This window comes from Sphingomonas sp. CV7422 (assembly GCF_027945725.1).
Classification (GTDB): domain Bacteria; phylum Pseudomonadota; class Alphaproteobacteria; order Sphingomonadales; family Sphingomonadaceae; genus Sphingomonas; species Sphingomonas kyungheensis.
In genome coordinates, this window is record NZ_CP115900.1 from 1,268,257 (window position 1) to 1,323,635 (window position 55,379).

Sequence of the window (55,379 nt, forward strand, 5' to 3'; positions counted from 1 at the left end):
GGCGATCGGCGGAACGATCCTGGTCGGCGCCGCCGCGGCGATCGCGGTGCCGTTGCTGCGCGCCGAGGCGACCCCCGTCGCCACCCGTCGCGGCAAGAAGGCGAACAAGCCTGGACGCAAGAAGGCCAAGCCGGCGCACGAGTGACGGCCGCCCCGCCGCGGGGCGATTCGCTCCGCGGCACCCTATTAAATTACCCCCCACACCCAATGCGTTGAGCGGACGTGACCGTCCGGCCACCGTGGCGCACGAAATCGCCGCGGCCGCCAAGCAAGCGCTTGCGTCGCCGCGCGTCCCGCGAGACAGGGGAGTGTGACTGACGCTATTCCGTTCCACCGCCTGACGCGCCGCCACCGCGAATGCCTTCGCGGCGTGCGTGAACTCAAGGGGTCGAAGGAGATCGCCGAGGAACTCGGCATCGAAAAGAGCACCGTCGACAAATATCTGACCGAGGCGGTCAAGGTGCTCGGCGCGCGCAATCGCCGCGACGCCGCGCTCCAGCTCGCCGCGCATGAAGACGCCTCCGACACGCCCGCCGACGCCCCCGATAAAATGGGGGGTCATTCTGCACGGCTAGCCGATCCCCCCGCCGATCCGCCAATGCCGGTGACGCCGGACGACAGGATCGTCAGGGCACCGGGGGGTTCCGGGGAGCAATTGCCAGCGCAGCGCTTCCCGGGACTATCGATGCCCATCCGGCGGAAGGGACAGCGGGGCAATGATCTGACGATCGGCGGCCGGTTGATCTGGATACCCGCCATCGCCATCAGCATCGCCATCGGGTTCGGCATGCTGATGACCGGGCTCCAGGTCCTCACCGGCCTGATCGCGGCGATCACGCAGCGCCTGTCCTGACCTACAGCAGGCGCCCCGACCGGGGTGCGCAGGGGGAAGGGTGGTCATGTCGCAGAACAATCCCGTCTATGCCAATGCCGAGCTCGCCGCCGATGCGGTCGCCGCCTTGTTGTGGCGGCTCGAAACGCAGCTCGACGAGGCCTTCGCCACCGGCGGCGAACTGCTCGCCGCCTTGCCCCGCGCCCGCAGCGCCGCCAGACTGCCGGCGATCGCCGGGCAGCAGGCGTTCGAGGTATTCGGCCAGGCGATCCTCGCCATCGGCGCAGCGCGCGGCCATACGGTCGCCGGCCATCGCGTCATCGAGAAACTTGGTCGCCAGATCGGGTATGAGACCAGTTTCGGCGATGAACAGCCGAAGCCGGATGTCATCCCGTCGGGCGTCGATGCCAGTCATCTGCGCGTCGCCGCCTGAGTGTCATGGCTTGGCCACCAGATCGCTCCTTTGGCCGGCCAAGTCATGACACATATCCTCGTCTTCAATCTGATCCTGTTCGGTGCGTGCCTCTATGCCCTGGCGGCGGGGGGCGCGCCCGAACGCTGGACCGCGGCGGTCTTCCTGGGGGGCGCGACGATGACCTTCCTGCTGCCGTTCCAGCCCAATGTCAGCTACCATACGGTGCATCTGCGCATCCTGGCGATCGACTGTCTCGTCCTGCTCGCGCTGGTCGGCATCGCGCTGCGCGCCGACCGCTTCTGGCCGCTCTACGTCAGCGCGCTACACCTGCTCACCATCGCGATCCACGGCGTCAAGGCGCTCGATCCCACGCTCGTGCCGTGGATGTATGCCGGCGCGAGCAGCAAGATCGCCTATCCGATGCTGGTGCTGCTCGCGCTCGGCGTGATCCGCCACCGCCACCGTCTGGCGCTGTTCGGCAGCGATCGCGACTGGTCGCCGGTGCGGCCTGCGGACGCTGAGTCGCAATGACGCCGGATATCCGTCTGTGGCGCTGGCCCGAACGCGACCGCGAAAGCCATGAAAGGCTCGCCGCTGCGATTTCGCGCCTGCGCGCGCTGGTCGCGCTGGGGCGCGGCGAGATCGTCGCCACCGCCCTCACCGGACCGGAGGAGCCCGACGACGCCGAACGTGCCCGCGCGCTGCTCGCCCAGCGCCGCTGCCGCAATGCGGCGGCCGGCTCGCTCGCCGAACTGTTCGGCGAGCCGGGATGGGACCTGCTGCTGATCCTGTTCATCGCCTATGAGGAAGGGCGGGTGATCGACGGCCGTACCCTGCTGGCCGAGGCGGGGGTGCGCCCCACCGTCGGCCGGCGCTGGCTGCTCGCGCTCGCCGCGCGCGACGTGATCCGCTGCGACCCGCATGCGCCCGAAGCCTGCCCGGTCGCGCTCACCGACGAAGGGGTGATGCTGACCCTGCGCTGCATCGCCGCGGCCTAGCCTGGGGCGGCGCGCTATGCCCGCTCCTATCCCTCGCCGAGCAGCCGGTCGGCCTCTTCGCGCATCATCTCGACGCCCTGGCAGACGTGCAGCCCGGCGACGGTCAGGCCGAGATCGTCGGACAGGCGGATGAGCTCCTCGCCGAGGCCGATCGCGCGTTGCAGCAGTTCCGCGCGGATCCGGGGCGGGATGGGGTCTTGATTCGTCGACATACGCCTTGCCTTCTGCCGACGCGCGGATACGCCAACACGGGTCGCGGCGCCGGAGCCAAGCTCCCTATCATACGTTCACAGACTGGTAACTGAACGGACGACCGATCCGTCGTCCCAAGATGAGAGGATTGCGACTGATGGCCGAGGATAATGCAGGCGCGGGCGCCGCGCAGGATGCCGATGCGATGCGCGATGCCGCCGAAACCGCACGCGCCGGCTTCGCCGAACATGTCATCGATCCCGCCCGTCGCGCCGGCGAGGCGATGCGCGCCTCCGGCCAGAAAGCCGCCGACAATGGCGCGGCGATCGGCCTGAAGATCATCGAACAGGCCGAGCAGAATTCGCGCGAGGCGTTCGACGCGATGCGTGAAGCCGCCAAGGCCAAGGACCTCAGCGAGGTGATGCGCATCCAGGGCGAATATCTGCGCGAACAGGGCCAGCGATCGATGAACCAGGCGCGTGAGATGGGCGAGTTGATCATGCAGTTCGGCCGCGAGGCGGTCGCACCGCTGCGCGGGGGCAAGCCCGACCAAGGCTGAGTTTCGCGTTATTCCCGGGGGGCAAGCTTCGCACGGCTTCGCCTCCTCGGGTGAATGTCTGCTCCGGCTCCGCCGGGCGGGCCGGGGTATCGGCCACCCGTCGGCAAAAGCGGAAGGCCGCCCGCCGCGGCGATATCAGGCCGTCGGCACCGCCCGCGCCAGGATCAGCAGGTCGTGGGCGACGCCGTCGCGACCTTTGACATGATCCGTGAGCAGCGCCTCGCGTCGGAACGCCAGCCCCTCGAACAGCGCGATCGAGGCGGTCTGGTCGGGCGTCATCGTCGCGCTCAGCTTGGCGAGGCCGTGCGCATGGGCAATCGCGAGCAGCGCCTCGAGCAGGTCGCCGCCGAGCCCCGCGCCGCGGCGGTCAGGGGCGACGAGTAGCCGGATCTCGCCGACATGGCCGCTCCACCCGAGCGGATCGCGCACCAAGGCGCCGGTCGCGACGATCCGCCCGTCGTCCTCCGCGACGAGGCTGTCGATCCAGCCTTCGCCCACCGCCTGCTGCCATGCCTCGATGACGCGCTCGTGGCGCAGGTCGCGGCCGAGGAAGAGCAGGTCATGTTCGGGCAGCGTCGCGGCGAAGGCGAGCATCGCCGCATCGTCGGTCGGGCGGAAGCGGCGGATCGTATGGCTCATCGGGAACGCTCCGGCTGGATCAGGCCGCGTCTATATGCCTGATACAGCCGGATTGTCGAAAGGCGATTGCACCGTCGGCGAGGGATCAGCCGGGTCGCGGCACACCGGTCGGAGTCACCGGCACCGGGCCGCTCGCCCGCGCGTCCAGTGTCGAATCGCCGCCGAGCACGCGGTACAGCGCCACCCGGTTGCTCGCGCCGGTCAGCGTCGTCGTGATCAGCGTGCGCTGTGCGGTGTAGAGCGAGCGCTGCGCGTCGAGGCTCGACAGGAAGGTGTCGATGCCGCCCTGATAGCGCGCGTTGACCAGTTGCAGCGTATCCGCCGCGGCGATCTGGAAATTGGTCTGCGCGCGCAACTGGTCGGCGATCGTGCCCTGCCGCGCGAGCGCGTCGGCCGTTTCCTGGAAGGCGGTCTGGATCGTCTTTTCGTAGGTGGCAAGCGCCGCGTCGCGCTGCGCCTGCGTATAGCGGACGTTGGCGCGGCCCGCGCCCGCCTGGAAGATCGGGTAGCTGATCGACGGCGCCGCCGAATAGCTGAACGCCCCGCCGGCGAAGAGCGTGCGCAGCGCGGTGCTCGCGAACCCGACCAGCCCGGTCAGCGAGATACGCGGGAACAGCTCCGCCCGCGCCGCGCCGATCTCGGCATTATAGGCGCGCAGCGTATATTCCGCCTGCACGACATCGGGTCGACGCAGCAAGACGCCGCTGTCCAGCCCCGCCGGCAATGTCGCGATCGTCGCCTGCGCCTGATCGATCGATGCCGGCAGCAGCGCGGGGTCGATCGGCGCGCCGACGAGCAGTTGCAGCGCGTTGACGTCCTGCGCCACCAACGTCCGCTGCTCGGCGAGATCGGCGTTGGCGGTTTCGAGGATCTGTTCGGCCTGACGCACGTCGGTGCGGGCGCTGATCCCGCCCTCCAGCCGGGCGCGGGTGAGGCGGACGCTGGTCTGCGCGCTGGTCGCGGTATCCTGCGCCACCTTGAGCAGGCTGCGATCGGCGGCATAGGTCAGCCAGGCGTCGGCGATGTCCCCGACCAGCGTCAGCCGTGTCGCCCGCGCCGCGGCCTCGGTGGCGAAATAGCGATCGAGCGCGGCGCGCGACAGCGAACGGACGCGGCCGAACAGATCGAGCTCGAAGGCGGTGACGCCGAGCTGCGCGGAAAAGGCGCTGTTGCTCGAACTGGTCGTCGTCACCGTTCCGGTCGATCCCGTCCCGGTGCCGACCCCCGTGCCGGTTCCGGTCCCGGTGCCCGTATTGCCCGTGCTCGTGCCGGTGCCCGTGTTGGTGCTGCCGCTGCTCGCGGTATTGCGCACGCCATTGCCGCCGCCCGAAAGCGAATAGCGCCCGGTCGCATCGACCGCGGGGAACAGGTCCGCGCGCTGGATGCGATATTGCGCGCGCGCCGCGGTGATGTTGGCGGCGGCGACCCGCAGGTCGCGATTGTTGACCAGCGCCTGATCGATCAGGGTCTGAAGCCGCGGATCCTTGAAGATGTCGCGATAGGTGAAGGCGGGAAGCGCCGCTTCGCTCTGCTTCAGGTAGACGTCGCCGACCGGCCAGGAGGTCGGCACCGGCATCTCCGGCCGGACGTATTTGGGCTCGATCGAACAGCCCGCGAGTGCGGTCGCGGCGAGCGCCGCGGCGAGGATCGGGCGGCTCATCGGGCAGGCTCCGGCTCGGCGGGCGGCATCGGCGGGGCGGGCGGTTCCTTGTCGACCTTGCCGCCCTGATGCCCGGTCGGACGACCACGCATCTTGGCGAGCCCGTCGCGCACGCCGCGGCGGACCAGCACGAAGAACAGCGGGATGTAGAAGATCGCGAGGAAGGTCGCCGAGAGCATACCGCCGATCACCGCGGTACCGATCGCGATGCGGCTGTTCGCGCCCGCCCCGGTCGAGATCGCCAGCGGCAGCACGCCGAAGATGAAGGCGAAGCTGGTCATCAGGATCGGCCGCAGGCGGATCTTCGCGGCTTCCAGCGCCGCGTCGAACACGCGCGCGCCCTTGCGTTCGGCCTGTTCGGCGAACTCGATCATCAGGATCGCATTCTTGGCGGCGAGACCCATCGTCGTCAGCAGTCCGATCTGGAGATAGACGTCGTTGGTCAGCCCGCGCAGCGTGACGAAGGCGATCGCGCCGATCAGCCCGAGCGGGATGACGAGCAGCACCGCGAACGGGATCGACCAGCTCTCATACAAGGCCGCGAGGCAGAGGAAGACGACGAGGATCGACAGACCGTAGAGCAGCGGCGCCTGCCCCGACGACAGCCGTTCCTGATAGGACAGGCCGGCCCAGCTCACCGAGGTGCCGGGGATCTTCGCGGCCAGCTCCGCCATACGCGCCATCGCGTCGCCCGAGCTTTTGCCCGGCGCCGCCGAACCCTGATATTCGAACGACGAAATGCCGTTGAAGCGGGAAAGCGTCGTCGGCGCGGTCGCCCAGCCGGTGCGCGAGAAGGAGGAGAAGGGCACCATCTGGCCGTTCGAACCGCGGACGAACCAGTCCTTCAGATCCTCGGGCTCGGCGCGATACTGTGCGTCGCCCTGGACGTAGACGCGCTTGACGCGGCCGCGGTCGATGAAGTCGTTGACATAGGTACCGCCCCAGGCGGTGGTCAGCGTCGCATTGGCGTTGCTCTGGGTCAGGCCGAGCGCCGACAATTTCTGCTGGTCCATGTCGACGCGCAGCGTCGCGATGTCGGGCAATTCGGTGAGACGGACCGAGGCGAGCACCGGATCGGCATTGGCCATGGCGAGCAGTTTGTCGCGCGCGTCGTTGAACTGCTGCTGCGACAGGCCGCCGGTGTTCTGCAACTCCATCGTGAAGCCGTCCGACTGGCCGAGCCCGCGCACCGCCGGCGGCACCAGCGCGAACACCTGCGCATCGCGCAGCCCGCGGAAGGCGGCGGAGGCGCGGCCGGTGATCGCGTCGGCGGTGTTTTCCTTGCCCTTGCGTTCCGACCAGTCGACGAAGTTGAGGAAGCCCTGGCCGGTATTCTGCCCGGCCGAACCCGAACCGCCGCCGGCGACGGTGAACAGCACGGAGCTGTTCTTGCCCTCGTTCTGGACGAAGTAATTCTCGACCTGCTTCTGCACCTGGAGCGTCCGCGCCTGTGTCGCGCCGGCCGGCAGGCGGAACTGGACGATCGCCGACCCCTGGTCCTCGGTCGGCAGGAAGCCGGTCGGCAGCCGCAGGAAGAGGATCGCCAACAGCGCGACGACGCCGACATAGATCAGCAGGAACAGCCACTTGCGATCGACCACCGCGCGCACCGCATTGGTGTAGCGCTCGACGCCGCGATCGAAATTGGTGTTGAACCAGTGGGAGGCCTTGGTCCCCCAGCCGGCGACGCGCGGAAACCGCCGCTTGAAGCCCTGTGCCTCGTCGGCCTCCTGCGCCTTCTGCTTGAGCAGCGAGGCGGTGAGCGCCGGGCTGAGGATCAGCGCGACGAGCACCGACAGCACCATCGCCGCGACGATGGTCAGCGAGAATTGCCGGTAGATCACCCCGGTCGAGCCGCCGAAGAAGGCCATCGGCAGGAACACCGCCGACAGCACCAGCGCGATGGCGATCAGCGCGACGGTGATCTCGTTCATCGACTCGATCGTCGCTTCGCGCGGACTCATCTCCGGATTCTCTTCCATCAACCGCTCGACGTTCTCGACGACGACGATCGCGTCGTCGACGAGCAGGCCGATGGCGAGGACGAGGCCGAACAGGGTCAGCGTGTTGATCGAGAAACCGGCGAATTTGAACACCGCGAAGGTGCCGAGCAGCACCACCGGCACGGCGATCGTCGGGATCAGCGTCGCGCGCCAGCTCTGCAGGAAGACGAACATGACGATGACGACGAGGATCACCGCCTCGATCAGCGTCTTGACCACCTCTTCGATCGACAGCTGGATGAAGGCGGTGGTGTCGTTGGCGTAAGCGACCTTGAGGCCGGGCGGGAAGGTCTTGGCAACGCGCGCCACCTCCGCCTTGACCAGTTCGGCGGTCGCCAGCGCGTCGGCGCCGGGGGCGAGCAGCACGGCGATACCCGCGCCGGGATGGCGGTTGATCCGGCTGACCGAGGCATAGCTTTCCGCGCCGAGCTCGATCCGCGCGACGTCGGACAGGCGCACGGTGGCGCCGGTCGGCAGCGTCTTGACGATGATCTGGCGGAATTGCTCGGGCGTCTGGAGCCGCGACTGGGCGGTGACGGTGGCGTTGAGCATCTGCTCGCTGCTCGACGGCAGGCCGCCGATCTCGCCGGCGGCGACCTCGGTATTCTGGTTCTGGATCGCGGTGGTGACGTCGCTGGGGATCAGCGAATAGCTCGCCAGCCGCGCCGGATCGAGCCAGATGCGCATCGCATATTGCGAGCCGAAGACGTTGACGTCGCCGACGCCCTGCACGCGCCCGAGCGGGTCCTGCAGATTGGAGACGAGATAGTCTGACACGTCCATGTTGGTGCGCTGGTCGGTCTCGTCATAGACGCCGACGATCAGCAGATTGTCCGGGTTGGACTTGCGGACGACGAGACCCTGTTGCTGCACCTGCTGCGGCAGGCGCGCGACGCCCTGCTGCACCTGGTTCTGCACCTGGACCTGCGCGATGTCGGGATCGGTGCCCTTTTCGAAGGTCGCGGTGATCGTCACCTGGCCGCGGCTCGACGAGGAGGAGCTGAAATAAAGCAGGCCGTCGATGCCGGTCAGCTGCTGTTCGATGACCTGCGTCACCGAATTCTGCAGCGTCTGCGCGTTCGCGCCGGGGAAGGTCGCGCGGATCGAGACTTGCGGCGGCGCGACGTCGGGATATTGCGCGATCGGCAGGCTGAGGATCGAGCCGACGCCGGCGAGCATGACGATGATCGCCAGCACCCAGGCGAAGATCGGGCGATCGATGAAGATGCGACTGATCACGGGGTCAGCCCGCCTTGCTTTGGGCGTTACCCTGCTGTGCGTCCTTGCCCTGCGGCGGCTTGACCACCTGCGGGCTGTTCGCCGGCACCGCCTTGACCTGCGCGTTGGGCTTGAGGTTGTTGAGCCCCTGCGTGATGATCTTGTCGCCGGGGTTGAGCCCGCTCGTCACCACCCAATAGCGCCCCTGCGTGCGCGACGCGGTGACCGACTTCTGCACCGTCTTGTTGTTCGGTCCGACCAGCATCACCGTCGCATTGCCCTTGGCGTCGCGGCTCAGCGCCTCCTGCGGCACGAGGAAGGCGCGCTGGTTGATCGCCTGCGCGAACTTGGCGCGGACGAACATGCCGGGCAGCAGCAACCCTTGCGGATTGGGGATGCTGGCGCGCAGCGTCACCGTGCCGGTTTCGGTGTTGACCAGGGCTTCGGAGAATTCGACGCTGCCGGTCTGGCCATAGTCGCTGCCGTCCTCGAGCGTCAGGCGGACCTGCGCGCGCGTCGGCACGATGCCGTTCTGCGACAGGCTGCGGCGCAGCGCGAGCATGTCGGCGGCGGATTGCTGGATGTCGACGAACATCGGATCGAGCCGCTGGATCTGCGCGAGCGGATCGGTCTGGCTCGCCGAGACGAGCGCGCCCACGGTGAACAGCGACCGGCCGATCCGGCCGCTGATCGGCGCCGGCACGGTGGTGAACTTGAGGTTGATCCGCGCCGTCTCCAGCGCCGCGCTGGTCTGCGCGACCGAGGCGGTCGCCTGTCGCGCGGTGGCGACGGCGTTGGTATATTCCTGCTGCGACACGGCCTGGATCGCGGCGAGCGGCTTGTAGCGTTCGGCCTGCACGCGCTGCGCTTCCTGATTGGCGCGCGCGCTTTGCAGATTGGCCTGCGCCTCGTTGACCGCGGCGCGGTAGAGGCGGGGGTCGATCTCGTAGAGCGGCTCGCCGCGCTTCACCAGCGAGCCTTCGGTGAAGAAGCGGCGGCGGATGATGCCGTTGACCTGCGGCCGGACGTCCGAGCTTTCATAGGCGTTGGTACGCGCCGCCAGTTCGGTGACCATCGCCGCCTGCGTCGGCTGGACGACGACATAGCCGACCGTGGTCGGACCCTTGCCGGGACCGCCTGCGCCGCCCTTGCCCTTGGCGTTCGAATCACCGCCCCCGCCGCAGGCGGCGAGGCTGAGAATCACTGCGGCGACCGCCGTGCCGGCACCCAACCGGCGGCCCCGAAACGCAAATGTCGTCAAGTATGTCACCCGGATGGTATCTCGGCTCGCGGAGCCGGGACCAGCGCGACAATGCGCGGCCCGACGATTGGTTGCTCTTGCTGGCCCATTGGCGGCGAACGCGGCGGAAATGCAACCCGAGTACCGCGTTATTAATGTCGCAAATTGTCGCAGTGCGGGAAGGATCGGGACATGACGGATGATCGGGACAAGGCGCTCGCCGGCGCGGCGGCGGCGGCCGAGGTCGTCGACGGTATGCTCGTCGGGCTCGGCACCGGCTCCACCGCCACCCATGCGATCGAAGCGATCGGCGCACGCGTCGCGCAGGGGCTGTCCATCCGTGCCGTCGCCACGTCGCGCGCCAGCGAGGCGCTTGCCCGGCGGCTCGGCATCGCGATGCTCGACTTCGCCGATGTGCCGCGGCTCGACCTGACCATCGACGGCGCCGATGCGATCGACCCGCGGTTCTTCGCAATCAAGGGCGGCGGCGGCGCGATGCTGCGCGAGAAGGTGGTCGCCGCCGCCTCCGACCGGATGGTCGTCATCGCCGACGGCAGCAAGCGCGTCGCCGCGATCGACGCAGGGCCGCCGGTGCCGGTCGAGATCCTGCCGTTCGCGCGCGCCTCGGTGCTCGCGGCGCTGGGCGCGGGGGCGGTGCTGCGCGGCGGTGAGCATGAGCCCTATGTCACGGATAACGGGAATTATATTGCCGACTGCCGGATCGATCTCGGCGATCCGCGCGCGGTGGCGTCGCGTTTGGCGGCGATACCCGGCGTGCTCGGCCACGGCCTGTTCCTCGACGAGGTCGATGCCGCCTATTTTGCGCAAAACGGGACCGTTTCGCGGCTGGAACGGGGGGATTACTCCGGCTAAGGCCTGCCGTACCGCAACAGATCGGGCGTGCAGGCGTTCGACGCAGGGTAAGAGCGAGGGCCTTTAATCCCATGACCGATACCAACACCGCGATCCACGAAGACGGTTCGCTGGAACGCCTCACCATCGATACCATCCGCACCCTGTCGATGGACGCGGTGCAGAAAGCCAATTCGGGTCACCCCGGCACGCCGATGGCGCTCGCCCCGGTCGGCTACACCCTCTGGTCGCAATTCCTGCGCTACGATCCGGCCAAGCCCGACTGGCCCAACCGCGACCGCTTCGTGCTGTCGGTGGGTCACGCCTCGATGCTACTGTACAGCCTGATCCACCTTGCCGGGATCGAGGAGATCGACGCGGACGGCAACAAGACCGGCCGCCCGGCGCTCAGCCTCGACGATCTCAAGGGCTTCCGCCAGCTGTCGTCGCGCACGCCGGGCCATCCCGAGTTCCGCCATACCACCGGTGTCGAGACGACGACCGGGCCGCTCGGTGCGGGTTGCTCCAATTCGGTCGGCATGGCGATCGCCGAGCGCTGGCTCGCCGCGCGCTACAACCGTCCCGAGTTCACGCTGTTCGACCATGACGTCTATACGCTGTGCGGCGACGGCGACATGATGGAGGGCGTGGCCGCCGAGGCGGCCAGCCTCGCCGGTCACCTCAAGCTGTCCAATCTCTGCTGGATCTACGACAGCAACCATATCTCGATCGAGGGCGGCACCGATCTCGCCTTCGACGAGGATGTCGGGCTGCGCTTCCAGGCCTATGGCTGGAACGTCATCCACCTCGACGATGCCAACGACACCAAGGCCTTCGCCAAGGCGATCGAGACGTTCAAGGCGACCGACGACAAGCCGACCTTCATCGTCGTCCATTCGGTGATCGGCTGGGGCAGCCCCAAGGCGGGCAGCGAGAAGGCGCATGGCGAGCCGCTCGGCGAGGATAACGTCCGCGCCACCAAGAAGGCCTATGGCTGGCCCGAGGACAAGGATTTCTACATCCCCGAAGGCGTCGCCGAGCATTTCCACGACGCGATCGCCGGGCGCGGCGGCGCGCTGCGCGAGGAATGGGAAGCGATCTTCGCGCGCTATCGCGAGGCCAATCCGGAGCTCGGCGCCGAGCTCGCGCTGATGCTCAAGGACGAACTGCCCGAGGGCTGGGATGCGGACATTCCCGACTTCCCCGCCGACGAAAAGGGCATGGCGAGCCGCGATTCGGGCGGCAAGGTGCTCAACGCGCTCGCCAAGCGGGTGCCGTGGCTGATCGGCGGTTCGGCCGATCTCTCGCCGTCGACCAAGACCGACATCAAGGGCGCGCCCTCGTTCGAGGCGAACAATTACGGCGGCCAGAACTTCCACTTCGGCGTGCGCGAGCACGGCATGGGCGGCGTCGTCAACGGCATGACGCTGTCGCACGTGCGCGGCTACGGCTCGACCTTCCTCGTCTTCGCCGATTACATGCGCGCGCCGATCCGCCTGTCGGCGATCATGGAGCTGGCCAGCGTCTGGGTGTTCACCCATGATTCGATCGGCGTCGGTGAGGATGGCCCGACCCACCAGCCGATCGAGCATCTCGCGACGCTGCGCGCGATCCCCGGCCTCGACACGATCCGTCCGGGCGATGCCAACGAGGTCGCCTACAGCTGGCGCGCCGCGCTGGAGGACGCCAGCCGCCCGACCGCGCTCATCTTCTCGCGCCAGGCGCTGCCGACGCTCGACCGCAGCAAATATGCCTCGGCCGAGGGCACGCTCAAGGGCGGCTACGTCCTCGCCGATTGCGAAGGCACGCCCGAGGTGATCCTGATCGCGACGGGCAGCGAATTGTCGCTGGTCGTGCAGGCGCACGAAAAGCTGTCGGCGGACGGCATCAAGAGCCGCGTCGTCTCGATGCCGAGCTGGTATCGCTACGAGCTCCAGTCGGAAGACTATAAGGAAAGCGTGCTGCCGTCGTCGGTGCCCTCGCGCCTCGCGGTCGAGCAGGCGGGCGAGATGGGCTGGCATCGCTATGTCGGCCTCAAGGGGCGTACGATCACCATGTCGACGTTCGGCGCCTCCGCCCCCATATCGAAGCTGCAGGACAAATACGGCTTCACCCTCGACAATGTCGTCAAGGTGGCGCGCGAAATGCTGGAGAGCAACAATGGGTAAGCTCAACGACCTGAGCGCCGCGGGCACCGCGGTCTGGCTCGACTTCGTCGATCGCAAGTTTCTCGAGGCCGGCGGCCTCGAGACGTTGGTCAAGGAGGATTCGCTGACTGGCGTCACCTCCAACCCGTCGATCTTCGAAAAGGCGATGGGGCATGGCGATGCCTATGACGAGACGCTCGCCGCCTTCGACAAGGAGAATCCCGGCGCGGCGACGATCGATCGCTACGAGCATCTCGCCATCCAGGACATCAAGGCCGCGGCCGAGACGCTCAAGCCGGTGTATGACCGGCTCGACTCGAAGGACGGCTATGTCAGCCTCGAAGTCTCGCCGTACATCGCCGACGATACCGACGCGACGATCGCGGAGGCGGAGAAGCTGTGGCACGCGGTCGACCGCGCCAATCTGATGATCAAGATCCCCGGTACGCCCGCCGGCGCGCCGGCGATCAGCGCGACGATTGCCAAGGGCATCAACGTCAACGTCACGCTGCTCTTCTCGCAGGAGGCCTATATCCGCGTCGCCGAGGCCTATGCCACCGGGCTCGAAGAGCGCGTCCGCCAGGGCCAGCCGATCGACCGCATCGCCAGCGTCGCCAGCTTCTTCGTCAGCCGCATCGACGCGGTGATCGACAAGGAGATCGACCGCCGCGTCGCCGACAATGATCCCGAGGCGGACACGCTGAAGGGGCTGCGCGGCAAGGTCGCGATCGCCAATGCCAAGATGGCCTATCAATGGTTCCTCGACTTCGAGAAGTCCGAGCGCTGGCAGGCGCTCGCCGCCAAGGGCGCGCAGCCGCAGCGGCTGCTGTGGGCCTCGACCGGGGTCAAGGACAAGGCCTATCCCGATACGCTCTACGTCGACACGCTGATCGGCCGCGACACGGTCAACACCATGCCGCCGGCGACGATGGACGCCTTCCGCGAACGCGGCACCGTCGCGCCGACGCTCGAACAGGATGTCGACGACGCCCGCCGCGTGCTGGCCGAGGTCGACCGGCTTGGCCTCGACCTGACCGGCGTGACCGATACGTTGGTCGAGCAGGGCGTCGCCTCCTTCGCCAAGGCGTTCGACGATCTGCTCGGATCGATCGCCGCCAAGCAGCCGGCAACGGCATGATCCGCCGCCCCGTCCTGATCCAGGGCGGGGCGACCGCCCGGTGCGGATACACCGGTTTCCCGCACAGCCACTGCCCGACGTCGCCGCGATATGGTCGCGGCGCGGCGGCAGGGCTGTGATCGGCGGCGAGCTTCGGCGGCGTGCGGCAGGTTGCGCAACGCAACCCATCCTCCACCGCTCCGTTTAACCGACATCACAATCAGCGTCAGGACAGCAAGCATGAAGATCGGACTGATCGGCCTCGGCCGCATGGGTGGCAATATCGCGCGCCGGCTGATGCACGCCGGCCATGAGGTGGTCGCCTATGATCGCAGCGCCGAGGCGGTGACGGCCCTCGCCAAGGATGGCGCGGAGGCGGCGCATTCGCTCGACGACGTGCGCGCCAAGCTCGGCAGTCCGGCGATCTGGTGGGTGATGTTGCCCGCCGGCGGCCCGACCGAAGAGACGATCCAGGCGATCGGTGCGGGCGCAAGCGACGGCGATATCATCATCGACGGCGGCAACACCTTCTACAAGGACGACATCCGCCGCGCCAAGGCGCTTGCCGACAAGGGCGTCCATTATGTCGACGTCGGCACCTCGGGCGGCGTCTGGGGGCTGGAGCGCGGCTATTGCATGATGATCGGCGGCGACGTCGAGACGGTCAATCTGCTCGATCCGATCTTCGACGCGCTTGCGCCCGGCTATGGCTCGATCCCGCGCACGCCGGGGCGCGTCGCCGAGGCGGTCGATGCCCGGGCGGAGAAGGGTTATATTCATGCCGGTCCCGCCGGTGCCGGCCATTTCGTCAAGATGATTCACAACGGCATCGAATATGGCCTGATGCAGGCCTATGCCGAGGGCTTCGACATCCTCAAGTCGAAGAGCAGCGACAAATTGCCCGAAGACGAGCGCTTCGACCTAAACCTGACCGACATCGCCGAAGTCTGGCGGCGCGGCAGCGTCATCTCGTCGTGGCTGCTCGATCTCACCGCGATCGCGCTCGCCAAGGACGGCATGCTCGAAGGCTTTTCGGGCAGCGTCGCCGATTCGGGCGAGGGCCAGTGGACGATCGACGCCGCGATGGAAGAGAAGGTGCCGGCCAACGTCCTCACCGCATCGCTGTTCGCGCGCTATCGCAGCCGGGTTGACCATACGTTCGGCGACAAGGTGCTGTCGGCGATGCGCTTCGGCTTCGGCGGCCATGTCGAGATGCCGCAGTGAGCCGTGAGGCACCGCCGATCCGGCTCGTCGTGTCGGACATCGACGGCACGCTCGTCGACAAGAGCAAGCAGGTCACGCCGGCCACCGTCGCGGCAGTGCGCCGGCTGGAGGAGGCCGGGATCGGCTTCACCGTGATCAGCGCGCGGCCGATGTCGGGGATCATGCCGATCGCCGAAAAGCTGGCGATCGACGCGCCGATGGCGGCGTTCAACGGCGGCATCATCTTCCGGCGGGACGGCAGCATCGCCGAGCAGCATCGCGTCGATGCGGCGGTGACGCGCGGCGTGATGGGGATCGCCGCCGACAGCGGCGCCGACATCTGGGTCTTCGCCGACGACCTTTGGTATGCCTCGACCGACGTCGGCGCGCATGTCGACAGCGAACGGCGCGCCTCCAATCAGGAGCCGATCGTCACCGACGATTTCGATGCGCTGCTCGACCATGCCGACAAGATCACCTTCGTCAGCGACGACGAGGCGATGCTCGCGCGCCTCGCCGAACGCTGCAAGGCGGCGCATGGCGACGATGCGACGATCGTGCAGAGCCAGGTCTATTATCTCGACGTCACCGCCCGCGCCGCCAACAAGGGCGCAGGGCTGGTCGCGCTCGCCAAGACCTTCGATCAGCAGCTCGACGCGATCGCGGTACTCGGCGACCAATATAATGATGTCCCAATGTTGGAACGCGCCGGCCTTTCTATCGCGATGGGAAACGCGCCTGATCCAGTAAAGTCTATTGCTCATGCGGTGACGAGCGGCAATGACGCGGACGGCGTCGCGCACGCCATCGACACGATCATCTTTCCCCGTATTGGAGCTGTTGCATGAAACAACTGGTTGCCTTCGACCTCGACGGAACGCTGGCCGAGAGCAAGCAGCCCTTGCAGGAGCCGATGGGGGAGGCGCTCGCCGACCTGCTCGGCGTCGCGCATGTCGCAGTGATCTCGGGTGGCGACTGGCCGCAGTTCCAGAAGCAGGTCGCGAGCCGCCTGCCGGCGCGCGCCGATCTCAGCAAGCTGTGGCTGATGCCGACCACCGGCACCAAGCTCTACACCTATCGCGACGGCAGCTGGAACACCGTCTACGCCGAGCTGTTCGACGACGAGACCAAGGCCAAGATCCTCAAGGCGTTCGACGAATCGCTCGCGGCGACGGGTTTCACCCCGGAAAAGACCTGGGGCGAGCGGATCGAGGATCGCGGCAGCCAGATCACCTTCTCCGCGCTCGGCCAGGAAGCGCCGATCGCCGAAAAGGAGCATTGGGACCCCAAGTTCGAAAAGCGCAAGGTCATCCAGGCCGATCTCAAGCAGCGCCTGCCGGGCCTGTCGATCAACATGGGCGGCGCCACCTCGATCGACATCACGCGCGAAGGCGTCGACAAGGCCTATGGTCTCAAGAAGCTGCGCGACGAGAGCGGTATTCCGCTGGATAGCATGATGTTCATCGGCGACGCCATCTTCCCGGGCGGCAACGATTATCCCGCCAAGGAACTTGGCCTCGATACGGTCCGCGTCCGCGACCCGGAAGAGACGATCTCGGTCGTCACCGCGATCGTCGCCTGCCAGAAGTAAATAGGTACCGGGCGGCTCAGGCGATGGCCTCGAGCCGCTCGATTGTCGCGCGCCACTCGTCGGCGCAGCGGCGATCCTCGCCGAACGGAATGACGCAGGTGCGGACCGGTCCGTTGCGGTCGAGCTGGTAGCGGATTTCGAGGAAGGCGGTCTCGACCGTCGTGCTCACCGACCGCGACTTGCCGCCGAACGTATAGCCGCCGAACAGGCCGCCCGAAACACCGCCGAGCGTCAACCGACCGCCCTCCCGCGTATCGGTATAGACCGTCGCCTCGCGTTCGACCGTGGCGTGGACGATCTGGTCGCGGCTCAGCCAGAGCTGGTGATAGTCAGTGTCATAGTCGGTGATGACGACATGCCCCCCGCGGGTGATCGCTGCGGCACCGGGCGTATCCTGCCACCAGCTGATCGACAGATTGGCCGGTTCGGGAAGCGTATCGACCTGTCGCATCAGCGTCTGCGCCGCGGCGCGATAGCGGAACCTGATCGTCGGACGAAGGAAAAGACGCGTCACAACCGCGATGATCAGTCCCGCGATCAGATAGTTGATGACGCCGCCAAAGAGGGCCCAGCCAATCGAACCGTGCAGTAGGGCGCTGAGCACCGGGACCGCGACGAAGACGATGATGATCCCCCGCGGCATCCATAGCGCGATCTTCTGGACGTGCTGGACCGTCGCGCGGACATCATCATTGGGCGGCGCGATCCGCTCCGGCCTGAGACTGGTGTGTTCTGCAATGGCATCCATGATCGCCCCCCGATCGATTTGCGACGATCATGCAAAGGCGATTCGGTCAGGTCCAGCGCGGCCGCGTATCGCGTTGATTGGGCGACGGCCCGTCCGTTGGTGGGGGCCGGCGACTCGGGAACGGCTCAGCCGAGCCGGTACAGGCCCGCGCCGTGCGACGGGATCGTCTGGCGGAATCGGTCGCTGGCGGTGCCGACCGACCGGCCGCTCCACAGATCGACCGCCGCCGCCGATCCGGCGAGGCCGAGCATCGCCAGCGGCACCGCCACCTCGCGCGCCTTGTCGGTGGTGTTGAACAGCGCGACGTAGACGCCGTTGCCCGCGATCGGGCGGGCCGACCAGATGCGCGTGCCGTCCGCGACGAAATGCGGGCGGTTGTCGCGGCTCGCCTGATTGACCGCCAGCACCGCCCGATTGGTCAGCAGCGCCAGCGTCGCCGCATCGAGCCGACGCAGATCGCCGCCCATGATCAGCGGCGACCGCGCGATCGACCACAGGGTCATCAGCGTCCGCTGCTCGTCCGGAGTGAATTTGGTCGCCCGTGCGCCGAGCGCCAATTGGCCGAGCGGCAGCATGTCGGCATCGGGCCAGCCCCCCGTCGTGTCGACCGCATGCCAGTTTTCGAGGCGCGTGAACTGCGCCTCCAGCATCGGCCATTCGTCCCAGAAATCGTCGCTGATCCGCCACATCTGCGCATGGCGGCGGACGTGGTCGGCGCGCGCCACCGGCGTTTCGCCCGGCGACAGGCTGAGCACGATCGGCCGGCCGCTATGCTGGATCGCGGCATGCGCCGCCCCGATTTCGGCCGCATGGGAATCATAGGGGCGGCTCATGTCGTCCATCTTGACGAAATCGACACCCCAGCCCGCGTAGAGCGCGAAGACGCTGTCATAATAGGCCTGCGCACCGGGCTTGCGCATGTCGACGCCGTACATGTCCGGGTTCCACGGGCAGATGCTCGCCGTGTCGGCAATGTCGCGGGCGTGATAGCGGGTATTGAGCACGGGCAGGTTGCGCTCGACCGCCAGCCGCGGAATGCCGCGCATCAGGTGGATGCCGAACCTGAGCCCCATCGCATGGACGTCGGCGGCGAGCGGCGCGAAGCCCTTGCCCCCCGCGCTCGACGGAAAGCGATTGGGGGCAGGGAGCAGCCGGCCATAGCCGTCGAGCGTCGGCTGCGGCCTGGTGCTGTACGTATAGCTCGACGCACCCGGCTCATACCATTGGATGTCGATGGTGAAGACGTCGTAGCCGAAGGGCAGCAGCCGCGTGCGCATGATCGCCGCGGTCTCGCGCGCCTGCGCCTCGTTGATCGTCGTCGCGAAGCTGTTCCAGCTGTTCCACCCCATCGGCGGTCGCGGTGCGAGCGTGGCCGGGGCGGGCGGTTCGGCCGTTGCGCGCGCGGCGAGGGCGGTCGTGGCCGCGAGCGCCGTGCCGGCGCCGATCAGCGTGCGACGGTCGATGGATGTACGGCTCATGATCCCCCCGGACAGAAAAGGCGCCCGTTCGTTGCGGGCGCCTTCTGGTAGACGATCCGGACGGGCCTGTCCGGCCTTTTGCGCCGCGGCGGGGGTCGGCCCCACCGCGGTGCGGGTCAGCGGTCAGGCGCTATAGTACATGTCATATTCGACCGGCGACGGCGTCATCTCCCAACGGGCGACCTCGCCGCGCTTGATCTCGACATAGGCCTCGATCTGATCCTTCGAGAAGACGTCGCCCTTGAGCAGGAAGTCGTGATCCGCTTCCAGGCTGTCGAGCGCCTCGCGCAGGCTGCCGCAGACGGTCGGCACCTGGGCCAGTTCGGCGGGCGGCAGGTCGTAGAGGTTCTTGTCCATCGCCTCGCCGGGGTGGATCTTGTTCTGGATGCCGTCCATCCCCGCCATCATCAGCGCCGCATAAGCGAGATAGGGGTTGGCCATCGCGTCCGGGAAGCGCACCTCGACGCGCTTCGCCTTCGGACCGGTGCCGTAGGGGATGCGGCACGAGGCCGAACGGTTGCGCGCCGAATAGGCGAGCAGCACCGGCGCCTCGTAACCCGGCACCAGCCGCTTGTAGCTGTTGGTCGTCGGGTTGGTGAAGGCGTTGATCGCCTTGGCGTGACGGATGATGCCGCCGATGAAGTAGAGGCACATGTCCGACAGGCCGGCATAGCCCTCACCGGCGAACAGCGGCGTCTTGCCGTTCCAGATCGAGAAGTGGGTGTGCATGCCCGAGCCGTTATCTTCCTTGATCGGCTTGGGCATGAAGGTCGCCGACTTGCCGTAAGCGTGGGCGACCTGATGCACGACATATTTGTAGATCTGCATGCGGTCGGCGGTGGTGGTCAGCGTGCCGAAGGTCAGGCCGAGCTCGTGCTGCGCGGCGGCCACCTCATGGTGATGCTTGTCGCAGGGCAGGCCCATTTCGAGCATGGTCGAGACCATCTCGCCGCGGATGTCGACGGCGCTGTCGACCGGCGCGACCGGGAAATAGCCGCCCTTGGCGCGCGGCCGGTGGCCGAGGTTGCCACCCTCATATTCGCGACCGGTGTTGGTCGGCAGCTCGATATCGTCGATCTTGAAGTAGGACGACGCATAATTGGTGTCGAACTGGACGTTGTCGAACATGAAGAATTCGGCTTCCGGGCCGACGTAGACGGTGTCGCCGATCCCGGTGGTCTTGAGATAGGCCTCGGCGCGCTTGGCGGTCGAGCGCGGGTCGCGCGCATAGAGTTCACCGGTCGACGGCTCGACGACGTCGCAGAAGACGATCAGCATCGGCGTCGCCGAGAAGGGATCGGTGTAGACCGCGTCGAGATCGGGCTTGAGCACCATGTCCGATTCGTTGATCGCCTTCCAGCCCTCGATCGAGCTGCCGTCGAACATCAGGCCGTCGGTCAGCTCGTCCTCGCCGATCAGGCCGGCGACCATCGTCAGATGCTGCCATTTGCCCTTCGGGTCGGTGAAGCGCAGATCGACCCACTCGATCTCTTCGTCCTTGATCTTGTTGAGGATGTCGTTGGCGGTCGCAGCCATATCAGGTCCCTTGCTCTGCTACGTGGCCCGGGCGATGCCGGGCAGGAAATTGCGTCGCGGCGGCGCATTCACATGGAATGTTGCGCCGCGTCAAATGGCGATGCTGTCAGATCGCCGCTTCGTCGCGCTCACCGGTGCGGATGCGCAGCGCTGCCTCGACCGGGATGACGAAGATCTTGCCGTCGCCGATCCGGCCGGTCTGCGCGGCATTGGCGATCGCCTCGACGACGCGGTCGGCGAGGGCGTCTTCGACCACCACCTCGAGCTTCACCTTGGGCAGGAAGTCGACGACATATTCGGCGCCGCGGTAGAGTTCGGTATGACCCTTCTGGCGGCCGAAGCCCTTGGCCTCGGTCACGGTGATGCCGCTCACGCCGATCTCGTGCAGCGCTTCCTTCACCTCATCCAGCTTGAATGGCTTGATGATGGCTTCGACCTTCTTCACCGCGATACGCCCCCTGAAAATCCCGCGCGTCTGGCGCGGGCGGTGCAGTAAACGTGCCAGTCCTGACCCTTCGGGGCAACCGGGATTCGAAGCGATTTGCTGCTTGTTAAACGGGCAGGTCAGGCCGGCTTGCTGCTTGGGCGGGCAGGCGGGCGCTGGCTACAGGATCGTTTGCACCGCCTCCGGCGGCCGGGCCAACACGACGCCCTTGTCGGTCTCGACCAGCGGGCGCTGGATGATGATGGGGTTGATCGCCATCGCCTCGAGGATCGCCGCGTCATCCGCCTCGCTGTCGGCGAGTCGCTTGCCGTCCGGCTCGCTGAGCCGCAGCCCGTCGCGCGGCGTGAGGCCGGCACGGGCGTAGAGCCGCGACAGGTCGGCGACGGTCGGCGGCCGTTTGAGATATTCGATCACGGTCACCGTCGCGCCCGCCTCCTCGAGCAGGGCGAGCGTCTTGCGCGAGGTGCCGCAGCGCGGATTGTGATAAATTGTCGCAATCATCGCGCTGCGGCTCCGGTTCAGAGGATGATCAGGCGTCCTGCTTGGCCAGCCATTCCTCGAGCCATTTGATCGTATAGCTGCCCGCCTGGAACTCGGGATCGTCGAGCAGCGCCTGATGCAGCGGGATGGTCGTCGTCGGGCCCTCGATCACGAATTCCTCCAGCGCCCGGCGCAGGCGGCGCAGCGCGCCCTGACGCGTCGTGCCGTAGACGATCAGCTTGGCGATCATCGAATCGTAATAGGGCGGCACGCGATAGCCGGCGTAGAGGCCGCTATCGACGCGGACGTGCATGCCGCCCGGTGCGTGATATTGCTTCACCAGCCCCGGCGAGGGGGCGAAGGTGCGCGGGTCCTCCGCGTTGATGCGGCATTCGATCGCATGGCCGCGGAACTGGACGTCCTCCTGCCGCAGCGTCAGCGGATGGCCTTCGGCGACGCGGATCTGTTCGCGGACGAGGTCGAGGCCGGTGATCATCTCGGTCACCGGATGTTCGACCTGCAGCCGGGTGTTCATCTCGATGAAGTAGAACTCGCCGTCTTCCCACAGGAACTCGATCGTGCCGGCGCCGCGATAGCCCATGTCGGCCATCGCCTTGGCGACGATGCCGCCCATCCGCTCGCGCTCCTCGGCGGAGATGATCGGCGAGGGCGCCTCTTCCAGTACCTTCTGGTGGCGGCGCTGCAACGAACAGTCGCGCTCGCCCAGGTGGATCGCGTTGCCATTGCCGTCGCCGAACACCTGGAATTCGATATGCCGCGGATTGCCGAGGTATTTTTCCATGTAGACGGTGGCGTCGCCGAACGCCGCCTTCGCCTCGGTCCCGGCCTGCTGCATCAGCGTTTCGAGATGCTCGGGGCCGGTGCACACCTTCATGCCGCGACCGCCGCCGCCGCTCGCCGCCTTGATGATGACCGGATAGCCGATCGCGTCCGCCAGCACCTTGGCCTCGGCGACGTCGCTGATCGCGCCGTCGCTGCCGGGAACGAGCGGCAGGCCGAGCGCGCCGGCGGTGCGCTTCGCCTCGACCTTGTCGCCCATCGTGCGGATATGTTCGGGCTTGGGGCCGACGAACAGCAGGTCGTGCATCTCGACGATCTCGGCGAAGCGGGCGTTTTCGCTGAGGAAGCCGTAGCCGGGGTGGATCGCGTCGGCGCCGCTGATCTCGGCGGCCGAGATGATGTTGGGGATGTTGAGATAGCTGTCGGTCGCTGCCGGCGGCCCGATGCAGATCGCCTCGTCGGCGAGGCGGACGTGCATCGCCTCGGCGTCGGCGGTCGAATGGACCGCGACCGTCGTGATGCCCATCTCATGGCAAGCACGGTGGATGCGCAGCGCGATCTCGCCGCGGTTGGCGATCAGCAGCTTCTTGATCGGGCGCATGCCTTACTCGACCACCACGAGCGGCTGGTCGAATTCGACCGGCTGGCCGTTCTCGATCAGGATCTGGCGGACGATGCCGGCGGTCGGCGCGGTGATCGGGTTCATCACCTTCATCGCCTCGACGATCAGCAGCGTGTCGCCGGCCGACACCGCATTGCCGACCGCGATGAACGGCTTGGCGCCAGGCTCGGCGGACAGATAGGCGGTGCCGACCATCGGCGACTTGACCGCATTGGCGGCGGCGAGCGTCGGCGCCATCGCACCGGCCTCGGCGGCGGCAGGCTGCGGCGCTGCCGCGGCGGGAGCGGGCGCCGCCGCCGGCGGGGCGTAATGGAGCGGTGCGGCGGCAGCGGCGGCCTTGCGCGCGACGCGGATCTTGCGATCGCCTTCCTCCACCTCGATCTCGGTGAGGTGGGTGGCGTCGAGCAGTTCGGCGAGCTGGCGCACGAGGTTGACGTCAACCTGCATGCTCTGCGCAGGGGCCCCGGAGTTGGTCTGGTCGGTCATGGGGGAGCCTCCTGTCAGAAGCGCGCCGCCGCTTCAAGCGCAAGGGTATAGGACAGCGCTCCGAATCCGGCGATGGTGCCCTTCGCAGCGCGCCCGACGAAGCTGGTGTGGCGGAATTCCTCGCGGGTGTGGGGGTTGGAGAGGTGAACCTCGATCACCGGCGTGCGGATGCCCTTGATCGCGTCGTACACCGCGATCGACGTGTGCGTGAAGGCGCCCGCGTTGAGGATCACCGCCTTCGCGCCGCGCGCCTGCGCCTCGTGCAGCCAGTCGACCAGATGGCCTTCGTGATTCGACTGGCGCATGTCGATCTCCAGCCCCAGCTCCTGGGCGCGATCCTCGAGCTGGCCGGCAATGTCGTCGAGCGTGTCGGCGCCGTAGATCTCGGGCTCGCGCGTGCCGAGCAGGTTGAGGTTGGGGCCGTTGAGGACGAAGATGGTGTCGGTCATCGGGTCGCTTTCGGTTGAACCGGAGAGATCGTGTGCCTAGGTGCGGCGCATCACCCTTAGTCCGTTCGCCCTGCGCTTGTCGAAGGGCAGCTCTCCTCTGTCGCACCGGGCCGAAGGGGAGAGCGGGGCTTCGACCGGCTCAGCCCGAACGGATGGGGGCGTGCGCCTCCTGCAAGCTTATGCCCCATAGCGACGGAACGGTATCGATCACGGTCAACGGCGCGCACAAGCGCGTCAACGCGGGGCTGAGCCTCGCCGAACTCGCCGCCGAACTGGGGCTGGTGCCGGAGAAGGTGGCGGTCGAGCGCAATCTCGAGGTGGTGCCGCGCTCGACGCTCGCCGAGGTGCGGGTCGAGGACGGCGACGATATCGAGATCGTCCATTTCGTCGGCGGCGGCGACCACCCGCGGGCGGTGGCCGACGACAGCTGGACCGTCGCGGGCAGGACCTTCCGCTCTCGCCTGATCGTCGGCACCGGCAAGTACAAGGATTTCGCGCAGAACGCCGCCGCGCTCGAAGCATCGGGGGCGGAGATCGTCACCGTCGCGGTGCGTCGCGTCAACGTCAGCGATCGCAATGCGCCGATGCTGACCGACTTTATCGATCCCAAGAAGGTCACCTATCTGCCCAACACCGCCGGCTGTTTCGACGCCGAGAGCGCGATCCGCACCCTGCGGCTGGCGCGCGAGGCGGGCGGCTGGGATCTCGTCAAGCTCGAGGTGCTGGGCGAGGCGAAGACGCTCTATCCCGATATGCACGAAACGCTGCGCGCGACCGAGATCCTCGCCAACGAAGGCTTCAAGCCGATGGTCTATTGCGTCGACGATCCGATCGCGGCGAAGCGGCTGGAGAATGCCGGCGCCGTCGCGATCATGCCGCTCGGCGCGCCGATCGGCTCGGGGCTCGGCATCCAGAACCGCATCACGATCCGGCTGATCGTCGAGGGTGCGGGCGTGCCGGTGCTGGTCGACGCCGGCGTCGGCACCGCCTCCGATGCGGCGGTGGCGATGGAATTGGGCTGCGACGGCGTGCTGATGAACACCGCGATCGCCGAGGCGAAGGACCCGGTAATGATGGCGGCGGCGATGCGTGCGGCAGTCGAGGCGGGGCGGCTCGCCTATCGCGCGGGACGCATGGGACAGCGGCGCTATGCCGATCCGTCGAGCCCGCTCGCCGGGCTGATCTGACGCCCTCTGACGGATTTGTCACGGAACCGGTCCGGTTCGAACCCGTTGTATTGTCGTAGATCAAGCGGCCCGGCTGGCGGGCTGACGATAACGGCAGGAGGTCCTGATGGGCGAGCTCACCGACAAGATCAAAGGCACCGTGAACGAAGCGATCGGCAACGCCAAGGAAGCGATCGGCAAGCATAATGAAGACCCCAGCCTCGCCGCCGAGGGTCAGGCCCAGCAGGCAGAAGGCAAGGGCGAGAAGTTCAAGGGCAGCGTCAAGGGCGCGCTCGGCGACAATATCTGATCGTCTGATCGATTGCCGGCAAAGGGCCGTCCCGCAAATTCGGGGCGGCCTTTTCCATATGGAAAAAGGGAGATGCATATGAAGACGACGATGATGGCGCTGGCCGCGGGTGCGATGGCGCTGTCGCTGGCAGCGTGCGGCGGCAAGGGTGACGACAAGCTCGGCAGCGAGGTCAAGGCCGCCGCCGACAATCGCGCCGATGCGATGGAGAGCGCCGCCGACAATCTCGAGGATCAGGCCAAGGCGGAGCGCAAGAGCGCGGCGCAGCAGGCCGATGCGATCGACGACGCCGACGTCAATGCCGCGGCGATGTCGAGTGGCGAGAAGGCCGCGCTGATCAACGGCAGCGACAAGCTGCGCTGATCCGCGGCGGGCACCGGGGACTATTTGCTTCCGCGGGAAACATCGTTTGTCGTGAGTGGTTTACGGCCAATGACCCCGCCCTATAGCCAACCGTCCTCGGTCACCCACGACCAAGGTGAGATCATCGTCGACGGACCCGACGGCGTCGCCGTCTCGCTGACCCCGGAGGCGGCGCTCATCACCGCCGGCCGATTAGAGACCGAGGCGATCGAGGCCCTGCTCGAGCGTGGCAAGACCGTCGTCACCAAGCCGGTCGGCTGAGTGGCGCCACTCCGGCTGCTCATCGCCGAAAGTGAGCCCCCCGCTGCCCGCGCCGAACGCCGCGACAGCGTCGGCCGCAGTTCGGGCGAGACCTTTTGCAAGCGGCTCACCGGGCTGATGCCGGAGGCGCGGTGCGTGCGGGTCAAGCCGGCGGACGCCGATGCCGGGATCCCCGCCGGGCTCGGCGGCTATGATGCGGTGTTGCTGACCGGATCGCCGCTCCATCTTTATGAGGATACGCCCGCGGCGCGGCGCGAGATCGCGTTCATGCGCGCGGTGTTCGCGTCGGGCACGCCGGCGTTCGGATCGTGTGCCGGGCTTCAGGTCGCGGTGGTCGCCGCCGGCGGGCAGGTGCGGGCGATGGGGTCGCGGCGCGAGATCGGCTTCGCGCGCCGCATCTTCCGGCAGCCGGACGGTGTCGATCACCCGCTGCTCGCCGGGCGGCCGCCGGTGTTCGACGTGCCGGCGATCCACGGCGACGAGGTCGAGACCTTGCCGGACGGCGCGACGCTGCTCGCCTCCAACGGCGTCACCCACGTGCAGGCGGCGGAGATCCGGCACGACCGCGGCGTCTTCTGGGGTGTGCAATATCACCCCGAAATCTCGCTGCGCGAGGTCGCGGCGGCGCTGCGGCGGCAGGCGGAGGAGTTGATCGACCTCGGCATGGCGCGCGACCGGCTCGACGTCGAACAGCAGGCGGTGCTGGTCGACGCCCTCCACCGCGAGCCTGAGCGGCGCGATCTCGCCTGGCGGCTCGGACTCGACGAACAGGTGCTCGATCCGATGATGCGGATGACCGAGCTGCGCAACTTCCTCGACCGGCTGGTGCTGCCGACCCGCGCCGCGCGAGGGCGGGGCTAGGCGGACCGCCGCGCCGCCATCGCTTCCAGCGTCGTCGCATTGCTGATCACGGCGATGTCGGTGCGCAAATGGAGCAGGCGGACCCCGCGCCGGTCGAGCGCCCGCGCCAGCGCCGGGGCGAAATCCTCGGTCCGCTCGACCGTCTCCGCCCAGCAGCCATAAGCGCGGGCGAGCGCGGCGAAGTCCGGGTTGGTCAGTGTCGTCGCCTGGACGCGGCCGGGATATTCACGCTCCTGGTGCATGCGGATCGTGCCGTAGCCGCCATTGTCGATCACCAGCACCAGCATCTGCGCATCGTGTTGCACCGCGGTGGCGAGTTCCTGCCCGTTCATCAGGAAACAGCCGTCGCCGGCGAGCGCGACCACCTGCCGCTCGGGAAAGCGCAGCGCGGCGGCGACCGCGGCGGGGACGCCATAGCCCATCGCGCCGGCGGTCGGGGCGAGCTGCGTGCCGGGCGCCGTATAGCGCCAGTAGCGGTGCCACCAGCCGCTGTAATTGCCCGCGCCGTTGCACAGGATCGTGTCTGCCGGCAACGCCGCTTGCATCGCCGCGACGCAGGGGCCGAGATCCATCGCCACGCCGTCGCGGGGTGCGGGGGTCGACCAGGCCAGCCATTCGGCATGCGCCTCGGCGCCGCCGGGATGCGGCGGGCCGTCGATTGCCGCGAGCGCCTCGGCGAACTCGGCCATGCCGGCGCAGATCGCCAGATCGGTGCGATAGGTCATCCCGAGTTCGGTCGCATCGGGATGGACGTGGATCAGCCGCTGGCCGGGATGATCGGGGGTGATGAGCGTATAGCCGTCGGTCGTCGCCTCGCCGAGCCGCGCGCCGACGACGAGCAGCAGGTCGGCGGCCTTGACGCGCGCGACCAGCGCCGGATTGGGGCCGTAACCGAGATTGCCCGCATAAGCGGGGCAGGCGTTGGGGATCGCATCCTGCCGCCGGAAGGCGGTGGCGACGGCGATGCCGGTGCGATCCGCCCAGGCGGCAAAATCCTGCGCCGCGACATTGTCCCAACCGCCGCCGCCGACGATCGCCAGCGGCCGTTCGGCGGTGGCGAGCAGATCGGCGAGCTGTTCCAGTCCCGCCTCGTCGCAGCCCTGCGACAGCCGCTCGACCCGCGGCCGGTCGGCGACCTCGGCGCTGTCACGCAGCATGTCCTCGGGCAGGGCGAGCACGACCGGACCGGGCCGGCCGCTCATCGCCACGGCATAGGCGCGTGCGACATATTCGGGGATGCGCGCCGCATCGTCGATCCGCGCCGCCCATTTGGCGAGCGGCGCGAACATCGCGGTCATGTCGACTTCCTGGAACGCCTCCCGGTCGCGGGTGCCGCGGTCGACGTCGCCGACGAACAGGATCAGCGGCTGCGAATCCTGCCGGGCGACGTGGACGCCGATCGCGGCATTGGTCGCGCCGGGGCCACGGGTGACGAAGGCGATGCCGGGCCGGTGGCCGAGCGTGCCGTCGGCGCAGGCCATGAACGCCGCGCCGCCCTCCTGCCGGCAGACCACCGTGGCGATCTCCGGCGTATCATGCAGCGCATCGAGCACGGCGAGGAAGCTTTCCCCCGGCACCGTGAAGATCCGCTCGCAGCCTTGGGCGAGCAATTGCGCGACGAGGATCTGGCCGCCGGTGCGTGGGGTGGTGTCCATACCCCGATCCTGCCCAATCCTACCGGCGAAGTCGAGCGATCCGAGGCAGATTGGCGTTAGCGGCGGGTGGTCGGACCGAAATCGAACCAGCCCGGGCGGCTGCCCGCGGGATAGGCGGGGCGGACGGTGCTGACCGGGCGGACGCGGCCGGTGATGCGCTCGCCGAGCGTCGGCGCGGCGACGACCGGCGCGGCGGGGGCTGCGACCGCCGCGGTTTCGGCGGCGCGGGCGAGGCGGTCGTTCTCGCGCTCCAGTTCGGCGATGCGCCGATTGGCCTCGGCGAGCGCGGTATCGCCCTGCTTGCGATAGCCGGCATGCGCCTCGCGCTCGTCGGCATAGCGCGTCTTCCACTTGCGCCCGCCGCTGCTGCTGGCGAGGCCGAAGAACCAGCCTGCGACAAGGCACAAGGCCAAAGCGGCGAATTGCGTCGTAGTGGTGAACAGCATCCGAGCCTCCCTGTTACGCAAGCATAACGAGTGCGATGGCGCTTGGTTCATCGCCGTCCGCAGCGAAAGCGGCGTGACGTCCGGCGACGAACATGGACAACATGGACACCTTGATCGAAACGATCAGGCCCGATCGTTTCGGATTTTGCGCTGATCGATCGACGATGAGATAGAGCCGCGGCCGGATAGCGCGCCCCGCGCGAGTAGGACAGCGGTCGTCATTTCGCTCGGCGGTGCAGGCGCTTGCCGGTGCCTCGCTCCTAGAAGGCGTCGCTGATCGAGCAGGCGGCGGGACCGAGGATGACGATGAACAGCGTCGGCAGGATGAACAGGATCAGCGGAATCGTCATGATCGCCGGCAGCCGTGCCGCTTTCTCCTCGGCGCGCATCATCCGTTCGTTGCGGAATTCGGCCGACAGCACGCGCAGCGCCGAGGCGAGCGGCGTGCCGTATTTCTCGGTCTGGATCATCGTGGTGACGACGCCGCGGATCGCGTCGAGGTCGACGCGGCTGGCGAGATTCTCGAAGGCCTGACGCCGTTCGGTGAGGAAGCCCAGTTCGATCGCGGTCAGCGTGAATTCGTCGCCGAGTTCGGGATAGGCGCGGCCGAGCTCGCGCGCGACGCGGTGGAAGGCGGCGTCGACGGTGAGGCCCGCCTCGGCGCAGATCACCAGCAGGTCGAGCGCGTCGGGCAGGCCCTTGCGGATCGCGTCGCTGCGCTTGGTGATCTTGTTCTTGAGATAGAGGTCGGGCGCCTTGTAGGCGAGGATGAAGGTCACCGCGACCAGGGCATAGCGTTTGAACGCCGACCAGTCGGGGAAGTAATCGAGCCCGTAGACGAGCAGCACCATCAGCCCGCCGAACACGATCGGCAGCGCGAGCCGGCCGAAGATCACGCCGACCGCCCATTCCTTGGAACGGATGCCGGCGCGCATCAGCTTGAGCTGCGCGTCCTTGACCTGGCTGTCCTGCAACACCTTGAGCGAAGAGAGCAGGCCGCGCATCCAGTCGGTGGTGTCGTTGCGCTGGACGAGCTTGGCGCGCCGCTTGGTCGAGGCGGTGATGCCCGCCTTGAGCTGTTCGCGGCGCTCGTTGAGCACCTTGACGCGCTTGTTCATCGGATCGGTGACGGTGCGCATCACCGTGTAGAGCGCGAGCATCACCGCAAAGGCGGCGACACCCGACAGGATGGTCGCGACCCAGAGCACGTCGATGCCCATCAGCGTCGGTCCGGAAGGCTGCATGTCTCGTTTCCCGCCCTGGCGCCGCTAGATTTCGAAGCTGACCATCTTGGCCATGATGAACACGCCGATCCCCATCCACAGCAGCCCGCCGATGCCGGCGATCATCAGCCGCGGTTCGGAGAAGAAGCCCTGCATATAGCCGGCGTTGATCATCCAGATCATGCCGAAGACGATGAACGGCAGCGATCCGACGATATAGGCCGAGGCCTTGGATTCGGACGACATCGCCTTGATCTTGAGCTTCATCTGGCCGCGCTGGCGCAGCACCGTGGCAAGATTGGCGAGCGTTTCGGCAAGGTTGCCGCCGGTTTCGCGCTGGATGGCGATGGTGATGACGAAGAACTGGAATTCGGGCGTGCCGAGCCGGTCGGCGGTGTCCTGCAACGCCGCGTCCATCGACTTGCCGATCTTCATCTTGTCGGAGACCATGCGGAATTCCTCGCCGACCGGGCCTTCCACCTCCTGGCCGACGACGCCGATCGTCTCGGTGACCGGCAGGCCCGAACGCAGGCCGCGGACGAGCAGTTCGATCGCATCGGGGAATTTGGCGGTGAAGCGCGCGACGCGGCGGCGGATGAAGAAACCGACCAGCCAGTGCGGCAGCCCCGCGCCGACCGCGAGGCCGAACAGCAGGGCGAGCAGGATCGGCGCGCCCTTCAGGATCAGCAGTCCCGCGACTACGACGATCAGCCCGCCGCTGATCATGCCGTAGCGGCCGACGCTCCAGTCCTTGCCGGTCATCGCCAACCGCTGGGCGAGCTGCGCCGGATTGGGCAGCAGCCGGCCGAAGGCGAGATCGGTGCGGGTCTGGACGCGCCCGGCGGCGATGCGGCGCATCTGCGTGTCCGCCACCGTCGCGGCATCGCCGTGCCGGGTGCGGACCGACGACAGCCGCCGCGCCTGTGCGCGCTGCGCCGACGGGCCGGCGAGCGCGATGACGATCAGGCCGATCGTCATCACCCCGCCGAACGCCACCATGATCAGGGGAAGCAGGTCCATCGCCGCGCCGTTATTTCTTGGCGCGCTTGCTGAGCAGCGCCGAGAAGCCGCCGATCAGCGACTTGCGCTTGGCGGTCGCCTTGCCCTCGCTGCCGGTGGCGACCAGTTCCTCGCCGACGTTGAGGACGTGGCGGGTCAGTTCGATCAGCGGCGCCACCGTCTTGGTGTTCTTGCCCGCCTCGGCGATCGGCTTGCCGAGCTTGGCGGCCTGCGCGGCGAGCTTCTGGTCGAAGGGGATGAGGAAATCGATCTTGCGCTCGATCGAGCTTTCGAAGTCCTTGCGGCTGATCTCGAGCTGCGCGGCGGGGTGGACGCGGCTGGCGACGACGGTGAGGTGCGTCTGCGGCGCGTTGGTCTTGAGCCACGACAGCACCCGGATCGTGTCGCGTGCCGCGGCAAGCGTCAGGTCGGTGACGATCACCGCCGCCTGGATGTCGCTGATCAGATGCGGATGCTGGACCAGCATCGCGCGCGGCAGGTCGACCACCGTCGCCTCGAAGGCGGCGCGCATCTCTTCCTGCAACTGGTAGAAGGCGGCACCGTCGGTGACGAGCGGCGCGTTGATCGGCGCCTCGGCGGAAAGGACGGCGAGCTTCTCGGTCGCCTTGACCATCGCGCGTTCGATGAACAGCCCGTCGATGCGGCTCGGATTCTCGATCGCGTCGGTGAGGCCGCGGCCCGGTTCGAGATCGAGGGTGAGCGCACCGGTGCCGAAATGGACGTCGAGGTCGAGCAGCGCGACGGTGCGCTTCTCGCGCTCGGCGAGCAGCCATGCGGTCGAGGTGGCGACGGTCGAGGCGCCGACGCCGCCGCGCGTGCCGATCACCGCGATCGCACAATGCGGCCGGTCGACGTTCGCCTCGGCGAGCTTGGGGGCGTTGAGCATCGCCTGGGCATGGCCGAACGCCTCGCGCATCGCATCGGGATGCAGCGGCTTCAGCAGATAGTCCTGGATGCCGCTGGCGATCAGGTCGCGATACAGGCGCACGTCGTTGACCTGCCCCGCGGCGATCACCACCGTGCCGGGCTCGCACACCTCGGCGAGGCTGTTGATGTCGTTGAGCGGATCGCCCGATTCGGCGAGGTCGACGAGCAGGATCTGCGGGCTCGCCGAAACCGACAGCGACTGGACCGCATTGCGCAGCCCGCCCTTGTGGACCTTGTCGACCGACCAGCCGAGCTCGGCGGCGATCGGCCGCAGCAGTTCGGCGGTGGTGTCGTCGCAGACATAGGCGGCGAAGGGTTCGCGCTGCGCGGCGCCGGCGGGTTTCCAGGGCGCGTTCATCAATTGCCCCCCTTGGTGCTCGTCGCCTGGAGCGTGCCGGCGCCGGTCGGCGCCTTCTTGATATAGGCGTCGATCGCTTTGCGGTTGACGGTAGTGTCGGCGAGCGTCTGCGGATCGGCGCCATGGACCAGATCGCTCGGCCGCGCGATCATCGCGGCGAGATTGGTGTTCACCGCACAGCCGTAGTTGGACGAGGTGTTGGCGTCGAACTCGTTGCTCGAATTGCGGCTCCAGTCGGGGCAGCCGGGGACGGAGGCGTGCATCCGGCTGATCACCACGCGCACCGTGCCCGGCGTCACCGGCGCATCGGTGACCGGTCGATCGTCGGAGAGCAGCAGGCCGTAGCTCGCCACCACCGCGGCGACCTCGTCGCGCGCCGCGCCGGCATAGGCCGCCTCGTCGATCGCGACGCGGTCGCCGAAGCCGAGGTGCATCGCGTCCATCCAGCCGGCGAGGCGGCGTCCCTCACCGGGGGCGAGGCCGCGGCCGCCGGTGGCGAGATCGAGCGCATAATCGTTGCGCGCGACGACCGGCTGGTGGACCGATTCGAGGCCGCGATTGGTGGTGCCCATGCAGCCGCCGAGCAGCAGCGCGGGCAAAGTGGCGAGGAGGAGCGAACGCTTGGTCATCGACGCGAGGTCCTTGATCGGGGACGCAGGAGTGGGGGATGCGGGGGCCATCAGTCGGAGAAGCCCGGGGCGGGCGCGGCGCTCTTCTTCTTCGATGCGGCACGCGGATCGGCGGCGGGCACCGGCTGGCGCTGCGGCGCCGGCGGCACCGCGGCGGCGGCGCCGAGCGTCGGCGGCACCGGCTGGCCGCCGGGCACCATCACCGGCACCGGCCGCGGCCCGCTGCCGCCGCCGCCGACCTCGCCGAGCAGGATGCGCTCGGCATCGCCCGGCGCGCGATAGCCGTCGTGCGGCAGCGCGACCTGCGCCGGATTGTTGATCGGCTTGACCAGATAGGGGGTGATGATGATCACCAGCTCGGTCTCGTTGCGCTGGAAGTTGGTCGAGCGGAACAGCGAGCCGATGATCGGCAGGTCGCCGAGGAACGGCGTCTTGTCGATATTGTTGCCGTGCGTGTTCGACAGCAGGCCGCCGATCATCATGCTCTGGCCCGAGCCGAGCTCCAGCGTCGTCTCGGCGCGGCGGGTGGTGATGCCGGGGACGCGGGTGCCGCTGACCGTGACCGCGCTGGCATTGTCGATCTGCGACACCTCGGGACGGACGCGCAGCGAGATGCGGCCGTCGGACAGGACGGTCGGCGTATAGGCGAGGCTGACGCCATATTGCTTGTATTCGACGGTGACGGTGCCGAGGCCGCCGGACAGCGGGATCGGGATCTCGCCGCCGGCGAGGAAGGTCGCGGTCTCGCCCGACAGCGCGGTGAGATTGGGGTTGGCGAGCGTCGTCACCTGTCCCAGCGTCTCGCCGAGATCGACTGCGGCGAGCAGGTCGAGACCGAGCAGCTTGCCGGCGAGGCCAAGCGTGGACCCCGACGTGCCGGGCGCAACGAGGCTGTAACCTGAGCCCGTGTTGAAGCCCGTCGCCAATGGCTGCCCGGGGGCATATTGAGGGCTGACTCCACCGCGACCGATGCCGAACTTAAATCCGCCGGTTCCGTCCACCGAGCCGAGATTGACCCCGACGTTCTTGATGAACGTCCGGCTCACTTCCGCGATCCGCACCTGGAGGTTGACCTGCAACGGCGTTGCGGTGCGCAGGCGCGAGAGCACCTTGGTCGAATCGCCGACATAGGCCTGGACCAGCCGCTCCGCCTCGGCGGCGTCGCCCGGGCCGGCGACGGTGCCGGTGAGCAGCACCAGCCCGTTCATCGGCGTCGCGGTGAGATGCGCCTCCGGCATCGCCAGCTGCAGCATCGCCGCGATCGAATCAAGGTTGTTGCCGACGCGGACGGTGGTCGCATAGACGACCGCGCCGCCCTTCGTCGTCGCCGAGATCGTCGTCTCGCCGGTCTTCTTGCCGAAGATGTACAGCTGGGTCGGCGAGCGGACCTGGACGTCGGCGACCGAATCGTCGGCGACGAACACGTCGCTCATCGGCCGCGACAGCGTCACCAGCCGGCCGCGGCCGGTGTTGACCTGGACGATCGAAGAGCTGCGCGCGACGGTGGCATCGGGCGCCCGCGCATCGGCGACGCCGAGCGGCAATGCGATGCTGCTCGCCAGCATCAGGCCGAGGGCGGCGGCGCGACGGCGCGGCGCGCGGAAGGTCTGCGACGAAGCCATTAGTTCTTCCCTCCGACCGGTACGACGGTCACGCTGTTGCCGCGCGCGACGCGCACGACCGGCCCCTGGATGACGACCGCACCGGGGGTGCCGGGCGTGCCGGTTGCCGCGGTGCCGGTGGTCGGCGTGCGCGGCGGCACGGTGCTGCGCTGGAAGCGCGAGACGTCGGCGCCGGTCGCGTAGGTGCTGCCGCCGGTCTGCGGCTCGCTCGCGACGCGCAGCATCATCGCCTTTTCGGCGCGGGCATCGCCGTCGGGCACCTTGACCGCGCCGCTGGCGATCGCCTCTTCCAGCTGGGTCGAATTGTCGGCGAGCGCGCGCAGCGACAGCGACAGGTCGCCGATCGTCCGCGCCACCGCGATCTTCTCGGCCATCTTGGGCGTCGCCTCCAGCGTCACGGTCGAATAGGTGCTGACCTTGGACTTGCCGTCCTCGCCGACGACATTGTCGGTGCGCTGGTCGGTGGCGAGCACGCGGACGTTGCGCATGATCGTCTCGGACACCTTGAGCGGCTGGCCATCGCCGCCGCCCGGCACCGTCTGCGTCAGCACGAGGTCGATGCGATCGCCCGGGAAGACGAAGCCGGCGACCGCCGCCTGGCTCGACACGCTCACCGTCACCGCGCGCATCCCCGGCGCGAGCGCCGCGGCGAGGAAGCCGCGATCGCCCGGCGAGACGAGCGCGCCGCGCGTCACCGGCTGGCCCGCGGTGATCGCGTTGCGGACGACGGTGCCGGTCAGCTTGCTGAGATCGGTGCTCGGCTTGAGGTAATAGGCGTTGTCGACCAGCTCGCGGGGCCACGGCTGGAACTTGAGCGCGGTGGCATCGAGGATCGTGCCGACCGGCAGCGTACGGGTGGCGACCAGCACCTCGGGGCCGTTGGCGACGACCGGGGCGGGGGCGCCCATCGCCATCGCCTGCGGCGCCGACGAACCCGCGATCAACGTGCGGGCAAAGAATGCCGTGATGCCGGCGACGAGCAGGGCGCCCACCAGCAAAACGATCTTGCGACTATCCATGTTCTCAACGGGCCTTTCAGCACACCGGGGGCAGTGGCCGGACTATGAGCCGAGACTGGTTAAAATCCGGTTCGTCTTCAAAGCGCTGGCATTGTAGCGGGTAAGGCGAGCAGCGCCGCGGCGGCGATGGCGACGCCATAAGGCACCTCGACCTGGCCGATGCGGCGCTGCCAGCGCCGCTCGATCATCATCGCGATCGTGATCGCCCCGCCGAGCACCGACATCACCATCAGCATCTGCAATAGCCCGCCGAGCGGCAGCCATAGCGCCAGCGCGCCGATCATCTTGACGTCGCCGCCGCCCATCCAGCCGCGCGCGAAGGCGCCGACGAACAGCGCGAAGACGATCGCCGCGACGAGCAGCTGCACGCCGACCTCCGTCCAGCCGAGGCCGAGCGCCCACCACCACAGGGGGGCGAGCAATGCGATCGCGGCATTCTTGACGTTGGCGATCTCACGGGTACGGGCATCCTCGATCCCCGCGGCCACCAGCAGTGCGCCGAGCATGACGGCCAAAGCCGCGACCAGAAGATTATCCCACCCCATCGTCATGCGTAGGTAGACGGGATGGCTTGCGAAAACGTAACCAGCGCGACGATGACCGAGCAAGACGAGCTGCGCCGCCAATGGCCCGCCGAATCGCGCCTGTCGCTATGGCGTGCGCCGGACGGCTGGCAGCACCGCCGCTTCGACTGGCCGCATCCCGCGCCGCGCGGCCGCGTGCTGGTGCAGGGCGGGCGCGCCGACATCATCGAGAAGTTCATCGAGACTTTCCGCCACCTGCATGCGCACGGCTGGTCGGTGACCGCGTTCGACTGGCGCGGGCAGGGCGGATCGGGCCGGCTCGCCGGCGATCGCCACGTCGGCCATGCGGCGAGCTTCGCGCCCTGGGTCGCCGATCTCGCCGCCTTCTGGCAGGACTGGCGCGGCGAGGCGGCGGGGCCGGCGGTGCTGCTCGGGCATTCGATGGGCGCGCATCTCGCGCTGCGCGCGATGCTCGACGGGGGAGTGACGCCCGATGCGGCGGTGCTGGTCGCGCCGATGATCGGCATCCGCTCGCCGCTCGGCAGCCGGATCGGCGCGCTGGTTGCCGCGGCGGCGACGCGGTTCGGCGATCCGGCGCGGCCGGTGTGGAAGACGCGGCCCGGCGATGCCACCTCCGGCCATCGCCAGCAACGGCTGACCCATTCGCTCGAACGATATAGCGACGAGGCCTATTGGTATGGCCGCGACCCCGATCTACTGCTCGGCCCGCCGAGCTGGGCCTGGGTGCGCGAGGCGTTCGTCTCCGGCGCGCGGCTGCTCGCCGACCCGCGGCTCACGCGGCTTGCGGTGCCGGTTCTGATGCTGGTCGCCGACCACGATCAGCTGGTCGACAGCGCCGCCGCGCGCCGCCTCGCCGCGCGATTGCCCGATGTCGAGCTGATCCGCTTCGGCGCGGAGGCGGCGCATGAGATCCTGCGCGAGGCGGATGGCGTGCGGCTGCGCGCCTGTCGGGCGATCACCGACTTTCTGGAGCGGCGGACGTGATCCACGACGTGGCCATCGTCGGCGGTGGCATCGCAGGGGCGGGGCTCGCCGCCGCGATCGTCGGCGCGGCGCGCGTGCTGCTGCTCGAGGCGGAGGCGCAGCCGGGCTATCACAGCACCGGGCGGTCGGCGGCCTTCTGGTCGGAGACCTATGGCGGCCCCGGCATCCAGCCGCTGACCAGCGCCTCCGGCCCGGCATTGCGTGACGGCGGCTTCCTGGCGCCGCTCGGCTCGCTCCACGTCGGCCGGGCGGCGGATGCCGCGCAGGTCGATGCGTTCGTCGACTCGTTCGCCGGTACCGCGGTGGCGCTGGAGCGGGTCGATCCGCACCAGCGGGTGCCGGGGCTGCGGCCCGACTGGACGCTCGGCGTGATGGAGGCGAGCTGCGCCTATATCGATGTCGCGGCGCTGCATGCCGCCTATCTCGCCGCGTTCCGGCGGGCCGGCGGCGTGATCGCCACCGATGCCGCGCTGATCGCGGCGCAGCGCAAGGCGGGGGTGTGGACGATCGACACGCCCGCCGGGACGTTCCGGGCGCGGCTGCTCGTCAATGCGGCGGGGGCGTGGGCCGATGCGGTCGCCGGGCGGGTCGGCGCCGCGCCGCTCGGCATCCAGCCCTATCGGCGGACGATGGTGCAGCTGCGCACCGAACCATCCGCGCCGGCGGGGATGCCGCTCGTCGCCGACATCGCCGGGCGCTTCTATTTCAAGCCCGAGGCGGGGCGGCTGTGGCTCAGTCCCCATGACGAGACGCCGGTCGGTCCGCATGACGTCGCGCCCGAGGAGGTCGACGTCGCGCAGGCGATCGACCGGCTCGAATCGGTCGTCGACTGGCGGGCCGTCGCGGTCGAGCGACGCTGGGCCGGCCTGCGCAGCTTCGCGCCCGACCGGCTGCCGGTCTATGGCTTCGACGCGCGGGTGCCGGGGCTGTTCTGGTGCGCGGGGCAGGGCGGCTTCGGCATCCAGACCGCCCCCGCCGGCGCGGCGGTGGCGGCGAGCCTGCTGCTCGGCACGCCGTTGGCGGCGCCCTATGCGGGGATCGACGTCGATCGTTATGCGGCGCGGCGCTTCCTGCCGGGCTGACCGGGAGCAGGGTTGGCGCAGGGGTGCAGAGGGAGCATCCACGGCGCAGCCGCCGTCCCGACACCGCCGAGGTGACAGCGCCGCCGCCGCGCCACATCCAAACTCTCCGCGCCTCCGCGCCTCCACGTGAACAAATCTCTTCGCGTGTCCGCGTCTTCGCGTGATCAAAGCTGCCGACCATCAGGCGAATGGCAAGGATGGTTCACGCGAAGCCGCGAAATCGCGAAGAAGAGTGCTCACGCGGAGGCGCGGAGGACGATCGGGACGGGCGGCTGGCTCCCTTTACCAGATTGTCCTGATCGCCGCTGGCGCGGCGGGGTAGGGCTCTGCGCCTCTGCGCGACCCCTTAAACGGCAGGCCGGCTCGCTGCGAGGGCGGCGTCGCTGGCCAGTTTGTCGACGCGTTCATTGTCGGCGTCGCCATTGTGGCCCTTGACCCAGACCCATTCGATCTCGTGCTTCTGCGTCTCGGCGAACAGCGCCTGCCAGAGTTCGGCGTTCTTCACCGGCTTCTTGTCGGCGGTGCGCCAACCGTTCTTGCGCCAGCCGTGGATCCAGCGGGTCAGGCCGTCCATGACGTACTTGCTGTCGGTCGACAGGCGGATCTTGCACGGCCGCGTCAGTACGCGCAGCGCCTCGATCGCCGCGGTCAGCTCCATGCGGTTGTTGGTGGTCAGCCGCTCGCCGCCGGACAATTCCTTCTCGTGGCCGCCGAAGCGGAGCAGTGCGCCCCAGCCGCCGGGGCCGGGATTGCCCTTGCAGGCGCCGTCGGTGGCGATCTCGACGAGCGGGGCGGCGGCGGGGTCGGTCATGCAAAAGCCTCCGGATGGGCATCATACCAGTCGAGCCGGCGCAGATAGGCGAGAGGATCCTTGCGCGTCACCAGCGCATCGGCCGGCGTGTTGAGCCAGTCCCAGGCGCGGGTGAGCAGGAAGCGGAGCGCCGCGCCGCGCGCCAGCACCGGCAGCGCGGCGCGCTCCGCATCGGACAGGCCGTGCTCGGCCGCATAGCCGGCGAGCAGCGCCGCGCCGACGCCATCGAGCGGCACGCCGCGCGGATCGAAAGCCCAGGACCCATGCATCACCGCGACGTCATAGGCGCGCAGATCGCGGCAGGCGAAGTAGAAATCGATCAAACCGGTCACGGAGTCGCCCAACATCAACACGTTGTCGGGGAACAGGTCGGCGTGGATGACGCTCGTCGGCAGATCGTGCGGCCAGTCCGCCTCGACTGCGGCGAGCGCGCCGTCGACGCGCGCGTACAGGCCGGGCGCGATGCCATCGAGGTCGCCGCCGCAGCGTTCGAGCAACGGCCGCCAGTCGGCGATGCCGAGACTGTTGGCGCGTGTGCCGCTGAAATCCGCGGCGGCGCAGTGCAGCGCGCCGAGCGCTGCACCCGCGGTGGCGGCCTGCGCCGGGGTGGGGCGGGTCACCGACACGCCGGCGAGGAAGCGGATCAGGCAGGCGGGGCGGCCCTCGAGCTGCTGCACCGCGACGCCGTCGCGGTCGCGGATCGCTGGGGGCACCGGCAGTCCGCGCGCGGCGAGGTGATCGAGCAGGTCGAGGAAGAAGGGCAGGTCGCCGGCATCGACGCGCTTTTCGTAGAGCGTCAGGATGAAGCGCGCGCGATCGGTGTCGACCAGATAGTTGCTGTTCTCCACCCCTTCGGCGATGCCCTTGGCGGAGACGAGCGCGCCGACGCCGTCATAGCGGCGCAGGAAGGCGGACAGCGCCTCCGCCGAGACATGGGTGTAGACGGCCATGTGTTCCTCCCCCGATTGCCGCGCCCCCGGGCGCGGGCCGGGGAAGCGGGCGGCTATGCCGCGGCGTCGAGCCCGCGTGGCAGCTTGAACGCGATCGTCTCGCGCGTCGTCTCTTCCTCGCGCTCGGTGACGTCGAAACGGGTCGAGAGCAGCTCGACCAGCTCGCGCACGAGCAGCTCGGGCGCCGAGGCGCCGGCGGTGATGCCGAGCGTGCCGACGCCGTCGAGGAAGCGCCAGTCGAGATCGGCAGCGCGCTGGATCAGCCGCGCCGGAATCCCCTCGCGCTCCGCCACCTCGACCAGCCGCACCGAGTTGGACGAATTGGGCGCGCCGATCACCAGCATCGCATCGCACGCCGCGGCGATCGCCTTGACCGCCGCCTGCCGGTTGGAGGTGGCGTAGCAGATGTCCTCGCCGCGCGGCGGCAGCATGTTGGGGAAGCGGCGCTGCAACACCGCGACGACCGCGGCGGTATCGTCGACCGACAGCGTCGTCTGGGTGAGGAAGGCGAGATTGTCGGGATCGACCGGCGCGAAGGTCTCGGCATCGGCGGCGGTCTCGATCAGCGACATCGCGCCGTCCGGCACCTGTCCGAAGGTGCCGACCACCTCGGGATGGCCAGCGTGGCCGATGAAGATGATGTGGCGGCCGGTCGCGACCAGGCGTTCGGCCTGGCGGTGCACCTTCGACACCAGAGGGCAGGTGGCGTCGAGATATTCGAGCCCGCGGCTCTGCGCGTCGGCGGGCACCGATTTGGGCACGCCGTGCGCCGAGAAGACGACCGGCGCGCCGTTCGGCACCTGATCAAGCTCCTCGACGAACACCGCGCCCTGAGCGCGCAGCGTGTCGACGACGAACTTGTTGTGGACGATCTCGTGGCGGACGTAGACCGGCGCGCCGTGTTTCTCGATCGCGAGTTCGACGATGCGGATCGCGCGGTCGACGCCGGCGCAAAAGCCGCGCGGCGCGGCGATCAGCAGATCGAGGACGGGCTTGCCGCCGTCCGGCTGAAGAAGAGAGGCCATGGCGGTCGCTCTACGCGATTGCTTGCACGCGCGAAAGGCGCTTCCTATGGTGCGCGCCGTACCGCCGGGCCGCCGGCGACTGCGTCACTGACCGTTCGACAAAGGTATGCGTCCCCGTGAAAACCACGATTCTCGGCCTGTCCGCCCTCGCGCTGATCCTCTCGGGCTGCGCCAGCAAGGGCGAGATCGTCGAAGGCGGCATCTCGGCGGTGCGTTCGGCCTGTCCGACCGTCGGCGTCGCGGCGGGGACCGGCGACATCACCCTGTTCGACCCGGCGACCAGCCGTGACGAGAGCGCGATCGACGTCGTCGCCAACATGACGCACGTACGCGGCGCCTGCAACGACGCGGGCGACCAGATCGTCACCAGCGTTACCTTCGACGTGCTGGCGCGGCGCACCCGCGCCGATGCGGCGCGCGACGTGGTGCTGCCCTATTACATCGCCATCGTCCGCGGCGGCACCGCGGTGACCGCCAAGCGCAAGGGGGCGGTGACCGTCCATTTCGACGCCGGCCAGACGCGCGCGCAGGCGAGCGGCACCGCCTCGACGCAGATCGCGCGCGCCGCGGCGACGCTGCCCGACGAGGTGCGCGACCAGCTCACCCGCAAGCGCAAGGCGGGGGACGAGGATGCCGCGACCGATCCGCTCGCCCGGCCCGAGGTGCGCACCGCGGTGCTGCGCGCGACGTTCGAGGCGCTGGTCGGCTTCCAGCTCACCGACGATCAGCTGAAGTATAACGCGCAGCGCTGATCCGCGGCGGATGCGGGCCTTTCCGCATTGACTAAGCCCTTGCGGGACGCCAGAGCATCGCACGTCGATGCCGGGCGACCGGCATGGGCGGGCGCGGGAGAGAGCCTCTTCACAAGGAGGCCGCCGAAGGAGCAACCACCCCGGAATCTCTCAGGCATAACGGACCGCGCGCTGCCTTATCGACACTCTGGAAAGCGTTCCTTTGAGGAGCCACCGAAGGGGTAAGCCCGCCGCCTGTTATGCGCCGGGTGAAAGCTCTCAGGTCACCGTGACAGAGGGGGTATGACGAGATCGGATGCGGCTGGCCCGCGACCCGGATCGTGTGCCTTTTTTGGAGACGGTTGATGAGCGACACGCTGCCGGACACCCTGCCTGACCCGCTTGACGAGCTCGACGGCGACGAACCCGCCATCCAGTTGCTGCCGCTCGACGCGTGGCATCGCGCCCGCGGCGGCCGCATGGTGCCCTTCGCCGGGTATGAGATGCCCGTCCAATATGAAGGCATCATGGCCGAGCATCTGTGGACGCGTGAATCGGCGGGTCTGTTCGACGTCAGCCATATGGGGCAGGTCGGCCTGACCGGCGACGGCATCGACGCCGCCGCGGTCGCCGCCGCGCTCGAGAAGGTGCTGCCCGGCGACGTCGCGGGACTCGCGCCGACCAGGATCCGCTATTCGCTGCTGCTCAACGACGAGGGCGGCATCCTCGACGATCTGATGGTGACGACGCTGCCCGAAGAGGGCGCGCATCCGTTCGGGGCGGCGAGCCTGTATGTCGTGGTCAACGGCGCGACCAAATATGACGATCTCGCCTATCTGCTCGACGTGCTGCCCGATGACGTGACGCTCAACCTGATGGAAGACCAGGCCTTGCTCGCGGTCCAGGGCCCCAAGGCGGTCGCTGCCGTCGCGCGGCTGGTGCCCGGCGTCGAGGCGCTGGTGTTCATGACCGCGGGCGCGTTCGCGTGGAACGGCCATGCGCTGTGGATCAGCCGTTCGGGCTATACCGGCGAGGATGGCGTCGAGATCTCGATCCCCGCAGAGGCCGCCGCCGCCTTCGCCGACGCGATCTGCGCCGAGCCGGAGGTCAAGCCGATCGGCCTCGGCGCGCGCGATTCGCTGCGGCTCGAAGCCGGGCTGCCGCTCTACGGCCACGACCTCGATCCCGAGACGACGCCGGTGATGGCTGATCTCGGCTTCGCGCTGTCGAAGCGCCGCCGCGAGGCCGCCGACTTCGCCGGTGCGGCGCGCATCCTTGCCGAGCGCACCGACGGCCCCGCGGTCAAGCGCGTCGGCCTGTCGGTCGCCGGGCGCCAGCCGGTGCGCGAGGGGGCCAGCGTCGTCGACGCCGATGGCGCGGTGATCGGCCGCGTCACCAGCGGCGGCTTCGCGCCGAGCGTCGGCGCGCCGATCGCCATGGCCTATGTTCCCGCAGCGCTGGCGGAGGCGGGCACGCCGCTGCTCCTCGTCCAGCGCGGCAAGATCCATGAGGCGGTGGTCGCCCCGCTGCCCTTCGTTCCCCACCGCTATGTCCGCGCAGGAGGCAAGTGATGAGCCGTTATTTCACCGAAGATCATGAATGGGTCGATGTCGACGGCGACACCGGCACGGTCGGCATCTCCGACTATGCGCAGGGCCAGCTCGGCGACATCGTCTTCGTCGACGTGCCCGAGGCGGGCAAGCAGCTCGGCAAGGGCGACGAGGCGGCGGTCGTCGAGTCGGTCAAGGCCGCGTCGGACGTCTATGCGCCAGTGTCGGGCACGGTGACCGAGGGCAATGCCGCGCTCGCCGACGATCCCAGCCTGGTCAATTCGGACCCGGAGGCGGAGGGCTGGTTCTTCAAGATCACGCTCAGCGACCCGGCCGAGCTCGAGACGCTGATGGACGAAGCGGCCTACGCGGACTTCGTCGCGAAGCTGTGACCTATCTTAGCCCCTCCCCGGAAGGGGTGGGGCTTCCAAGGGAATGATGATGCGCTATCTGCCGCTTACCCAGCCCGATCGTGATGCGATGCTCTCGGTCATCGGCGCGGGATCGATCGACGATCTGTTCGTCGACGTGCCCGAGGCCGCCCGCCTGTCCGGGCCGATCGCCGGCCTGCCGGGCCATGCCTCCGAACTCGCGGTCGAGCGGCACATGACCGCGCTGGCGCGCAAGAACGTCGTCGCCGGCGAGGTGCCCTTCTTCCTCGGCGCCGGGGCCTATCGCCACCATGTGCCGGCGAGCGTCGACCATCTCATCCAGCGCGGCGAATTCCTCACCGCCTATACGCCCTATCAGCCGGAAATCGCGCAGGGCACGTTGCAGATGCTGTTCGAGTTCCAGACGCAGGTCGCGCGGATGCTCGGCACCGACGTCGCCAATGCCTCGATGTACGACGGCTCGACCGCCTGCTGGGAGGCGATCGGCATGGCGCGGCGCATCACCCGCAAGGGCAAGGCGATCCTGTCGGGCGGGCTCCACCCGCATTATGTCAGCGTCGCCAAGACGATGGCCAAATATACCGGCGACCAGTTGCAGACCGCGACGCCGGCGCTGACCGCCGAGACCGATGTCGAGGCGCTGATCGCGGCGATCGACGCGGACACGTCGTGCGTCGTCGTGCAATATCCCGACATCCTCGGCCGCATCACCGACCTCACCCCGCTCGCCGACGCCTGCCACGCCAACAAGGCGCTGCTGATCGCGGTCGTCACCGAGCCGGTGGCGCTCGGCGCGATCACCGCGCCGGGCGAGATGGACGCCGACATCGTCGTCGGCGAGGGCCAGTCACTCGGCGTCGGCCTGCAGTTCGGCGGCCCCTATGTCGGGCTGATGGGCTGCAAGGAGAAGTACATCCGCCAGATGCCCGGCCGCTTCTGCGGCGAGACGGTCGATGCCGACGGGCGCCGCGGTTTCGTGCTGACGCTGTCGACGCGCGAACAGCATATCCGGCGCGAGAAGGCGACGAGCAACATCTGCACCAACTCGGGGCTGTGCGCGCTCGCCTTCTCGGTGCACATGACCTTGCTCGGCGAGGCGGGGCTGCGCCGGCTTGCGGCGATCAACCATGCCGCCGCCTGCCGCGCCGCCGACCGGCTGTCGCAGGTGCCCGGCGTGGAGCTGGTCACCGAGAGCTTCTTCAATGAATTCACCGTCAGGCTGCCGGTCGAGGCGCGTCCCGTCGTGCGCACGCTCGCCGATCGCGGCATCCTCGCGGGCGTGTCGCTCGGCCGGCTCTATCCGGGCGAGGCGGCGCTCGCCAACGGGCTGATCGTCGCGGTGACCGAGACGACCAGCGCGGAGGACATCGAAACCCTTGCCGCCGCACTCGAGGAGGTTCTGGCATGAGCATCAATCAGAGCGGCTGGCGTCCGCAGATGACCGCGGGCGACGGCAAGCCCGCCGCACCGACCGCCACCGGCAACAAGGCGCTGATGCTGGAGGAAGCGCTGATCTTCGAGATCGGCGACACGCAGACCACCGGCGTCGACTTCACGGGCATCGATGCGGCGGCACCGGCGTCGCGCCTCGGTGGCCTCGCGCGCAAGGCGGCGATCGGCCTGCCCGGGCTCGCCGAGCCGGAGGCGGTGCGCCATTACACCCGCCTGTCGCGCCAGAATTATGCGATCGACCTGGGCCTGTTCCCGCTCGGCTCGTGCACGATGAAGCACAATCCGCGGCTCAACGAGAAGATGGCGCGACTGCCCGGCTTCGCCGACGTGCATCCGTTGCAGCCGGTCGATACGGTGCAGGGCGCGCTTGAGGTGATCCATCAGCTCGCGCACTGGCTGGTTACGCTGACCGGCACGACCAGCGTCGCGATGAGCCCCAAGGCGGGCGCGCACGGCGAATTGTGCGGCATCCTCGCGATCAAGGCGGCGCTGGAAGCGCGCGGCGAGGGGCATCGCAAGATCGTGCTGGTGCCCGAATCGGCGCACGGCACCAACCCCGCCACCGCCGCCTTCGCCGGCTTCGCGGTCGAGGACATTCCCGCCACCGCCGACGGCCGTGTCGACACCGCGGCGCTGATCGCGCGGCTCGGGCCGGACGTCGCCGGGGTGATGATCACCAACCCCAATACCTGCGGCCTGTTCGAACGCGACCTCAAGACGATCTCCGACGCGGTGCATGACGCGGGCGGCTACGTCTATTGCGACGGCGCCAATTTCAACGCGATCGTCGGCCGGGTGCGGCCGGGCGATCTCGGCGTCGATGCGATGCACATCAACCTGCACAAGACCTTCTCGACGCCGCACGGCGGCGGCGGGCCGGGCTCGGGGCCGGTGGTCTTTTCCGAGGCGCTGACGCCGTTCGCGCCGCTGCCGTTCGTCGAGAAGCAGGGCGAGCAATTCGTGCTAATCGAGGAGGAGAATGCCGGCGAGCATCACGCCGGCAGCTTCGGCCGGATGGTCGCCTTCCACGGCCAGATGGGCATGTTCACGCGCGCGCTGACCTATATCCTCAGCCACGGCGCCGACGGCCTGCGCCAGGTCGCCGAGGATGCGGTGCTCAACGCCAATTACGTGCTGCGCTCGCTGGAGGGCACGCTCGACGCGCCCTTCGCCAAGGCCGGGCCGTGCATGCACGAGGCGATCTTCTCCGACGCCAATCTCGCCGAGGGCTTCTCGACGCTGGATGTCGCCAAGGGGCTGATCGACGAGGGCTTCCACCCGATGACGGTCTATTTCCCGCTCGTCGTCCACGGCGCGATGCTGGTCGAGCCGACCGAGACCGAATCGAAGGCGGCGCTCGACCAGTTCGTCGGCGCGCTGCGCTCGGTGGCGGAACGGGCGAAGGCGGGCGATGCCAGCCTCAAGACCGCGCCGCATTTCGCGCCGCGCGCGCGCCTCGACGAGACGCAGGCGGCACGCAAGCCGGTGCTGGTGTGGAAGGACGCGCCGCTCGCCCAGGCGGCGGAGTAGCATACGGTCCCCCGCCCGGGCGTGACGGGCGGGGGCGACCGTATCGGCCGATCGGGCGGTCAGTCGGCGGGCTCGGTTTTCTCGACTTCATATGAGTAGAGCCGCATGATCATGCCGATGATCGAGGTCGTCGCGCCGCAGACGAGGCACAGGGCGAGCGCGGAATCGCGACTGGCGCTGCGCCAGGAAACGATCGCCAGAAGAACGACGCTGAAGGTCGAAATGACGTAACCGGTCGCTTTGATTTTTGCGCTGCGGGGCAGGGAAGGCCAGGCTCTCATCGTCCGGCGCTAGCTAATGGGTTGCTTCATGTCACCGATGTGCAGGCGACTGAACTCAAGTTTAGACTGGCGGGGCGGAGAGTGATGGACTGGATCAACTATGCCCTGCCGCTCGTCGTCGTCGCGGTGGTGATGGCGATCCGCTGGCGGCGGATGAAGCGGGTGCGGCCGCTCAAGCTCGAACATCTCTGGGTCCTGCCCGCAGTCTATGCGGCGGTGATCGCCGTCACGTTCAGCCGCTTTCCGCCGCGCGGCCGCGGCTGGCTGTTCTGCCTCGTCGCGCTGGCGCTCGGCGCGGCGCTCGGCTGGCAGCGCGGCAAGATGATGCGGATCACGCTCGATCCCGAGACGCACCGGCTCGGCCAGACCGCGTCGCCGGCGGCCTTGCTGTTCATCGTGCTGCTGATCGTCGTGCGCAGCGGCGCGCGCGGCGCGATGACATATGCGGGGCCGGCGGGGCTCGATCCGATGGCGATCCCCGACCTGTTGATGGCGCTGGCGCTCGGCCTGTTCAGTGCGCAGCGGCTGGAAATGTATCTGCGCGGCAAGCGGATGCTCGCGGCAGCGGGAAATCGGACGCCGCCGATCTGAGCCCCCGGTGATCTTTCTATAAGAGAGAGATCGACTGGGGGGACTATGTTCATCACTTGGGGATCGAAGACGGTCAGCCGCGATCTGGGGCCGGACGGGCGCAGACATTGCCCGACCTGCGAATGCCAGCGCGGTTTCTACAAGCATCTGGCGTATCGCGTGCATCACATCATGTGGCTGTTCCGCTGGCCGACCGGGGTGCGCTACGCCAGCCGGTGCGATCAATGTGGCCATGGCGCGCCGATCGACGCGGTGCAGGTGCGCGCGGATCTCGGCAAGTCGCCGGTCGCGTGGATCGATCGCTACGGCTGGCTGCTCGGCATCGCCGCGGTCGCCGCCTTCTTCCTGTGGGCGATCCTGTCGGACCCGCATCCGCCGGTGCGCTGATCCGCGATCGTGCAGGGGGTGACGGACGCAGCGGCTTTGGCTAGGCGTCCCACGCATGAAGCACGCTCTCTCCGTCACCCGCGCACAGGATTTCGCCGCCTGGTATCAGACCGTCATCGCCGAGGCCGACCTCGCCGAGGAATCGGGGGTGCGCGGCTGCATGGTCATCCGGCCGTGGGGCTATGGCATCTGGGAGCGGATCCAGCGGCTGCTCGATGACCGGATCAAGGCGACCGGGCATGAGAATTGCTATTTCCCCCTGTTCATCCCGCTCTCCTATTTCGAGAAGGAGGCGGAGCATGTCGAGGGCTTCGCCAAGGAGATGGCGGTGGTCACGCACCACCGGCTGATCGGCGACGGCAAGGGCGGGCTGGTGCCCGATCCCGCCGCCAAGCTGGAGGAGCCGCTGGTCGTGCGCCCGACGTCGGAGACGGTGATCGGCACCGCTTTCTCGCGCTGGGTCCAGTCGTGGCGCGATCTGCCGGTGCTGATCAACCAATGGGCCAATGTCGTGCGGTGGGAGATGCGCACCCGCATGTTCCTGCGCACCAGCGAGTTCCTCTGGCAGGAGGGCCATACCGCGCACGCCACCGCCGACGAGGCGCGTGACGAGACGCTCAAGATGCTCGAAGTCTATCGCAGCTTCGCCGAGGAGTGCCTCGCGCTGCCGGTGGTCGCGGGCGAGAAGCCGGAGAACGAGCGCTTCCCCGGCGCGGTCGCGACCTACAGCATCGAGGCGATGATGCAGGACGGCAAGGCGCTGCAGGCGGGCACCAGCCATTTCCTCGGCACCAACTTCGCCCGCGCGCAGAACATCCGCTTCCAGAACGCCAGCGGCGAGCTCGAACTCGCGCAGACGACGAGCTGGGGGGTGAGCACGCGGATGATCGGCGGCGTCATCATGGTGCATGGCGATGACGACGGCCTGCGCGTGCCGCCGCGGATCGCGCCGTGGCAGGTGGTGATCGTGCCGATGCTGCGCGACACGCCCGAGGACGAGGCGCTGATCGCTTATGCCAAAGAGGTGCAGGCGGCGCTCGCCGGCCTGTCCGCGCTCGGCGAGCCGGTGCGCGCGCTGCTCGACCTCAAGCCCGCCAAGGCGGCGACCAAGCGCTGGGGCTGGGTCAAGAAGGGCGCGCCGATCGTCGTCGAGATCGGCGGGCGCGACATGGCGGGCGACAACGTCTCGGTGATCCGCCGCGACCGGCTGTATCGCGAGGACGGCAAGCTCGATTCGCAGGTCCTGCCGCGCGACGGTTTCGTCGCGGAGGTGCCGGCGCTGCTCGCCGCGATCCAGCAGGCGCTGCATGACGAGGCGCGCGCGCGGCTGACCGCGGCGATCGTCCCGGCGGCGGATTTCGCCGCGGTCGAGGCGCATTTCGCCGAGGGGGCGGTCAACCCCGGCTGGGTCGAGGTGCAATGGTCACGGCCGACCGGCGCGGCGCTCGACGCGGTGGTCGAGCGATTGAAGGCGCTCAAGCTGACGATCCGCAACGCGCCGTCCGATGCGGCGGCGGCGGACGGGACGTGCCTATTCACCGGCGCGCCGGCGGTGGAGCGGGTGTTGCTGGCGCGGGCGTATTGAGGGGCTTTCGCTAACGTCCCGCTCCCGTCCTCCCCCTTCGCGGCTACGCCGCTTTTCCCCCTCCCGCCGGGAGAGGGAAGAGGTCGCGCAGCGACCGATAGGGTGAGAGCAGGGCGTGACGCTTGTGGCCTTAACCGCCCTAAGCCCTACGCCTCGTATGTCGCGCCGACGTGCGCCTCGCCCCGTGCCTCGGCGAGCTGGACCTGGCGGTGGCGTTCGGCGGCGCGCGCCTTGGCGGCGTCGTCACGCGTGGCGTGGCAGCGCGGGCAGCTCACGCCTTCCGCATAGAGCGGCGACTGGCGATCGTCGGCGGAAACCGGCATCCGGCACGCCCGGCACAGGCCGTGGCTGCCCGGCGCGAGACCGTGGCCGACCGCGACGCGCTCGTCGAAGACGAAACATTCGCCCTGCCATGCGCTCTGCGCGGCGGGTATCTCCTCCAGATAGCGCAGGATGCCGCCCTTGAGGTGGAAGACGTCGGCGACGCCCTCCGCCTTGAGGAAGGCGGTCGCCTTTTCGCAGCGGATGCCGCCGGTGCAGAACATCGCCACCTGCTTGCCGCCGGCGAGCAGTTCGTCGCGATGCGCGCGGAACCAGGCGGGGAAGTCGCGGAAGCTGTGCGTCTGCGGATCGATCGCGCCGGCGAAGCTGCCGACCGCCACCTCGTAATCGTTGCGCGTGTCGATCACCACCGTCGCCGGATCGGCGATCAGCGCGTTCCAGTCGGCGGGCTCGACATAATGGCCGGCGGCGAGCGGATCGACTTGTTCGACGCCCATCGTCACGATCTCGCGCTTGAGCCGCACCTTGGTGCGGTGGAACGGCATCGTCTCGGCGCGCGCCTCCTTGACGTCGAGCGTCGCACAGCCGGGAAGCGCGCGGATATGCGCGAGCACCGCCGCGACCCCCGCGTCCGGACCGGCGATCGTACCGTTGATCCCCTCGGGCGCGAGCAGCAGCGTGCCCTTCACCCCGGCGGCGAGACAGGCGTCGAGCAGCGGGCCGCGCAAGCCGGCAGGATCGTCGAACGGGGTGAAGCGATAGAGCGCGCAGACGCGGAACGGCGACATGGCGGCGCTGTAGCGGCTCGCGCCGCCCGGCGCAAAGTTGGGGCATGACGTTGCCGGGTCCAATCCCTATCTTCGCTGCGTGAAACATAAAAACAGACCCGGTCTGCCGACGCAGGCGCAGATCCTCCAGTTCATCGAAACCTCCGACGTGCCCGCCGGCAAGCGCGAGATCGCCAAGGCGTTCGGGCTCACCGCGCAGGAGAAGATCGCGCTCAAGGCCTTGCTCAAGGACATGGCGGACGAGGGGCTGATCGACAGCGCGCCCGGCCGCGCCTTTCACAAGATGGGGGGCTTGCCCAAGGTGACGGTGCTGCGCGTCGCCGACGTCGATGACGGCGGGACGGTCTGGGCAGTGCCCGATCGCTGGGAGGCGGAGACGCCGCCGCCGCGTCTGCGGGTGCGCGAGCGCAAGCGTGGCGCGCTCGGCATCGGCGAGCGCGTGCTGGCGCGCACCGAGCAAGCAGGCAACGGCTGGATCGCGCATCCGATGAAGGTGCTCGCCAAGGCGTCCGAACAGGTGCTCGGCGTGCTGCGGCGCGAGGGGGAGCGCTTCTGGCTGACCGGGGTCGAGAAGAAGGACCGCCGCGAATTCCCCGTCTCCGATACCGGCGGTGCCGAGGCGGGCGATCTGGTGATGGCCGAAATGACCGGTCGGCCGCCGCGGATCAGCGTGCGCGTCGTCCAGCGGCTCGGCGATCCGTTCGCACCGCGCAGCTTCTCGCTGATCGCGATCCACAAGCTTGGCATCCCCGACGTGTTCACCGGCGATACGCTCGACGAGGCGGCGCGCGTCTCCGAACTGCCGCTCGGCGACGATCGCGAGGATCTGACGCACCTGCCGATCGTCGCGATCGATCCCGCCGATGCGCGCGATCACGACGATGCGGTGTGGGCCGCGCCCGACGACGATCCCGCCAACAGCGGCGGCTGGCAGGCGGTGGTGGCGATCGCCGACGTCAGTTTCTATGTGCGGCCGGGATCGGAGATCGACCGCGAGGCGCGGCGTCGCGGCAATTCGGTCTATTTCCCGGATCGGGTGGTGCCGATGCTGCCCGAGATCCTGTCGGCCGAGGTATGTTCGCTCAAGGAGGGCGAGGATCGCGCGGCGCTGGTGTGCCATCTGCAGATCAGCCGGTCGGGGGCGCTGAAGAGCTGGCGGTTTACGCGCGCAAGGGTGCGGATCGCGGCGAACCTGGCGTATGAAGAGGCGCAGGCGATTTCTGACTCATTCCTCCCCGGCACGGGGAGGGGGACCAGCGAAGCTGGTGGAGGGGGGGCGCCACCAGCGACACCGCCCGAGGAAGCGCCCCTCCACCACGCCGCTGCGCGGCGCGGTACCCCTCCCCGTGCCGGGGAGGAATTGCGCGAATCCCTCCGCCACCTCTGGGACTGCTGGCGTGCGCTCGCCAAGGCGCGCGACGCGCGCGAGCCGCTCGATCTCGATTTGCCGGAACGGCGGGTGGTGCTCGACGAGATGGGGCGGATCATGTCGGTCGCGCCGCGCGAGCGGCTCGATGCGCACCGGCTGATCGAGGATTATATGATCGCCGCCAACGTCGCCGCCGCCAAGGCGCTGGAGGCGAAGAAGGCGCCGGTGATGTACCGCGTCCACGAGCCGCCCAGCCGCGAGAAGCTCGTCGCGCTCAAGGACTATCTCGAAACGTTCGACGTGCCGCTGGCGCTCGGGCAGGTGATCCGCCCGGCGACCTTCAATCACGTGCTGGCGCGCGTCGGCGATGCCGACTTTCGGCCGCAGGTGATGGAGCAGGTGCTGCGCACCCAGACCCAGGCCTATTACGCGCCCGCCAACCAGGGGCATTTCGGCCTGTCGCTCGGCTCCTATGCGCATTTCACGTCGCCGATCCGGCGCTATGCCGATCTGCTCGTCCACCGCTCGCTCGTCGCCGCCTATCGGCTCGGCGAGGGCGGGCTCGGCCAGACCGACGCGGCGGCGATGGACGTGATCGGCGAGACGATCAGCGGCTATGAGCGCCGGGCGATGGAGGCGGAGCGCGATACGATCGACCGCTATGTCGCCGCCTTCCTCGCCGAGAAGGTCGGCGAGACGGTCGGCGCGCGGATCACCGGCGTACAGAATTACGGCTTCTTCGCGACGGTGGAGGGGATCGGCGGCGACGGGCTGATGCCGGTGCGCGATCTCGGCGGTGAATATTTTCGCTTCGACGAGGCGTCGCGCACGCTGGTCGGCGAGCAGAGCGGCGAGGCCTATACGCTCGGCCAGCGCGTCGAACTGCGGCTGGCGGAGGCGAATCCGGTGTCGGGGGCGCTGCGTTTCGAACTGCCCGGCGGCAAGGGGGCGGCGCCGGGTGCGCGGCACGTCTCGTCACCGCGCAAGGACCGCGTCATCAAGCACCGTGGCCGGCCGGCGAACATCCGTCATCAGGGCAAACGGCGGTGACCGCGCGGCTGACGCGCGAGCCGTCGCGCGGCACGGTGCGCGACCGCTATCTCGTCCGCGGCAGCATCGCGCCGCAGTTCGTCGCGGCGCATGCGGTGACCGCGGACGATGCGATCGCCTTCACCCCGCGCGACGCGCGCGAGGCGCGCGCCTTTGCGGCAATGATCGCCGACGGATCGATCCGCATGCCGGCGGCCGGGCGCTTCTGGTTCGACATGGATGCCTATGAGACCGCCGCGGCGGCGAGGCGGGCGCGGCGCGTCCCGGTGCTCGTGCTGGTCGCGCTGCTGATCGCGGGCGTGGCGGTGGTATTCTATCGCGGGTGAGTGGGCATTCGGTCGAATCGCCGCCTGCCGATGCCACTAAGTAAGTGAATCCGTACGGCTTCCGAAGAGAACCTATAATTGCTGGCGCGATCTTCCCAATTCTGCCTACGATAAGAGACTGCCGATAGTCGGGCAGGGGCAACAAAGCTCTTGGGGAGGGGCGGATGCGGCGGTGGTTCATCGGGGGAATCGCGCTCGCGATACCGGGCGGCAGCGCGGCACAAACCGCAGCGCATGCACCGCCCGACGATATCGTCGTCGTCGGCGAGAAGCTGCGCGGCTCGGCGATCGGTGACAGCGCGCCGGTGGCGGTGCTCGATGCGCAGGCGATCAAGGCGCTCGGCGCGAGTCGGATCGACGATCTGCTGCGGCTGCTCAAGCCGCTCACCACCTCGAACAGCGGCGCCGATCCGGTGTTCCTGCTCAACGGGCGGCGCATCTCGGGCTATGAGGAATTGCAGACGCTGCCGCCCGAGGCGATCGAACGTACCGAGATCCTGGCGGAAAGCGACTCCGCGCGTTTCGGTTTTCCGCCGACGGTACGGATCACCAACTTTATCACCAAACGCCGCTTCCGTGCACTCGAGGCGAGCGAGGACGCGTCGACCACCACCGAGGGCGGCGGCAGCGCGGCGACCTTCCTGCTCGGATCGACCCGGCTCGACAAGGATCGCCGCACCTCGGTGACCCTGTCGTACGAACGGCAGGATCCGCTCCTCGCATCGCGTCGCTCGCCGGCGCCCGACCCCGGCGTGCTCTACGATACGATTGGTACGATCGCGGCGCCGGCGGGCGGATCGGTCGATCCGGCGCTCGATGCGCTCGCCGGACGGCCGGTGACGAGCGTGTCGGTGCCGGGCGATCCGGGCGCACGGGCCACGCTTGCCGGTTACGCCGCCGCGGCGGCGGGGCCGCGGCGGATCACCGATCTGGCGCCGTATCAGTCGCTCACCAGCCGCGACCAGCTGCGCGTCAATGCGACGCACGCGATGCCGATCGGCAGGACGGTGACCGGATCGCTCAACCTGTCGATGGATGCGCAACGCGGGATGGGACTCGCCGGCCTGTCGACCGCGGCGCTGCGCGTCCCCGCCGGCAATCCTGCCGCGCCCTTCGCCGGCGACGTGCTGCTCTACCGCTATCTGCCCGAGGCGGGGGTGCTGGCGCAGCGGACGCGCGCGCTGACGCTGCACGGCGGCGCGACGTTGCAGGGCAGCCTGCGGCGCTGGCTGTGGTCGGTGACCGGCAGCTACGACCGGAGCCGGACCAGCGCGATGGTCGATCTCGGCGTCGATACCGGCGCGGCGCAGGCGGCGATCGACGCCGGCGCCGATCCGTTCCAGCCGTTCGATGCGGCGTGGCTGCGCCAGCGCGAGGTCAGCCGCAGTCGCACGCTCGCGCGGACCGTATCGGCCAAGGCCAACGTCACCGGGCCGCTGCTCGCGCTTCCCGCCGGCGATGCGCGCGTCACGCTGACCGCCGACGCCGCCCGCACGTCGAGCGCGGGGCACTCCACCGCCGCCGCGACGCCGCCTTTGCGCCGCGATACGGAGAGCGCCAACGTCGCTTTCGAGCTGCCGCTCGCCTCGGCGGAGCGCGGCATCCTGTCGCCGCTGGGGACGCTCACCGCCAATGCCGGCATTGGTATCGCTGCCGTGTCCGATTACGGCAGCCTCGCCAGCCGCAACCTCGGGCTGATCTGGGCACCGCGCAAGCGGGTGCAGATCACCGCCTCGACCAGCGTCAGCCGCACCGCGCCGGAGATCGCGCTGCTCACCCAGCCGGTGGTCGCGGTGCCCAATGCGCCCTTCTTCGACTTCCTCACCGGCACCAGCCCGCTGGTCACCGTGGTCGCCGGCGGCAATCCCGCGCTCGGCCCGCAGCGGCGGCAGATCGATACCGCGGGTATCGGCTGGCAGCCGTTCCGCGGCAAGGAGTTGCGGTTCAACCTCGACTATATCGAGACGACGACCGACGGCCAGGTCAGCTATCCGGTCGGCGGCACCGATGCGTTGCAATCCGCCTTCCCCAACCGGTTCGAGCGGGATGCCGCCGGCCGGCTGGTGCTGGTCGACCTCCGCCCGCTCAATCTGGCGC

57 protein-coding genes and 2 riboswitches (2 of these 59 only partly in view) are annotated in these 55,379 nt (G+C 68.7%); of the genes, 30 read left to right on the top strand and 27 right to left on the bottom strand.

Features of this window, described 5'->3' with window-relative positions; all coding sequences use genetic code 11:
- The 5 genes from PBN85_RS06205 to PBN85_RS06225 all read left to right on the top strand — a co-directional run.
- A protein-coding gene (locus PBN85_RS06205; RefSeq protein WP_235199447.1) for a hypothetical protein crosses the window boundary here: on the top strand, positions 1-145 show its 3' portion. Its footprint begins 134 nt before the window's first position; only the last 145 of its 279 coding nucleotides appear in the window; the start codon falls outside the window, past its left edge; its stop codon occupies positions 143-145.
- 165 nt (positions 146-310) lie between these two features.
- A complete protein-coding gene (locus PBN85_RS06210) occupies positions 311-853 on the top strand; it encodes a helix-turn-helix domain-containing protein (protein ID WP_271300469.1) in 543 nt (180 codons plus the stop codon).
- 46 nt (positions 854-899) lie between these two features.
- Positions 900-1,265, top strand: a complete 366-nt coding sequence (locus PBN85_RS06215; RefSeq protein ID WP_037530368.1) for a hypothetical protein — start codon at positions 900-902, stop codon at positions 1,263-1,265.
- A 45-nt stretch (positions 1,266-1,310) separates the two neighbouring features.
- Positions 1,311-1,778, top strand: a complete 468-nt coding sequence (locus tag PBN85_RS06220) for a hypothetical protein (RefSeq protein WP_271300470.1) — start codon at positions 1,311-1,313, stop codon at positions 1,776-1,778.
- Complete coding sequence (locus PBN85_RS06225; RefSeq protein ID WP_271300471.1) at positions 1,775-2,245, top strand: hypothetical protein; 471 nt, start codon at positions 1,775-1,777, stop codon at positions 2,243-2,245. Before PBN85_RS06220 ends, PBN85_RS06225 begins: the two co-directional genes overlap by 4 nt.
- Before the next feature lie 26 nt (positions 2,246-2,271).
- Here the strand turns inward: PBN85_RS06225 and PBN85_RS06230 are convergent, their stop codons facing one another.
- Positions 2,272-2,457 (bottom strand): hypothetical protein, encoded by a 186-nt coding sequence (locus PBN85_RS06230; RefSeq protein WP_037530372.1) that lies wholly within the window; start codon positions 2,455-2,457, stop codon positions 2,272-2,274.
- A 137-nt stretch (positions 2,458-2,594) separates the two neighbouring features.
- Here PBN85_RS06230 and PBN85_RS06235 point away from each other — a divergent pair, with 137 nt between their 5' ends.
- Positions 2,595-2,996, top strand: coding sequence for a phasin family protein (locus PBN85_RS06235; RefSeq protein WP_271300472.1), 402 nt, complete (start codon positions 2,595-2,597; stop codon positions 2,994-2,996).
- A gap of 135 nt (positions 2,997-3,131) precedes the next feature.
- Here PBN85_RS06235 and PBN85_RS06240 read toward each other — a convergent pair whose 3' ends face one another.
- From PBN85_RS06240 to PBN85_RS06255, 4 genes are all read right to left on the bottom strand, one after another.
- Positions 3,132-3,635, bottom strand: coding sequence for a GNAT family N-acetyltransferase (locus PBN85_RS06240; RefSeq protein WP_037530377.1), 504 nt, complete (start codon positions 3,633-3,635; stop codon positions 3,132-3,134).
- Between the two features lie 85 nt (positions 3,636-3,720).
- Positions 3,721-5,295 carry an efflux transporter outer membrane subunit gene (locus PBN85_RS06245; protein ID WP_271300473.1) on the bottom strand — a complete coding sequence of 525 codons (1,575 nt, stop codon included), beginning with the start codon at positions 5,293-5,295 and terminating at the stop codon, positions 3,721-3,723.
- Complete coding sequence (locus PBN85_RS06250) at positions 5,292-8,537, bottom strand: efflux RND transporter permease subunit (RefSeq protein WP_037530382.1); 3,246 nt, start codon at positions 8,535-8,537, stop codon at positions 5,292-5,294. Before PBN85_RS06250 ends, PBN85_RS06245 begins: the two co-directional genes overlap by 4 nt.
- Before the next feature lie 4 nt (positions 8,538-8,541).
- On the bottom strand, positions 8,542-9,777 hold the full coding sequence (locus PBN85_RS06255) for an efflux RND transporter periplasmic adaptor subunit (RefSeq protein ID WP_443026767.1): 1,236 nt from the start codon (positions 9,775-9,777) through the stop codon (positions 8,542-8,544).
- Positions 9,778-9,948: 171 nt separating this feature from the next.
- On the opposite strand from PBN85_RS06255, the gene rpiA reads away from it, so the two are divergent.
- The 6 genes from rpiA (at position 9,949) to PBN85_RS06285 (ending at position 16,666) form a co-directional block, all read left to right on the top strand.
- Positions 9,949-10,629 carry a ribose-5-phosphate isomerase RpiA gene (gene rpiA / locus PBN85_RS06260; protein ID WP_271300474.1) on the top strand — a complete coding sequence of 227 codons (681 nt, stop codon included), beginning with the start codon at positions 9,949-9,951 and terminating at the stop codon, positions 10,627-10,629.
- A gap of 71 nt (positions 10,630-10,700) precedes the next feature.
- The gene (tkt, locus tag PBN85_RS06265) at positions 10,701-12,776 is read left to right on the top strand and encodes a transketolase (RefSeq protein WP_271300475.1); all 2,076 of its coding nucleotides are present in this window, start codon (positions 10,701-10,703) and stop codon (positions 12,774-12,776) included.
- A complete protein-coding gene (tal, locus tag PBN85_RS06270; RefSeq protein WP_037530391.1) occupies positions 12,769-13,893 on the top strand; it encodes a transaldolase in 1,125 nt (374 codons plus the stop codon). Before tkt ends, tal begins: the two co-directional genes overlap by 8 nt.
- 219 nt (positions 13,894-14,112) lie before the next feature.
- On the top strand, positions 14,113-15,096 hold the full coding sequence (gene gnd / locus PBN85_RS06275) for a phosphogluconate dehydrogenase (NAD(+)-dependent, decarboxylating) (RefSeq protein ID WP_037530394.1): 984 nt from the start codon (positions 14,113-14,115) through the stop codon (positions 15,094-15,096).
- Complete coding sequence (locus PBN85_RS06280; protein ID WP_271300476.1) at positions 15,093-15,923, top strand: Cof-type HAD-IIB family hydrolase; 831 nt, start codon at positions 15,093-15,095, stop codon at positions 15,921-15,923. The genes gnd and PBN85_RS06280 overlap by 4 nt, the downstream gene beginning before the upstream one ends.
- The gene (locus tag PBN85_RS06285; RefSeq protein WP_037530399.1) at positions 15,920-16,666 is read left to right on the top strand and encodes an HAD-IIB family hydrolase; all 747 of its coding nucleotides are present in this window, start codon (positions 15,920-15,922) and stop codon (positions 16,664-16,666) included. The genes PBN85_RS06280 and PBN85_RS06285 overlap by 4 nt, the downstream gene beginning before the upstream one ends.
- Before the next feature lie 16 nt (positions 16,667-16,682).
- On the opposite strand, the gene PBN85_RS06290 is transcribed toward PBN85_RS06285, so the two are convergent.
- The 8 genes from PBN85_RS06290 to aroQ all read right to left on the bottom strand — a co-directional run bounded on the left by PBN85_RS06290 (position 16,683) and on the right by aroQ (position 23,711).
- Entirely contained in the window at positions 16,683-17,414 is a 732-nt protein-coding gene (locus PBN85_RS06290) for a hypothetical protein (protein WP_271300477.1), read from the bottom strand.
- Between the two features lie 125 nt (positions 17,415-17,539).
- A complete protein-coding gene (locus tag PBN85_RS06295) occupies positions 17,540-18,892 on the bottom strand; it encodes a glycoside hydrolase family 27 protein (protein ID WP_443026768.1) in 1,353 nt (450 codons plus the stop codon).
- 123 nt (positions 18,893-19,015) lie between these two features.
- Positions 19,016-20,428, bottom strand: coding sequence for a type I glutamate--ammonia ligase (glnA, locus tag PBN85_RS06300; protein ID WP_037530403.1), 1,413 nt, complete (start codon positions 20,426-20,428; stop codon positions 19,016-19,018).
- Positions 20,429-20,534: 106 nt separating this feature from the next.
- Positions 20,535-20,873, bottom strand: coding sequence for a P-II family nitrogen regulator (locus PBN85_RS06305; protein ID WP_037530405.1), 339 nt, complete (start codon positions 20,871-20,873; stop codon positions 20,535-20,537).
- 159 nt (positions 20,874-21,032) lie between these two features.
- Complete coding sequence (locus tag PBN85_RS06310) at positions 21,033-21,374, bottom strand: arsenate reductase family protein (RefSeq protein ID WP_271300478.1); 342 nt, start codon at positions 21,372-21,374, stop codon at positions 21,033-21,035.
- Positions 21,375-21,402: 28 nt separating this feature from the next.
- Entirely contained in the window at positions 21,403-22,755 is a 1,353-nt protein-coding gene (gene accC, locus PBN85_RS06315; protein ID WP_037530410.1) for an acetyl-CoA carboxylase biotin carboxylase subunit, read from the bottom strand.
- A gap of 3 nt (positions 22,756-22,758) precedes the next feature.
- Positions 22,759-23,262, bottom strand: coding sequence for an acetyl-CoA carboxylase biotin carboxyl carrier protein (gene accB / locus PBN85_RS06320; RefSeq protein ID WP_037530412.1), 504 nt, complete (start codon positions 23,260-23,262; stop codon positions 22,759-22,761).
- Between the two features lie 14 nt (positions 23,263-23,276).
- Positions 23,277-23,711, bottom strand: a complete 435-nt coding sequence (gene aroQ, locus PBN85_RS06325) for a type II 3-dehydroquinate dehydratase (protein ID WP_271300479.1) — start codon at positions 23,709-23,711, stop codon at positions 23,277-23,279.
- Between the two features lie 179 nt (positions 23,712-23,890).
- Between aroQ and thiS the strand changes: the two genes are divergently transcribed.
- From thiS to PBN85_RS06350, 5 genes are all read left to right on the top strand, one after another.
- The gene (thiS, locus tag PBN85_RS06330) at positions 23,891-24,898 is read left to right on the top strand and encodes a sulfur carrier protein ThiS (protein WP_271300480.1); all 1,008 of its coding nucleotides are present in this window, start codon (positions 23,891-23,893) and stop codon (positions 24,896-24,898) included.
- A gap of 106 nt (positions 24,899-25,004) precedes the next feature.
- Entirely contained in the window at positions 25,005-25,187 is a 183-nt protein-coding gene (locus PBN85_RS06335) for a CsbD family protein (RefSeq protein WP_271300481.1), read from the top strand.
- A 78-nt stretch (positions 25,188-25,265) separates the two neighbouring features.
- A complete protein-coding gene (locus PBN85_RS06340; protein WP_037530418.1) occupies positions 25,266-25,550 on the top strand; it encodes a hypothetical protein in 285 nt (94 codons plus the stop codon).
- A gap of 69 nt (positions 25,551-25,619) precedes the next feature.
- Positions 25,620-25,811: a hypothetical protein gene (locus tag PBN85_RS06345; protein ID WP_037530421.1), complete on the top strand. Its 192-nt coding sequence runs from the start codon at positions 25,620-25,622 to the stop codon at positions 25,809-25,811.
- The gene (locus tag PBN85_RS06350) at positions 25,812-26,672 is read left to right on the top strand and encodes a type 1 glutamine amidotransferase (RefSeq protein WP_271300482.1); all 861 of its coding nucleotides are present in this window, start codon (positions 25,812-25,814) and stop codon (positions 26,670-26,672) included.
- Here the strand turns inward: PBN85_RS06350 and PBN85_RS06355 are convergent.
- The 9 genes from PBN85_RS06355 to PBN85_RS06395 all read right to left on the bottom strand — a co-directional run bounded on the left by PBN85_RS06355 (position 26,669) and on the right by PBN85_RS06395 (position 36,116).
- Positions 26,669-28,327 carry a thiamine pyrophosphate-binding protein gene (locus tag PBN85_RS06355; protein ID WP_271300483.1) on the bottom strand — a complete coding sequence of 553 codons (1,659 nt, stop codon included), beginning with the start codon at positions 28,325-28,327 and terminating at the stop codon, positions 26,669-26,671. The genes PBN85_RS06350 and PBN85_RS06355 overlap by 4 nt on opposite strands.
- 56 nt (positions 28,328-28,383) lie before the next feature.
- Positions 28,384-28,773 carry a hypothetical protein gene (locus PBN85_RS06360; protein WP_271300484.1) on the bottom strand — a complete coding sequence of 130 codons (390 nt, stop codon included), beginning with the start codon at positions 28,771-28,773 and terminating at the stop codon, positions 28,384-28,386.
- Positions 28,774-29,033: 260 nt separating this feature from the next.
- Entirely contained in the window at positions 29,034-30,017 is a 984-nt protein-coding gene (locus PBN85_RS06365) for a type II secretion system F family protein (RefSeq protein WP_200870314.1), read from the bottom strand.
- Between the two features lie 24 nt (positions 30,018-30,041).
- On the bottom strand, positions 30,042-31,016 hold the full coding sequence (locus tag PBN85_RS06370; RefSeq protein ID WP_037530432.1) for a type II secretion system F family protein: 975 nt from the start codon (positions 31,014-31,016) through the stop codon (positions 30,042-30,044).
- Positions 31,017-31,026: 10 nt separating this feature from the next.
- Complete coding sequence (locus tag PBN85_RS06375; protein ID WP_037530436.1) at positions 31,027-32,301, bottom strand: AAA family ATPase; 1,275 nt, start codon at positions 32,299-32,301, stop codon at positions 31,027-31,029.
- Positions 32,301-32,930, bottom strand: coding sequence for a CpaD family pilus assembly protein (locus PBN85_RS06380; RefSeq protein WP_037530437.1), 630 nt, complete (start codon positions 32,928-32,930; stop codon positions 32,301-32,303). Before PBN85_RS06380 ends, PBN85_RS06375 begins: the two co-directional genes overlap by 1 nt.
- A gap of 50 nt (positions 32,931-32,980) precedes the next feature.
- On the bottom strand, positions 32,981-34,552 hold the full coding sequence (locus PBN85_RS06385) for a type II and III secretion system protein family protein (RefSeq protein ID WP_271300485.1): 1,572 nt from the start codon (positions 34,550-34,552) through the stop codon (positions 32,981-32,983).
- Positions 34,552-35,571 (bottom strand): Flp pilus assembly protein CpaB, encoded by a 1,020-nt coding sequence (gene cpaB / locus PBN85_RS06390; RefSeq protein ID WP_271300486.1) that lies wholly within the window; start codon positions 35,569-35,571, stop codon positions 34,552-34,554. Before cpaB ends, PBN85_RS06385 begins: the two co-directional genes overlap by 1 nt.
- A gap of 77 nt (positions 35,572-35,648) precedes the next feature.
- Positions 35,649-36,116 carry an A24 family peptidase gene (locus PBN85_RS06395; RefSeq protein WP_271300851.1) on the bottom strand — a complete coding sequence of 156 codons (468 nt, stop codon included), beginning with the start codon at positions 36,114-36,116 and terminating at the stop codon, positions 35,649-35,651.
- Positions 36,117-36,167: 51 nt separating this feature from the next.
- Here PBN85_RS06395 and PBN85_RS06400 point away from each other — a divergent pair, with 51 nt between their 5' ends.
- On the top strand, positions 36,168-37,100 hold the full coding sequence (locus PBN85_RS06400) for an alpha/beta fold hydrolase (RefSeq protein WP_271300487.1): 933 nt from the start codon (positions 36,168-36,170) through the stop codon (positions 37,098-37,100).
- On the top strand, positions 37,097-38,182 hold the full coding sequence (locus PBN85_RS06405) for an NAD(P)/FAD-dependent oxidoreductase (protein WP_271300488.1): 1,086 nt from the start codon (positions 37,097-37,099) through the stop codon (positions 38,180-38,182). The genes PBN85_RS06400 and PBN85_RS06405 overlap by 4 nt, the downstream gene beginning before the upstream one ends.
- A gap of 346 nt (positions 38,183-38,528) precedes the next feature.
- Here the strand turns inward: PBN85_RS06405 and rnhA are convergent, their stop codons facing one another.
- The 3 genes from rnhA to ispH are packed head-to-tail and all read right to left on the bottom strand — an operon-like array spanning position 38,529 to position 40,968.
- Positions 38,529-38,993, bottom strand: a complete 465-nt coding sequence (rnhA, locus tag PBN85_RS06410; RefSeq protein WP_037530445.1) for a ribonuclease HI — start codon at positions 38,991-38,993, stop codon at positions 38,529-38,531.
- Entirely contained in the window at positions 38,990-39,943 is a 954-nt protein-coding gene (gene thrB, locus PBN85_RS06415; protein WP_271300489.1) for a homoserine kinase, read from the bottom strand. The genes rnhA and thrB overlap by 4 nt, the downstream gene beginning before the upstream one ends.
- A 53-nt stretch (positions 39,944-39,996) precedes the next feature.
- Entirely contained in the window at positions 39,997-40,968 is a 972-nt protein-coding gene (gene ispH, locus PBN85_RS06420; protein ID WP_037530449.1) for a 4-hydroxy-3-methylbut-2-enyl diphosphate reductase, read from the bottom strand.
- A 116-nt stretch (positions 40,969-41,084) separates the two neighbouring features.
- On the opposite strand from ispH, the gene PBN85_RS06425 reads away from it, so the two are divergent.
- The 5 genes from PBN85_RS06425 to gcvPB all read left to right on the top strand — a co-directional run bounded on the left by PBN85_RS06425 (position 41,085) and on the right by gcvPB (position 46,623).
- The gene (locus PBN85_RS06425) at positions 41,085-41,720 is read left to right on the top strand and encodes a hypothetical protein (protein ID WP_235199449.1); all 636 of its coding nucleotides are present in this window, start codon (positions 41,085-41,087) and stop codon (positions 41,718-41,720) included.
- 84 nt (positions 41,721-41,804) lie between these two features.
- Positions 41,805-41,897: riboswitch (glycine riboswitch) on the top strand.
- Positions 41,898-42,005, top strand: a riboswitch (glycine riboswitch).
- A 59-nt stretch (positions 42,006-42,064) separates the two neighbouring features.
- On the top strand, positions 42,065-43,270 hold the full coding sequence (gene gcvT, locus PBN85_RS06430; RefSeq protein ID WP_271300490.1) for a glycine cleavage system aminomethyltransferase GcvT: 1,206 nt from the start codon (positions 42,065-42,067) through the stop codon (positions 43,268-43,270).
- Positions 43,270-43,641, top strand: coding sequence for a glycine cleavage system protein GcvH (gcvH, locus tag PBN85_RS06435; protein ID WP_037530452.1), 372 nt, complete (start codon positions 43,270-43,272; stop codon positions 43,639-43,641). The genes gcvT and gcvH overlap by 1 nt, the downstream gene beginning before the upstream one ends.
- Before the next feature lie 49 nt (positions 43,642-43,690).
- Positions 43,691-45,049 (top strand): aminomethyl-transferring glycine dehydrogenase subunit GcvPA, encoded by a 1,359-nt coding sequence (gcvPA, locus tag PBN85_RS06440; protein ID WP_271300491.1) that lies wholly within the window; start codon positions 43,691-43,693, stop codon positions 45,047-45,049.
- Positions 45,046-46,623: an aminomethyl-transferring glycine dehydrogenase subunit GcvPB gene (gcvPB, locus tag PBN85_RS06445; RefSeq protein WP_271300492.1), complete on the top strand. Its 1,578-nt coding sequence runs from the start codon at positions 45,046-45,048 to the stop codon at positions 46,621-46,623. Before gcvPA ends, gcvPB begins: the two co-directional genes overlap by 4 nt.
- A 59-nt stretch (positions 46,624-46,682) precedes the next feature.
- Here the strand turns inward: gcvPB and PBN85_RS06450 are convergent, their stop codons facing one another.
- Positions 46,683-46,904, bottom strand: coding sequence for a hypothetical protein (locus tag PBN85_RS06450; RefSeq protein ID WP_271300493.1), 222 nt, complete (start codon positions 46,902-46,904; stop codon positions 46,683-46,685).
- 84 nt (positions 46,905-46,988) lie between these two features.
- Between PBN85_RS06450 and PBN85_RS06455 the strand changes: the two genes are divergently transcribed.
- Genes PBN85_RS06455 through proS form a run of 3 tightly spaced genes read left to right on the top strand, consistent with a single transcriptional unit; the run spans position 46,989 to position 49,467 of the window.
- Positions 46,989-47,495, top strand: a complete 507-nt coding sequence (locus PBN85_RS06455) for a CcdC protein domain-containing protein (protein WP_271300494.1) — start codon at positions 46,989-46,991, stop codon at positions 47,493-47,495.
- A gap of 45 nt (positions 47,496-47,540) precedes the next feature.
- Positions 47,541-47,882, top strand: a complete 342-nt coding sequence (locus PBN85_RS06460) for a hypothetical protein (RefSeq protein WP_037530462.1) — start codon at positions 47,541-47,543, stop codon at positions 47,880-47,882.
- Positions 47,883-47,937: 55 nt separating this feature from the next.
- Entirely contained in the window at positions 47,938-49,467 is a 1,530-nt protein-coding gene (proS, locus tag PBN85_RS06465) for a proline--tRNA ligase (RefSeq protein WP_271300495.1), read from the top strand.
- A 146-nt stretch (positions 49,468-49,613) separates the two neighbouring features.
- On the opposite strand, the gene trhO is transcribed toward proS, so the two are convergent.
- Positions 49,614-50,537 (bottom strand): oxygen-dependent tRNA uridine(34) hydroxylase TrhO, encoded by a 924-nt coding sequence (trhO, locus tag PBN85_RS06470; protein WP_271300496.1) that lies wholly within the window; start codon positions 50,535-50,537, stop codon positions 49,614-49,616.
- Between the two features lie 79 nt (positions 50,538-50,616).
- Between trhO and PBN85_RS06475 the strand changes: the two genes are divergently transcribed.
- The 3 genes from PBN85_RS06475 to PBN85_RS06485 form a co-directional block, all read left to right on the top strand.
- Positions 50,617-52,956, top strand: coding sequence for a ribonuclease R family protein (locus tag PBN85_RS06475; protein ID WP_271300497.1), 2,340 nt, complete (start codon positions 50,617-50,619; stop codon positions 52,954-52,956).
- Complete coding sequence (locus tag PBN85_RS06480; RefSeq protein WP_037530468.1) at positions 52,953-53,282, top strand: hypothetical protein; 330 nt, start codon at positions 52,953-52,955, stop codon at positions 53,280-53,282. Before PBN85_RS06475 ends, PBN85_RS06480 begins: the two co-directional genes overlap by 4 nt.
- Positions 53,283-53,446: 164 nt before the next feature.
- A protein-coding gene (locus PBN85_RS06485; RefSeq protein WP_271300498.1) for a TonB-dependent receptor crosses the window boundary here: on the top strand, positions 53,447-55,379 show its 5' portion. It continues 587 nt past the right edge of the window; 1,933 of the gene's 2,520 nt are visible here — the first part of the coding sequence; it begins with the start codon at positions 53,447-53,449; its stop codon lies off the right edge, out of view.

Coding starts and splice junctions, on each gene's coding strand:
- PBN85_RS06220 (WP_271300470.1), top strand. CDS start 1,311: ATGACACATATCCTCGTCTTCAATCTGATCCTGTTCGGTGCGTGCCTC.
- PBN85_RS06340 (WP_037530418.1), top strand. CDS start 25,266: ATGAAGACGACGATGATGGCGCTGGCCGCGGGTGCGATGGCGCTGTCG.
- PBN85_RS06235 (WP_271300472.1), top strand. CDS start 2,595: ATGGCCGAGGATAATGCAGGCGCGGGCGCCGCGCAGGATGCCGATGCG.
- ispH (WP_037530449.1), bottom strand. CDS start 40,968: ATGGCCTCTCTTCTTCAGCCGGACGGCGGCAAGCCCGTCCTCGATCTG.
- PBN85_RS06345 (WP_037530421.1), top strand. CDS start 25,620: ATGACCCCGCCCTATAGCCAACCGTCCTCGGTCACCCACGACCAAGGT.
- PBN85_RS06355 (WP_271300483.1), bottom strand. CDS start 28,327: ATGGACACCACCCCACGCACCGGCGGCCAGATCCTCGTCGCGCAATTG.
- gcvPA (WP_271300491.1), top strand. CDS start 43,691: ATGCGCTATCTGCCGCTTACCCAGCCCGATCGTGATGCGATGCTCTCG.
- PBN85_RS06375 (WP_037530436.1), bottom strand. CDS start 32,301: ATGAACGCGCCCTGGAAACCCGCCGGCGCCGCGCAGCGCGAACCCTTC.
- PBN85_RS06365 (WP_200870314.1), bottom strand. CDS start 30,017: ATGCAGCCTTCCGGACCGACGCTGATGGGCATCGACGTGCTCTGGGTC.
- PBN85_RS06385 (WP_271300485.1), bottom strand. CDS start 34,552: ATGGCTTCGTCGCAGACCTTCCGCGCGCCGCGCCGTCGCGCCGCCGCC.
- tal (WP_037530391.1), top strand. CDS start 12,769: ATGGGTAAGCTCAACGACCTGAGCGCCGCGGGCACCGCGGTCTGGCTC.
- PBN85_RS06380 (WP_037530437.1), bottom strand. CDS start 32,930: ATGACCAAGCGTTCGCTCCTCCTCGCCACTTTGCCCGCGCTGCTGCTC.
- aroQ (WP_271300479.1), bottom strand. CDS start 23,711: ATGACCGACACCATCTTCGTCCTCAACGGCCCCAACCTCAACCTGCTC.
- gnd (WP_037530394.1), top strand. CDS start 14,113: ATGAAGATCGGACTGATCGGCCTCGGCCGCATGGGTGGCAATATCGCG.
- thrB (WP_271300489.1), bottom strand. CDS start 39,943: ATGGCCGTCTACACCCATGTCTCGGCGGAGGCGCTGTCCGCCTTCCTG.
- rnhA (WP_037530445.1), bottom strand. CDS start 38,993: ATGACCGACCCCGCCGCCGCCCCGCTCGTCGAGATCGCCACCGACGGC.
- PBN85_RS06360 (WP_271300484.1), bottom strand. CDS start 28,773: ATGCTGTTCACCACTACGACGCAATTCGCCGCTTTGGCCTTGTGCCTT.
- PBN85_RS06450 (WP_271300493.1), bottom strand. CDS start 46,904: ATGAGAGCCTGGCCTTCCCTGCCCCGCAGCGCAAAAATCAAAGCGACC.
- proS (WP_271300495.1), top strand. CDS start 47,938: ATGAAGCACGCTCTCTCCGTCACCCGCGCACAGGATTTCGCCGCCTGG.
- PBN85_RS06370 (WP_037530432.1), bottom strand. CDS start 31,016: ATGGACCTGCTTCCCCTGATCATGGTGGCGTTCGGCGGGGTGATGACG.
- gcvPB (WP_271300492.1), top strand. CDS start 45,046: ATGAGCATCAATCAGAGCGGCTGGCGTCCGCAGATGACCGCGGGCGAC.
- PBN85_RS06310 (WP_271300478.1), bottom strand. CDS start 21,374: ATGATTGCGACAATTTATCACAATCCGCGCTGCGGCACCTCGCGCAAG.
- PBN85_RS06395 (WP_271300851.1), bottom strand. CDS start 36,116: ATGGGGTGGGATAATCTTCTGGTCGCGGCTTTGGCCGTCATGCTCGGC.
- glnA (WP_037530403.1), bottom strand. CDS start 20,428: ATGGCTGCGACCGCCAACGACATCCTCAACAAGATCAAGGACGAAGAG.
- gcvT (WP_271300490.1), top strand. CDS start 42,065: ATGAGCGACACGCTGCCGGACACCCTGCCTGACCCGCTTGACGAGCTC.
- PBN85_RS06215 (WP_037530368.1), top strand. CDS start 900: ATGTCGCAGAACAATCCCGTCTATGCCAATGCCGAGCTCGCCGCCGAT.
- PBN85_RS06455 (WP_271300494.1), top strand. CDS start 46,989: ATGGACTGGATCAACTATGCCCTGCCGCTCGTCGTCGTCGCGGTGGTG.
- cpaB (WP_271300486.1), bottom strand. CDS start 35,571: ATGGATAGTCGCAAGATCGTTTTGCTGGTGGGCGCCCTGCTCGTCGCC.
- PBN85_RS06240 (WP_037530377.1), bottom strand. CDS start 3,635: ATGAGCCATACGATCCGCCGCTTCCGCCCGACCGACGATGCGGCGATG.
- PBN85_RS06290 (WP_271300477.1), bottom strand. CDS start 17,414: ATGGATGCCATTGCAGAACACACCAGTCTCAGGCCGGAGCGGATCGCG.
- accB (WP_037530412.1), bottom strand. CDS start 23,262: ATGACCGACCAGACCAACTCCGGGGCCCCTGCGCAGAGCATGCAGGTT.
- PBN85_RS06230 (WP_037530372.1), bottom strand. CDS start 2,457: ATGTCGACGAATCAAGACCCCATCCCGCCCCGGATCCGCGCGGAACTG.
- PBN85_RS06225 (WP_271300471.1), top strand. CDS start 1,775: ATGACGCCGGATATCCGTCTGTGGCGCTGGCCCGAACGCGACCGCGAA.
- accC (WP_037530410.1), bottom strand. CDS start 22,755: ATGCGCCCGATCAAGAAGCTGCTGATCGCCAACCGCGGCGAGATCGCG.
- PBN85_RS06285 (WP_037530399.1), top strand. CDS start 15,920: ATGAAACAACTGGTTGCCTTCGACCTCGACGGAACGCTGGCCGAGAGC.
- trhO (WP_271300496.1), bottom strand. CDS start 50,537: ATGTCGCCGTTCCGCGTCTGCGCGCTCTATCGCTTCACCCCGTTCGAC.
- rpiA (WP_271300474.1), top strand. CDS start 9,949: ATGACGGATGATCGGGACAAGGCGCTCGCCGGCGCGGCGGCGGCGGCC.
- PBN85_RS06295 (WP_443026768.1), bottom strand. CDS start 18,892: ATGAGCCGTACATCCATCGACCGTCGCACGCTGATCGGCGCCGGCACG.
- PBN85_RS06335 (WP_271300481.1), top strand. CDS start 25,005: ATGGGCGAGCTCACCGACAAGATCAAAGGCACCGTGAACGAAGCGATC.
- gcvH (WP_037530452.1), top strand. CDS start 43,270: ATGAGCCGTTATTTCACCGAAGATCATGAATGGGTCGATGTCGACGGC.
- thiS (WP_271300480.1), top strand. CDS start 23,891: ATGCCCCATAGCGACGGAACGGTATCGATCACGGTCAACGGCGCGCAC.
- PBN85_RS06460 (WP_037530462.1), top strand. CDS start 47,541: ATGTTCATCACTTGGGGATCGAAGACGGTCAGCCGCGATCTGGGGCCG.
- PBN85_RS06245 (WP_271300473.1), bottom strand. CDS start 5,295: ATGAGCCGCCCGATCCTCGCCGCGGCGCTCGCCGCGACCGCACTCGCG.
- PBN85_RS06400 (WP_271300487.1), top strand. CDS start 36,168: ATGACCGAGCAAGACGAGCTGCGCCGCCAATGGCCCGCCGAATCGCGC.
- tkt (WP_271300475.1), top strand. CDS start 10,701: ATGACCGATACCAACACCGCGATCCACGAAGACGGTTCGCTGGAACGC.